This window comes from Hydrogenophaga sp. Root209 (assembly GCF_001428625.1).
Lineage (GTDB): Bacteria > Pseudomonadota > Gammaproteobacteria > Burkholderiales > Burkholderiaceae_C > Hydrogenophaga.
The window spans coordinates 490,165-544,489 of record NZ_LMIE01000029.1 but is presented as its reverse complement, the minus strand read 5'-3'; the positions used below and the strand labels follow the sequence as shown (position 1 = coordinate 544,489).

At 67.1% G+C, this 54,325-nt stretch carries 57 protein-coding genes and 1 pseudogene (2 of these 58 running past the window's edge); 17 read left to right on the top strand and 41 right to left on the bottom strand.

The genetic code is table 11. The features are described from left to right. The 4 genes in view from ASE11_RS16100 to ASE11_RS16085 are tightly spaced (at most 3 nt apart) and all read left to right on the top strand, a layout consistent with a single transcriptional unit that may run on beyond the window. Positions 1-1,690, top strand: the 3' portion of a protein-coding gene (locus tag ASE11_RS16100; protein WP_056273683.1) for a xanthine dehydrogenase family protein molybdopterin-binding subunit. The gene continues 599 nt to the left of window position 1, outside the view; the window shows 1,690 of its 2,289 coding nt (coding positions 600-2,289); its start codon lies off the left edge, out of view; it ends in the stop codon at positions 1,688-1,690. Further along, positions 1,683-2,549 carry an FAD binding domain-containing protein gene (locus ASE11_RS16095; RefSeq protein WP_056273680.1) on the top strand — a complete coding sequence of 289 codons (867 nt, stop codon included), beginning with the start codon at positions 1,683-1,685 and terminating at the stop codon, positions 2,547-2,549. Before ASE11_RS16100 ends, ASE11_RS16095 begins: the two co-directional genes overlap by 8 nt. 3 nt (positions 2,550-2,552) lie before the next feature. Further along, positions 2,553-3,029: a (2Fe-2S)-binding protein gene (locus tag ASE11_RS16090; RefSeq protein WP_056273677.1), complete on the top strand. Its 477-nt coding sequence runs from the start codon at positions 2,553-2,555 to the stop codon at positions 3,027-3,029. Further along, positions 3,019-3,762, top strand: a complete 744-nt coding sequence (locus tag ASE11_RS16085) for a CoxG family protein (protein WP_056273676.1) — start codon at positions 3,019-3,021, stop codon at positions 3,760-3,762. Before ASE11_RS16090 ends, ASE11_RS16085 begins: the two co-directional genes overlap by 11 nt. Positions 3,763-3,829: 67 nt before the next feature. On the opposite strand, the gene ASE11_RS16080 is transcribed toward ASE11_RS16085, so the two are convergent. Continuing rightward, positions 3,830-5,041, bottom strand: a complete 1,212-nt coding sequence (locus tag ASE11_RS16080) for a CaiB/BaiF CoA transferase family protein (RefSeq protein ID WP_056273672.1) — start codon at positions 5,039-5,041, stop codon at positions 3,830-3,832. A gap of 114 nt (positions 5,042-5,155) precedes the next feature. Here ASE11_RS16080 and ASE11_RS16075 point away from each other — a divergent pair, with 114 nt between their 5' ends. From ASE11_RS16075 to ASE11_RS16065, 3 genes are read left to right on the top strand one after another with little or no spacing between them, the layout of a single operon-like run. Continuing rightward, positions 5,156-6,001, top strand: a complete 846-nt coding sequence (locus ASE11_RS16075; RefSeq protein ID WP_200959363.1) for an IclR family transcriptional regulator — start codon at positions 5,156-5,158, stop codon at positions 5,999-6,001. Between the two features lie 30 nt (positions 6,002-6,031). After that, positions 6,032-7,024 (top strand): Bug family tripartite tricarboxylate transporter substrate binding protein, encoded by a 993-nt coding sequence (locus ASE11_RS16070; protein WP_056273669.1) that lies wholly within the window; start codon positions 6,032-6,034, stop codon positions 7,022-7,024. Between the two features lie 22 nt (positions 7,025-7,046). Then, complete coding sequence (locus ASE11_RS16065; protein WP_056273666.1) at positions 7,047-8,282, top strand: acyl-CoA dehydrogenase family protein; 1,236 nt, start codon at positions 7,047-7,049, stop codon at positions 8,280-8,282. A 27-nt stretch (positions 8,283-8,309) separates the two neighbouring features. Here ASE11_RS16065 and ASE11_RS16060 read toward each other — a convergent pair whose 3' ends face one another. After that, complete coding sequence (locus ASE11_RS16060) at positions 8,310-9,449, bottom strand: FAD-dependent monooxygenase (RefSeq protein ID WP_056273663.1); 1,140 nt, start codon at positions 9,447-9,449, stop codon at positions 8,310-8,312. Between the two features lie 91 nt (positions 9,450-9,540). Between ASE11_RS16060 and ASE11_RS16055 the strand changes: the two genes are divergently transcribed. The 3 genes and pseudogenes from ASE11_RS16055 to ASE11_RS25445 all read left to right on the top strand — a co-directional run. Further along, positions 9,541-10,533, top strand: a complete 993-nt coding sequence (locus tag ASE11_RS16055) for an AraC family transcriptional regulator (RefSeq protein WP_056274304.1) — start codon at positions 9,541-9,543, stop codon at positions 10,531-10,533. Between the two features lie 6 nt (positions 10,534-10,539). After that, entirely contained in the window at positions 10,540-10,713 is a 174-nt protein-coding gene (locus ASE11_RS26230; protein WP_164474145.1) for a hypothetical protein, read from the top strand. Between the two features lie 46 nt (positions 10,714-10,759). Beyond that, positions 10,760-11,104: pseudogene (locus tag ASE11_RS25445) on the top strand (VOC family protein); the annotation flags it as partial. A 156-nt stretch (positions 11,105-11,260) separates the two neighbouring features. Here ASE11_RS25445 and ASE11_RS16050 read toward each other — a convergent pair. From ASE11_RS16050 to ASE11_RS15955, 20 genes are all read right to left on the bottom strand, one after another. Then, positions 11,261-13,357 (bottom strand): autotransporter outer membrane beta-barrel domain-containing protein, encoded by a 2,097-nt coding sequence (locus tag ASE11_RS16050; RefSeq protein WP_056273660.1) that lies wholly within the window; start codon positions 13,355-13,357, stop codon positions 11,261-11,263. Between the two features lie 880 nt (positions 13,358-14,237). Continuing rightward, positions 14,238-14,528, bottom strand: a complete 291-nt coding sequence (locus ASE11_RS16045) for a DUF1579 family protein (RefSeq protein ID WP_056273656.1) — start codon at positions 14,526-14,528, stop codon at positions 14,238-14,240. Between the two features lie 170 nt (positions 14,529-14,698). Continuing rightward, complete coding sequence (locus tag ASE11_RS16040; protein ID WP_056273654.1) at positions 14,699-15,508, bottom strand: phosphatase PAP2 family protein; 810 nt, start codon at positions 15,506-15,508, stop codon at positions 14,699-14,701. Positions 15,509-15,650: 142 nt separating this feature from the next. After that, positions 15,651-16,019 carry a RidA family protein gene (locus tag ASE11_RS16035; protein ID WP_056273650.1) on the bottom strand — a complete coding sequence of 123 codons (369 nt, stop codon included), beginning with the start codon at positions 16,017-16,019 and terminating at the stop codon, positions 15,651-15,653. After that, entirely contained in the window at positions 16,016-16,909 is an 894-nt protein-coding gene (locus ASE11_RS16030) for an alpha/beta hydrolase (protein ID WP_056273647.1), read from the bottom strand. Before ASE11_RS16030 ends, ASE11_RS16035 begins: the two co-directional genes overlap by 4 nt. Positions 16,910-16,919: 10 nt before the next feature. After that, entirely contained in the window at positions 16,920-17,906 is a 987-nt protein-coding gene (locus tag ASE11_RS16025; protein WP_056273643.1) for a Bug family tripartite tricarboxylate transporter substrate binding protein, read from the bottom strand. Between the two features lie 48 nt (positions 17,907-17,954). Beyond that, on the bottom strand, positions 17,955-18,734 hold the full coding sequence (locus tag ASE11_RS16020; RefSeq protein ID WP_056273641.1) for an SDR family oxidoreductase: 780 nt from the start codon (positions 18,732-18,734) through the stop codon (positions 17,955-17,957). Positions 18,735-18,737: 3 nt separating this feature from the next. Next, positions 18,738-19,181, bottom strand: coding sequence for a RidA family protein (locus ASE11_RS16015; protein WP_056273637.1), 444 nt, complete (start codon positions 19,179-19,181; stop codon positions 18,738-18,740). Continuing rightward, on the bottom strand, positions 19,181-19,519 hold the full coding sequence (locus tag ASE11_RS16010) for a hypothetical protein (RefSeq protein ID WP_056274300.1): 339 nt from the start codon (positions 19,517-19,519) through the stop codon (positions 19,181-19,183). Before ASE11_RS16010 ends, ASE11_RS16015 begins: the two co-directional genes overlap by 1 nt. A 5-nt stretch (positions 19,520-19,524) precedes the next feature. Beyond that, on the bottom strand, positions 19,525-20,511 hold the full coding sequence (locus ASE11_RS16005) for a Bug family tripartite tricarboxylate transporter substrate binding protein (protein WP_056273634.1): 987 nt from the start codon (positions 20,509-20,511) through the stop codon (positions 19,525-19,527). Between the two features lie 241 nt (positions 20,512-20,752). Further along, positions 20,753-22,225, bottom strand: a complete 1,473-nt coding sequence (locus ASE11_RS16000) for an aldehyde dehydrogenase (RefSeq protein WP_056273631.1) — start codon at positions 22,223-22,225, stop codon at positions 20,753-20,755. A gap of 120 nt (positions 22,226-22,345) precedes the next feature. Next, positions 22,346-23,140: an aspartate dehydrogenase gene (locus ASE11_RS15995; protein WP_056273628.1), complete on the bottom strand. Its 795-nt coding sequence runs from the start codon at positions 23,138-23,140 to the stop codon at positions 22,346-22,348. Next, positions 23,137-24,828, bottom strand: a complete 1,692-nt coding sequence (locus tag ASE11_RS15990; RefSeq protein ID WP_056273624.1) for a thiamine pyrophosphate-binding protein — start codon at positions 24,826-24,828, stop codon at positions 23,137-23,139. The genes ASE11_RS15995 and ASE11_RS15990 overlap by 4 nt, the downstream gene beginning before the upstream one ends. Then, positions 24,825-25,652, bottom strand: a complete 828-nt coding sequence (locus ASE11_RS15985; protein ID WP_056273622.1) for an IclR family transcriptional regulator — start codon at positions 25,650-25,652, stop codon at positions 24,825-24,827. The genes ASE11_RS15990 and ASE11_RS15985 overlap by 4 nt, the downstream gene beginning before the upstream one ends. A 20-nt stretch (positions 25,653-25,672) precedes the next feature. Continuing rightward, positions 25,673-26,497 carry an alpha/beta fold hydrolase gene (locus tag ASE11_RS15980; RefSeq protein ID WP_056273618.1) on the bottom strand — a complete coding sequence of 275 codons (825 nt, stop codon included), beginning with the start codon at positions 26,495-26,497 and terminating at the stop codon, positions 25,673-25,675. Positions 26,498-26,520: 23 nt separating this feature from the next. Continuing rightward, positions 26,521-27,018, bottom strand: coding sequence for a cupin domain-containing protein (locus ASE11_RS15975; RefSeq protein WP_056274295.1), 498 nt, complete (start codon positions 27,016-27,018; stop codon positions 26,521-26,523). A 124-nt stretch (positions 27,019-27,142) separates the two neighbouring features. Beyond that, positions 27,143-27,904, bottom strand: a complete 762-nt coding sequence (locus tag ASE11_RS15970; RefSeq protein ID WP_056273615.1) for an SDR family oxidoreductase — start codon at positions 27,902-27,904, stop codon at positions 27,143-27,145. Next, positions 27,901-28,686 carry an ABC transporter permease gene (locus ASE11_RS15965; RefSeq protein WP_056273610.1) on the bottom strand — a complete coding sequence of 262 codons (786 nt, stop codon included), beginning with the start codon at positions 28,684-28,686 and terminating at the stop codon, positions 27,901-27,903. The genes ASE11_RS15970 and ASE11_RS15965 overlap by 4 nt, the downstream gene beginning before the upstream one ends. 40 nt (positions 28,687-28,726) lie before the next feature. Further along, entirely contained in the window at positions 28,727-29,725 is a 999-nt protein-coding gene (locus tag ASE11_RS15960) for an ABC transporter substrate-binding protein (RefSeq protein WP_056274292.1), read from the bottom strand. Between the two features lie 47 nt (positions 29,726-29,772). Further along, positions 29,773-30,609, bottom strand: coding sequence for an ABC transporter ATP-binding protein (locus tag ASE11_RS15955; protein ID WP_056273606.1), 837 nt, complete (start codon positions 30,607-30,609; stop codon positions 29,773-29,775). A gap of 222 nt (positions 30,610-30,831) precedes the next feature. Here ASE11_RS15955 and ASE11_RS26225 point away from each other — a divergent pair, with 222 nt between their 5' ends. Continuing rightward, positions 30,832-31,002: a hypothetical protein gene (locus tag ASE11_RS26225; protein WP_164474144.1), complete on the top strand. Its 171-nt coding sequence runs from the start codon at positions 30,832-30,834 to the stop codon at positions 31,000-31,002. Positions 31,003-31,075: 73 nt separating this feature from the next. On the opposite strand, the gene ASE11_RS15950 is transcribed toward ASE11_RS26225, so the two are convergent. Beyond that, complete coding sequence (locus ASE11_RS15950; RefSeq protein ID WP_056273603.1) at positions 31,076-31,738, bottom strand: class I SAM-dependent methyltransferase; 663 nt, start codon at positions 31,736-31,738, stop codon at positions 31,076-31,078. A gap of 79 nt (positions 31,739-31,817) precedes the next feature. On the opposite strand from ASE11_RS15950, the gene ASE11_RS15945 reads away from it, so the two are divergent. Next, positions 31,818-32,162: a heavy metal-binding domain-containing protein gene (locus ASE11_RS15945; protein WP_056273601.1), complete on the top strand. Its 345-nt coding sequence runs from the start codon at positions 31,818-31,820 to the stop codon at positions 32,160-32,162. Positions 32,163-32,259: 97 nt separating this feature from the next. Here ASE11_RS15945 and ASE11_RS15940 read toward each other — a convergent pair whose 3' ends face one another. Continuing rightward, positions 32,260-32,865, bottom strand: coding sequence for a glutathione S-transferase family protein (locus tag ASE11_RS15940; RefSeq protein ID WP_056273598.1), 606 nt, complete (start codon positions 32,863-32,865; stop codon positions 32,260-32,262). 114 nt (positions 32,866-32,979) lie between these two features. Here ASE11_RS15940 and ASE11_RS15935 point away from each other — a divergent pair, with 114 nt between their 5' ends. Further along, a complete protein-coding gene (locus tag ASE11_RS15935; protein WP_056273595.1) occupies positions 32,980-33,951 on the top strand; it encodes a helix-turn-helix transcriptional regulator in 972 nt (323 codons plus the stop codon). A 3-nt stretch (positions 33,952-33,954) separates the two neighbouring features. On the opposite strand, the gene ASE11_RS15930 is transcribed toward ASE11_RS15935, so the two are convergent. From ASE11_RS15930 to ASE11_RS15920, 3 genes are read right to left on the bottom strand one after another with little or no spacing between them, the layout of a single operon-like run. Further along, positions 33,955-35,157, bottom strand: a complete 1,203-nt coding sequence (locus ASE11_RS15930; RefSeq protein ID WP_082585773.1) for a lytic murein transglycosylase — start codon at positions 35,155-35,157, stop codon at positions 33,955-33,957. A 55-nt stretch (positions 35,158-35,212) separates the two neighbouring features. After that, the gene (locus tag ASE11_RS15925; protein ID WP_056274289.1) at positions 35,213-36,577 is read right to left on the bottom strand and encodes an MBL fold metallo-hydrolase; all 1,365 of its coding nucleotides are present in this window, start codon (positions 36,575-36,577) and stop codon (positions 35,213-35,215) included. 32 nt (positions 36,578-36,609) lie between these two features. Then, on the bottom strand, positions 36,610-37,602 hold the full coding sequence (locus tag ASE11_RS15920) for a ZIP family metal transporter (protein WP_156406376.1): 993 nt from the start codon (positions 37,600-37,602) through the stop codon (positions 36,610-36,612). Positions 37,603-37,783: 181 nt separating this feature from the next. Here ASE11_RS15920 and ASE11_RS15915 point away from each other — a divergent pair, with 181 nt between their 5' ends. From ASE11_RS15915 to ASE11_RS15905, 3 genes are all read left to right on the top strand, one after another. Further along, positions 37,784-38,053 carry a hypothetical protein gene (locus ASE11_RS15915; protein WP_056274287.1) on the top strand — a complete coding sequence of 90 codons (270 nt, stop codon included), beginning with the start codon at positions 37,784-37,786 and terminating at the stop codon, positions 38,051-38,053. Positions 38,054-38,142: 89 nt separating this feature from the next. Continuing rightward, positions 38,143-38,541 carry a GNAT family N-acetyltransferase gene (locus tag ASE11_RS15910; RefSeq protein WP_414842459.1) on the top strand — a complete coding sequence of 133 codons (399 nt, stop codon included), beginning with the start codon at positions 38,143-38,145 and terminating at the stop codon, positions 38,539-38,541. A 23-nt stretch (positions 38,542-38,564) separates the two neighbouring features. After that, positions 38,565-38,921, top strand: a complete 357-nt coding sequence (locus ASE11_RS15905) for a DUF5329 domain-containing protein (protein ID WP_156406375.1) — start codon at positions 38,565-38,567, stop codon at positions 38,919-38,921. A 7-nt stretch (positions 38,922-38,928) separates the two neighbouring features. On the opposite strand, the gene dnaJ is transcribed toward ASE11_RS15905, so the two are convergent. From dnaJ to grpE, 3 genes are all read right to left on the bottom strand, one after another. Then, on the bottom strand, positions 38,929-40,062 hold the full coding sequence (gene dnaJ / locus ASE11_RS15900) for a molecular chaperone DnaJ (protein WP_056273580.1): 1,134 nt from the start codon (positions 40,060-40,062) through the stop codon (positions 38,929-38,931). Positions 40,063-40,163: 101 nt separating this feature from the next. Continuing rightward, positions 40,164-42,089: a molecular chaperone DnaK gene (gene dnaK, locus ASE11_RS15895; protein WP_056273576.1), complete on the bottom strand. Its 1,926-nt coding sequence runs from the start codon at positions 42,087-42,089 to the stop codon at positions 40,164-40,166. A gap of 95 nt (positions 42,090-42,184) precedes the next feature. Beyond that, complete coding sequence (gene grpE, locus ASE11_RS15890; RefSeq protein ID WP_056274279.1) at positions 42,185-42,751, bottom strand: nucleotide exchange factor GrpE; 567 nt, start codon at positions 42,749-42,751, stop codon at positions 42,185-42,187. A gap of 157 nt (positions 42,752-42,908) precedes the next feature. Between grpE and ASE11_RS15885 the strand changes: the two genes are divergently transcribed. Then, entirely contained in the window at positions 42,909-43,745 is an 837-nt protein-coding gene (locus ASE11_RS15885) for a fumarylacetoacetate hydrolase family protein (RefSeq protein ID WP_056273574.1), read from the top strand. Positions 43,746-43,845: 100 nt separating this feature from the next. Here ASE11_RS15885 and ASE11_RS15880 read toward each other — a convergent pair whose 3' ends face one another. The 11 genes from ASE11_RS15880 to ASE11_RS15830 all read right to left on the bottom strand — a co-directional run. Further along, a complete protein-coding gene (locus tag ASE11_RS15880; protein WP_056273571.1) occupies positions 43,846-44,187 on the bottom strand; it encodes a winged helix-turn-helix transcriptional regulator in 342 nt (113 codons plus the stop codon). A 142-nt stretch (positions 44,188-44,329) separates the two neighbouring features. Beyond that, a complete protein-coding gene (locus tag ASE11_RS15875) occupies positions 44,330-44,872 on the bottom strand; it encodes a MarR family winged helix-turn-helix transcriptional regulator (protein ID WP_082585772.1) in 543 nt (180 codons plus the stop codon). 2 nt (positions 44,873-44,874) lie between these two features. Then, complete coding sequence (locus ASE11_RS15870; protein WP_056273568.1) at positions 44,875-46,590, bottom strand: acyl-CoA dehydrogenase family protein; 1,716 nt, start codon at positions 46,588-46,590, stop codon at positions 44,875-44,877. After that, entirely contained in the window at positions 46,587-47,327 is a 741-nt protein-coding gene (locus ASE11_RS15865) for an ABC transporter ATP-binding protein (protein WP_056273563.1), read from the bottom strand. The genes ASE11_RS15870 and ASE11_RS15865 overlap by 4 nt, the downstream gene beginning before the upstream one ends. A gap of 1 nt (position 47,328) precedes the next feature. Beyond that, positions 47,329-49,098, bottom strand: coding sequence for an ABC transporter permease subunit (locus ASE11_RS15860; RefSeq protein ID WP_056273560.1), 1,770 nt, complete (start codon positions 49,096-49,098; stop codon positions 47,329-47,331). Between the two features lies 1 nt (position 49,099). Next, the gene (locus ASE11_RS15855; protein WP_056273557.1) at positions 49,100-50,140 is read right to left on the bottom strand and encodes a branched-chain amino acid ABC transporter permease; all 1,041 of its coding nucleotides are present in this window, start codon (positions 50,138-50,140) and stop codon (positions 49,100-49,102) included. A 159-nt stretch (positions 50,141-50,299) separates the two neighbouring features. Continuing rightward, entirely contained in the window at positions 50,300-51,385 is a 1,086-nt protein-coding gene (locus ASE11_RS15850; RefSeq protein WP_056273555.1) for an ABC transporter substrate-binding protein, read from the bottom strand. A gap of 37 nt (positions 51,386-51,422) precedes the next feature. Continuing rightward, complete coding sequence (locus ASE11_RS15845; RefSeq protein ID WP_056273553.1) at positions 51,423-51,842, bottom strand: acyl-CoA thioesterase; 420 nt, start codon at positions 51,840-51,842, stop codon at positions 51,423-51,425. Further along, on the bottom strand, positions 51,839-52,603 hold the full coding sequence (locus ASE11_RS15840) for an SDR family NAD(P)-dependent oxidoreductase (protein ID WP_056273551.1): 765 nt from the start codon (positions 52,601-52,603) through the stop codon (positions 51,839-51,841). Before ASE11_RS15840 ends, ASE11_RS15845 begins: the two co-directional genes overlap by 4 nt. 16 nt (positions 52,604-52,619) lie before the next feature. After that, a complete protein-coding gene (locus tag ASE11_RS15835) occupies positions 52,620-53,867 on the bottom strand; it encodes a thiolase family protein (RefSeq protein ID WP_056273548.1) in 1,248 nt (415 codons plus the stop codon). A gap of 12 nt (positions 53,868-53,879) precedes the next feature. After that, on the bottom strand, positions 53,880-54,325 hold the end of the coding sequence (locus ASE11_RS15830; protein ID WP_235501319.1) for a feruloyl-CoA synthase. 1,420 nt of this gene lie beyond the right edge of the window; only the last 446 of its 1,866 coding nucleotides appear in the window; its start codon lies beyond the right edge, outside the window — the gene reads right to left on this strand; its stop codon occupies positions 53,880-53,882.

Genomic DNA, 54,325 nt, shown 5'->3' with positions numbered 1-54,325 from the left:
GACCTCCACGCAGTCGGTGTTTCTGGCGCGCGCGCGCCTGGCCTCGGCGCTGGAGCTGCCGGTGTCGCGGGTGCGCGTGATCCAGGCCACGGTGGGTGGTGGTTTCGGCGGCAAGCTGGTGGAAGACGCGAACAACCTCATTGCTGGCTTGCTCGCGCTCAAGACCGGCAAACCGGTGCGCCTGGTCAACAACCGGCTGGAAGATTTCCTGGCCTGTTGTTCGAGCCTGCCCGAGCGCATCACGCTGCGACTGGGCATGGACCGCGAGGGCCTGATCGTCGCCAAGGACGTGCGCATCGTCGCCGAGTGCGGCGCCTACAGCGGCCTGTCCAACGAGGTGATGCATGTCAGCGCCATGCGCAGCGACAACATGCACCGGCTGCAGAACGTGCGCTCGCACGCCACGCTGGTCTACACCAACAACCCCCCGCACGGCGCGTTCCGGGGGTTTGGTGGCACGCAGATGCTGTTCGCACTCAACAGCCACATCCACACCATGGCCGAACAGCTCGGCCTCGACCCGGTGCAGATCCACCAGCGCAACGCCATCGGGCGCGGCGAGACTTCCGTGCATGGCTGGAAGGTCGGCAGCACCGGCCTGCTCGAATGCATCGACCAGTGCACCGAAGCGATCGGCTGGGCTGCCAAGCGCGCCCGACCCGCCGACAGTGGCGCGCGACGGCGCGGCGTGGGCATGGCCGCGGCCATGCACGTGAGCGGCAACCGCACCATTGGCAACTGGGACGGCTCCACCGTCGTGCTGCGCATCAACGAGGACGGCCGCGCGCTCCTGCTCAGCGGCGAGGCCGACATGGGGCAGGGCGCGATGACCATGCTCAGCCAGGTGGTGGCGCACGAGCTCGACATTCCGCTGGCTCACGTGCATGTGAGCACGCCCGACACGGACAGCGCGCCCTTCTGCATCGGCTCGCTGGCCTCGCGTGTGACCATGGCCGCAGGCAACGCGGCGATCGTCGCCGCGCGACTTGCGCGCGACAAGCTGTTCGCACTGGCCACCGAACAACTGGGCGTCGCGGTGGACACGCTGGAGATGGCCGGTGGCCTGGTGCGCGTGCGCGAGAACCCGGCGCAGCAACGCACGCTGGCCGAGCTGGCGCGCCTGCACATCTGGCGCCACGGCGGCGAGGGCATCCTCGTCACGGGCAGTTGGGACGCGCAAACCGAGATGCACGACGACCAGGTGTTCGGCAACATCGCCCCGGCCTATTCCTTTGCAGCGCAGGCCGTCGAGGTCGAGGTCGACACGGAGACCGGGCGCGTGACGGTGCTGGACAGCTTCGTCAGCGACGACTGCGGCAAGGCCTTCAACCCACTGGCCGTGCATGGTCAGAGCAACGGTGCGGCAGCCCAGGCGATCGGCTGGACGCTGTACGAGCAGTTGCAGCTGGAAGAGGGTCGGCTCGTCAACGGCAACTTCGCCGACTACAACATGGCCACGGCCGATGCCTTGCCGACGCTGCGCAGCGGCATCGTGGAATCGAACGATCCCAACGGCCCCTATGGCGCCAAGGGCGCGAGCGAAACGGCGATCCTGCCCGGCGCGCCAGCGATCGCCAACGCGGTGTACGACGCGGTGGGCGTGCGCATCACCGACCTGCCCATCACGCCGCAGAAGGTGCTGGCCGCGCTGCGCGCCCTGACTCGGCCAGAAGGGGCCACCCATGCTTGATTTCGATTTCCTCGAACCCGCCAGCGTCGGAGAAGCCGGCCGCATGCTGGCCGACCTGGGCGATGAATGCCGGGTGATCGCAGGTGGCACCGCGCTCATGCTCGGCATGCGCCAGCGCATGCTCGCTCCCACACATCTGATTTCGCTGGGGCGCATGAGCGCGTTGCGCGGCATTTCGCTGGACGAGGGCGGGGGTCTGCGCATCGGCGCGCTCACACGGCACGCCGAGCTGGCCACCTCGACCCTCGTGCGCGAGCGATGGCCCATGCTGGCCAGCATGGCGGCGCGTGTGGCCAACCCCCAGGTGCGCAACCAGGGCACGATCGGCGGCAACCTCTGCTACGCGGACCCGTCCACCGACCCGCCCGGCTGCCTGCTCGCGCTGGACGCGCTGGTGGTGCTCGCCGGCCCGCGCGGCCAGCGCGTGCTGCCCATGGCCGACTTCCTGGTGGACTACTACACCACCGCGCTGGAAACCGACGAACTGCTCACCGAAATACGTGTTCCGCCGATGGCCGCTGATGCCGCAGGGCGCTACGCGCGCTACCTGCGCACGGCGGCCGAACACCGGCCGCTGGTCAGTGTGGCTTTCGTGGCGCGGCGCCAGGGCGCCGTGTGCACCGAGGCGCGCCTGGCGGTCGGAGCGTCCACGCCGATCCCGCTGCGCCTTCCGCGCGCCGAGGCCTTTCTGGCTGGCAAGGCAGTCACCCCCGAGGTGGCGGCCGAAGCCGCCGCCATCGTCGCAGCCGACATCGAGCCCGTGTCCGATGCGCGAGGCGACGCCGAGTTCCGGCGCGCCATGGTGCAGGTGGTCGCACGCCGCAACATCGCGGGCCTGTTCGGCCTGCCCGAGGAGTAAGCCATGAGCCAACATCCCATCAACCTCACCGTCAACGGCGAGGACGTGCAGGCCACCGTGTCGGCGCGGCGCCTGCTGTGCGACTTCCTGCGCGACGACCTGCACCTCACCGGCACCAAACGCGGTTGCGAAACCGGCACCTGCGGCGCCTGCTCGGTTCTGGTCGACGGCGAGGTGGTCAAGTCCTGCCTGAGCCTGGCCGTGCAGGCCCGGGGCAGCGCCATCACCACCGTCGAAGGCCTGGCCACGGGCGAGGCCCTGCACCCGCTGCAGGAGAGCTTCATGAACTGCGGCGGCCTGCAATGCGGTTACTGCACACCGGGCTTCCTCATGGCCTCGTGCGCGCTGCTCGCGGTCAACCCCGGGCCCAGCGAAGCCGAGGTGCGCACCGGTCTCAGCGGCAACCTCTGCCGCTGCACCGGCTACACCCAGATCGTGGAATCCGTCCTCAAGGCTGCGGAGAAAATGCATGGAAATTGAGAAGACCCTGTCACTGGACGCGCCGCCCGCGCGCGTCTGGGCCCTGCTGCTCGACCCGAATGCCATGGGAGCCTGCGTGCCCGGCATGGAATCGATCGAGGTGGTGAGCGACGACGAATACGTGGCGGTGATGAAGGTGAAGATGGCCTTCATCAGCGCGCGCTTCAAGCTCAAGACCCGCATCGTCGAACGAGACGAGCCGCGCTACCTGCACGCCGAAGGCACGGGCGAGGACGCCTCGGTGGCCAGCTCGCTCAAGCAGAACAGCGAAATGTGGCTCGGTGAGCGTGAGGGCGGCGGCACCACGCTGCGCATGAAGGTGCGGGTGGACGTGCTCGGCCGCATGGGCACCTTCGGACTGGGGGTGATGAAGACCAAGGCTGATCGCATGTGGGACGAGTTCGGGGTGAATGCGGCGGCGCGGCTGGCCGGGGCGGCGGCACCGCAGACCCCGGCGCCGGCCCTGCCGGACGCCGCGCCAGAAGGGCGTTCAGAAGGGGCGCCTGAGATGGTCCAGGCTGCAGCGAAGGTTGAACCACCTGCGGCGGCGCCCTTGCCGGCCATGGCGCGCACGGTGGCGGCGGTGGGCTTCTGGGCGCGCCTGTTCGGCCGGACCCCGGCAGGTGGCCAGGACATCCGCGTGGAACTCCGCCGCGGCGACACCACCCTCACCGTGCACTGGCCGGTGCTGGCCTCGCAGGACTGCGCGGCCTGGTTGCGCACGCTGGTGTAGTGGACGAATCCTGTCCGTCTTCAGTTCAAACCGCAGGTGCCGCTGGTCGTTGCGAAGCCGGGAAAGATCAAACCACGCCCAAGGCCTTCAATTGGCCCAGCCGTTCGGCCGAGACGCCCCAGCTGGCGTAGACCTCCGCGTTGTGTTGGCCGGTCGATGGCCCTGCCGCGGGTGGATCCAGCGCTTGCCCAACGACACGCGGAACAATGCAGGGTCCGGGAAGAGAGCCGTAGTCGGGGTCGGGCAGTCGAACCACTGCGCCACGTGCCTCGAAGTGGGGGTCTTGCAAGATGTCCACGATCGAGTTGGTCTTGCTGAAGGGAACCTGGGTTGCCTCCAGCGCCCGCACCACATCCTGCTCGTCGTGTTCACCGAACCAGTCGGCAATGATCTGGTCCAACGTCGCCAGGTGTTTGACCCGGGCCGGATTGGTGCTGAACCGGGGGTCCCGGGCCAGGTGGGGTTGTCCGATGGCTTCACACAACCGTGCAAAGATGGGATTGGATGAGGCAACGAGCGACAGGTTGCGGCCATCGCGCGTGCGGTACATGTTCGACGGTGCGGTGTAGCTTGCGCAGTTGCCCTCGGGGCCACGCACATAGCCCATCTGCTCGTATTCGACGGCCAGCGGGTCCAGCAAGCGAAACAAGGCCTCGGTGGCCGACAAATCCACTTCCGTGCCGGTGATGGCAGGGTCCCCGCGCAAGCGGGCCACCTCCATGGCGACCGCGAAAGCGCAGAACAGGCCGGCTACATAGTCCCCGATGGGGTAGTTGCTGTGCAGTGGGACTCCGCCTTTTTCACCGGTCAGGTTCGTGAAGCCACTCATGGCCTCGAAGATGCGTGCGTAGCCGGGCCTGTGGGCATACGGGCCGGTCTGCCCGAAGCCGGTCAGGCGAACCACGATCAGCCGGGGATTTCGGGCGCGTAGGGTTTCAATATCGAGGCCCCACTTGTCCAGCGTGCCCGTGCGAAAGTTTTCGATCAACACGTCAAAGCGCGGCAGCATCTCCAGAAAGAGCTCCCGGCCCTCGGGCTTGCGCACATCCAGGGTGATGCCTTTCTTGCCCCGATTCGCCACCTTCCACCACAAAGGCGTCGCGTCCTTGATGGGCTGAAGCCCACGCAGCGCGTCGCTGCCATCGGGCAGTTCCAGCTTGATGACCTCGGCACCGTGGTCCGCACACATGGTTGCGCCCACTGGCGCGGCAAGCACCGTGGCCATGTCCAGGATGCGAACGCCGTGCAGGGCGCCCTTCGCGTTGTTCCGATGTGTCATGGGGAGTCCGGGCGTCTGGGTGAAGTCACCAGTATCCGGAGTCGGCAGGCCTGAAACAATGTTTGTTTCGCTGTGCGAAACACTCGATTGACGGCCAACGTGAGGTGACCAACCATGCCTGCAGATTCATCCAAGCGACGCAACGTGTCCTCCATCACCCTTCCAGGGCTCATCCATCCGCACGACCTGGCCCTCGACCGCCAGTTCGCCATGACGTTGGCGCGGGGCCTGGAAGTGTTGCGTGCATTCACCGCGGCCCACCCTGTGCTGAGCAACCGCGAGATTGCCGATCGCACAGACCTGCCCAAGCCGACCGTGTCTCGTCTGACCTATACCCTGGGGATGCTGGGCTACATGTCCAGGGACGTGGATTCGCAGAAGTACCGCCTGGCTTCAGGCGTGCTGGCGCTGGGCCACCCGCTGCTGGCGAGCATGAAGACGCGCCAGCTGGCCAAGCCTCTCATGGTCGGCATTGCCCGGCAGACCGGCTGCACGGTCAACCTGGGTCTGCGCGACCGGACCGACATCGTTTATGTGGATTCCGTGCGTGCAGACGGGCGCAACGAGTACCTGCCGGATATCGGTTCCACCTACCCGCTGCTGGTCAGCTCGATGGGCCATGTGCTGATTCATGGGTTGCCGCGGCCGCAGAAGCTGGCACTGGTGAACTACCTGAAGCTGCATGACGGCGAGATGTTTGCCCAGTACAGCAAGGGCCTGGATGAAAACGGCAAGCTGTTCGCGGAGCAGGGTTACTGCCTGTCCTCTGGTGCATGGGACCGCGAGCTGTACACGATCGCCGTGCCATTGAAGGGCGCTCCAGGCGAGCCAGCGCTTTCCATGAACGGCACGTTGTACGCACACAAGAACGCAAGGCAGACGCTCGTTCGCGAGGTGTTGCCTTTGTTGAAGCAAGCCGTGCACGAGATTGAAACCTCGTACGGCCTGCATCCCGGTTAGTGGCATTCAATCCATATCAGGAGACAAGACATGAACGGATCAAGAAGGACGGTGTTGGGCATGGCTGCGGCACTGGTGGCAGGCAGCGCGTGCATGCCCATGTTGGCGGTGGCGGAAGAGGCCTATCCGACAAAGGCAATTCGAATCGTCGTGCCGTACCCAGCCGGTGGCGTGGTGGACTCCATTGCCCGGGTGGTGGGCGAGAGGCTTGGCAAGCAGTATGGGCAACCAGTGGTGGTCATGAATCGCACCGGTGCGGGTGGCGCCATCGGCACGGACTTCGTGGCGAATTCGCCGGCCGACGGATACACGCTCCTGATGGTGTCTCCTTCGCATGCCGTGATGCCGTTCTTCCAGAAGAACACGGGTTGGGACCCGGTCAAGGACTTCAAGGGCATCGCGGGGTTTGGTGCGATCCCCAATGTGCTCGTGGTCCACCCCAGCGTGAAGGCCGGGACCATGCAGGAATTCATCCAGTTAGCTAGAAAGAATGGTGCGGACCTCACGTACGCCAGCTCCGGCATCGGTACCTCGTCGCACCTGACGGGTGAGCTGCTGAACCAGATGGCCCGTATCCGCCTGACGCATGTGCCTTACAAGGGCCAGCCCGATGCGATGGCCGATCTGTTGTCGGGTCGGGTCGACATGATGCCCATGTCCACCTCGCTGGCGCTGCCCCATATCAAGACGGGAAAGCTCCGTGCGTTGGCTGTCACGACGGACTACCGTTCCTCAGCCCTGCCCGATGTGCCGACCGTGGCCGAGGCTGCGGGTCTTCCCGACTTCCAGGTGGGCACGTGGCTCGCAATGGTCGCGCCGGCCAAGGTGCCCGAGGCGGTTGTCCGCAAACTGTCCGCGGACGTGGCCGCTGCAGTGAAGCAACCCGAAGTCCAGACCACCTTCAAGGAGCTCGCCTTGGAGGGAGCCCCTCAGTCGGGTGCCACCTTTGATGAATTCCTCACGAGGGAAGTGTCAGCGTGGTCTGCGGTGATCAAGCGCGCTGGCATCCAGCCCAACAACTGAGAACCATCGACAGGAGCACGGCATGAACGAGACCAGCACGGCAGCCAGGCGGCTTTTTGGTGAGCATTTCCTGCACGACTTGAACCCGCAGGAGCTGGAGATGCTGGACAAGGTGCGTCGCCTGGTGGTGAGCCACATTGGGCCCAATGCCCACAAGGTGGCCGAGAAAGACGAGTTTGCCTGGGACAACTTCCGACTGCTTGCCGATGAAGGCGTGATCGGGAGCGCCTTTCCTTCCGAGTACGGTGGCACAGATGCCCGCCAGGTGCTGCGCATCCGCGTGATCGAGGAGCTGGGCAGGGTGTGCAGTGCCTCGGCTTCGCTCATCACAGGGGCGGACTTGTCTTGCCGGGCCATTGTCGCGGGGGCCAGCCCGCAGATGAAAAGTGCGCTGCTACCGGGTCTGCGATCGGGCCAACTCCAGGCGGCGTTTGCGCTCACCGAACCCGAAGCCGGCTCCGATGTGCGCGGATTGCGGACCACCGTTCGGCGAGAGGGGGATCAGTTTGTCGTCAATGGACGCAAGAAGTTCATCACCCGGGGCACGACGGCCGACTGGTTCATGGTCGTGGGCCGGTCGGAGGAGGCTCCATCGAGCTTTATCGCGGTGCTGGTGCCACGGGATGCGGCCGGCTTTGACATCAGCCCGGAGGTGGACAAGCTCGGGTGGTACGGCGTCCCCATTTCTTCGCTCGAGTTCAAGGATGTTCGCGTGCCCACGGGCAACCTGCTGGGCAAGATCGGTGACGGCTTCGAACTCGCACAGGATGCCTTGCTGCGTGCGCGCATCGGGCATGCGGCCATGGCCCTGGGCCGCGCGATCGGCGCAGTGGAGATTGCCGCCACGTACATGAATGATCGAACGCTGTTCGGCAAGGCCCTTGGTGCCCACCAAGGAGCACAGTGGATGCTCTCGGACATGGTGTCGCAGGTGGAGGCCGCGCGTGCATTGCTGTCTGTGACAGCCCAGAAGTACGACCGAGGCGATGACGACGTGGCCGTCTACGCGTCGATGGCCAAGCAACAGGCGACAGACCTGTGCATGAAGGTGGTGACTGATGCGCTGCAGCTGACCGGCGGCAGAGGGTACCTGAAGGATTTTCCGCTGGAGCGCTTCTTCCGGGATGCCAAGCTCAACCAGATTGGCGAGGGTTCCAGCGAGGTACACAAAACCGTGATTGGCCGCGACGTGGTGCGCCGCAGCGGCAGCGCACAGCGCAACCCCAGCTTGCGCGAAGGCTCGCTGGTGGACTACTAAGCCGCGGCGCCCAAGGCGGGCAGGTGTTCAGGCTTCGGCCAGCGGCTCGTTCCAGGCGTCGTAGCCATACACCCAGTCGGCGTTGCCCGGTCCCTTCATCCACTGGTTGCCGCGCGAGCCGATCTGGATCTTCGCGGTGCGTTGCTGGCGCGTCTTCTCGTAGCGGCGCAGCGCCTGCGCGGCCTGCTCGCGATCGCTGGCGCCAGTCAGCGCGCGGCCGAGCACCACCGCGTCTTCAATCGCCATGCCCGCGCCCTGCGCCATGAAGGGCAGCATGGGGTGGCAGGCATCGCCCAGTAGCGTGACCGTGCCCACCGACCACTGCGGCAGCGGCTCGCGCTCGTACAGCGCGCTTTTGAGCGTGCTGTCGCAGGCATCGAGCAGCGCGCGCGCGTCGGCGTGGAAGTCTTTGTAGAAGCCGCGCAGCTCGTGCACGTCGCCCTCGCTGGTCCACGACTCCTCGGTCCAGCTCTCCTGCCCGGTGGTGGCGAAGACGAAGGTCTCCCTGCCCTGGTTGAGCGGGAAGGTGACGATCTGGCTCTGCGGGTTGGGGCCCCACCACTTGGTGAAGGCCTCGATCTCGGGCACCTGCTTCACGCGCTCGGTGGGCACCACCGAGCGGAACGAGACCACGCCGGTGAAGCGCGGCTTTTCTTCGCCGAAGAGGGCGCTGCGCACGCGCGAGTGGATGCCATCGGCGCCCACCACCACGTCGAACGTGGCTTCGCCGCCGTCCTCGAACCGCAGCGTCACGCCTGCATCGTTTTGCGTGAGCGCCTTCAGCCGCTTTTCGAACTGGATGTTTTCGAGCGGGAAGTTCTCGGCCAGCGCGTTGATGATGTCGGCGCGGTGGATGGTGACCTGCGGCGCGCCGTACTGTTCTTCGGCGATGTTGCCCATGCCCAGGCGCGAGGTCTCCTTGCCCGTGTCCCAGTCGCGGCTGATGCGAAAGGTCGGGCGCGCACCGCGTTCGCGAATTGCCGCGCCCGCGCCCAGGCCGTCGATGGCGCGCACCACGTTGGGCGTGAGATTGATGTCCGCGCCCACGCGCGAGAAGCCCTTGGCCTGCTCGAACACCGTGACGTCATGGCCTTGCTGACGCAAAGCGATGGCGGCGGCCAGTCCGCCCACGCCGCCGCCGGCAATACCGATCTTCAAACCGCTCATGGGCTGCTCCTGCAATTACGATGCACGCATTGTTCAGCGCGCACCCTGCGCGCTCAACCGCTTTGACGCTCTAAAAAGGGACGAATCGTCCATGGATGTCCTCAGTGAAGTTCTCGCCATCTGCCGCGCCGAGCGCGCGGTGACGGCCCGCTTCCACTTGTCCGCGCCCTGGGGCCTGCAATCGAACGGTGTATCGGGCGCGGCCATGATCCGCCTGGCGCGCGGCGCACCCTGGTGGGTGGAAGCGGCCGGCGGTGGCGCCCCGCTGCGCGTGGAGCCCGGCGATCTGGTGATGATGCCGCTCGGTGCGGCGCACCGCATGGGGTCCCACCCCGACGCGCCCACCGTGCCCTTTGCGCAGCTGTTGACGCAGCGCATCCCGGGCGCGCGCGACGAGGCGCCGCTGGAGCTGCACCACGGCGGAGGCGGTGCGGCCTGCGAGATGTTCAGCGCGTTGTTGTGGTTCTCGGCCTACTGCCGGCACTCGGTGTTGAGCGTCCTGCCGCCGCTCATCCACGTGCGCGCCAGCGAGCTGTCCACGGCGGTCAGCCTGGCCGGCTCCATGGAGGCGCTGGTCAATGAAACGCTGGACCAGCGCCCAGGCTGGCGCCTCTCGGCCAGCCGCATGGGCGAGCTGCTGCTGGTCAACATCCTGCGCGAGCATCTGTTGCGCCAGGCAGGGCCAGTCGAGGCCAACTGGTGGCGCGGCCTGTCCGATCCCTCGATTGCGCGAGCCATCGCCGCCATGCACCGAGAGCCCGCGCGCGGCTGGACGGTGGAAGCCCTGGCGCGCGAGGCGGCCATGTCGCGCTCGCGCTTCAGCGACCGTTTCAAGAGCTTGGTGGGCGACACGCCCATGGGCTACCTGGGCGGCCACCGCATGGCGCTGGCGGCCGAACAACTCGAAGCACGGCACCTGTCGCTGGCCCAGGTGGCGCAAGGCGCGGGCTACGACTCCGACAAGGTGTTTGCGCGCGCCTTTCGGCGGTGGTCGGGCTTGTCGCCGACGGCGTATGCCAAGCGGGAGGTGGCCCGGCGCACGGCGATGGGCAGTCCGCACACGGCGTCGGCGCCTGCGGATTGAAGGAGGATGCTGCTGTTTGCCAGCGTCAACGCGATTGCGAATGCCGACTCACCCGAAGACATCCTGAAGATGCCGGCCCAGCTGTGGCAGGCGGTGGAACGGGCCAGCGCGGTCATGGGGATTGACGACGACCTGTTGCGCCCACCCGCGCTCGACGCTGGCGACATCGTTTGCCGATAGGCAGCGCGCCACACAGCCTGCCACCACGACACCCGGAGGAAGCCCCGTGCCCCAGTCCAACCCGCTGCGCCCGTTTGCGTTCGTGCTGGCCGTGCCCGACCTCGAGCGCAGCACGGCCTACTTCAGGGACACCCTGGGTTTCAAGGCCGAGTGGCCCGCAGGGAACGGGTGGCAGCTGCTGGCACGCGGCAGCGTGCGCATCATGATCGGCCACTGCCCGGACGCCGTCCTGCCGTCCGCCACGGGTGACCACAGCTACTTCGGCTACCTGCACGTCGACGATGTCGATGCGCTCCACGAAGAATTCGTCCAGCGCGGCGCGCTGATACTGCAGCCGCCGGCTGACAAGCCGCACGGCATGCGTGAGTTTCTGGTCGCAACGCCCGACGGGCACCGGCTCGTGATCGAGGCCAATTGCCTCGGCTCACAACATCAGCGCGTGCACCATCGACGTCAACCAACCATCCACGCAAGACCGGACAAGCGTTCCATTTCACTGCGCTCAAGTTGGCGTGAGCAAGTCGTTGAAATCGTAAGGCGCCATCTTTCAAAACGCCCAGTTCAGCCGAACCGAAGCGGTCTGATCGCGCAGCCCTTTACGAAGCCGAAGATCGTACTGGGCAACCACATCCAGATTGTCGTTGGCCTTGTAGAGGACGCCCATGCCCAGTTCCGCCAGCGCTCGTGAGGCTGGCAGTCCATCGGTGGTGAAGGCCACCCCACCGCCTGTGAAGCGCGCGGTCACAGCGTTGCGCTGGTTGCGCAGGTCATAGCCCAGAGCCGCGCTGGCCAGCCACTGGGTTTTCGGCGTGAACTGCTGCTGCACTTGCGCCCCCACTTTCAGGATCGCTTCATGCGCGGTCTGTTCGTCGACCTGCAGGTTCAGTGCGCCGGCACCGGTTTCGGTGTAGCCCTCCGCCTTGAAGCGTCGCCAGTCCAATGCCACCATCGGTCGGACGGTGGTCTGCAGGTTTAATTGGTAGGCCTTGCTGATACCCACGCCAAGGTGCAAGGCGACTCCGTCGTAGTCGGCCTGCGCGATCCGGCCCATGAAGGAAATGTTGCGTTCGGACTCCACGTGGCTACGGGTGAAGTCGCCCTGCCAGTTCATTTTCCAGCCGGTGCTGTCCAGGGTGACACGGCCGTAGCTCACCAGCTGGACGCTCTCGATGTCGCTGCTGTGGCTGGCAGCGAAGTCCTGACCGTCGACATTGCTGGTCAGGTAACCCAGACCAAAGCCCAGCGTGGTCGTTTCATTGAGATCGGTTTGTGTGCCCACCATGAGCCCGTCGGTGGTCAGCTTGTAGCCGCTGGCGCCACCCACTGCATCCTGCTCGACCCGGTTTCCCAAGGTCTTGACCCACAAGCGCTGGCCTGGGGGATTGGCGCCACCTGCTCTGCCGCCGACTGCTCTACCGCCGACAGCAAGGTAGCGTTCCAGCAGGCTGGTCAGGGGTGTCGCCTGCAGTTGCTGCTGAATCACCACCCCGGTGTTGGCTGCAAGGTGCATCAGCGTCGCCGGAGCATTCCCGTGCAGTGAAGGCATGGTCTGGCCCACGGCCAACGCAACTGAGCGGCTGTCGGGCAACTGTCCCAGACTGGTGACCACGTTGTCGAAGTCGTTGCCAGTGGCGCCGCCACGGATGAAGCCGTCGAGCACACCGGCGGCGGGTGCCCCGCTGCGCAGGCTGTTCTGCAGCACGGCAGAGACGATGCCGACGGGTGTCGGGCCGGGTGCGGGCGGCGCCGCAGCCGCCACGATCGCAAGGTCCACTGCATTGCCATGGGTCACCGACTCAAAATCGAACAGGTAGCTGTTGTCGGTGACGTTGTGCGCAGGGGCACTGTTGGACAGGGTGGCAGCCGTCAACACATCGGTCAGCGTCTGGCCCACCGCCAGAGTGTTGGAGCCGTTCACATCTACTTCAAAGCGTGCGGCGTTGGTGAGCGTGGCGTTGCCGTTCACGGCCAGGCGACCATAGCTGCTGGTGCTGCTGGCACCTATGCGCAGCGTGCCGCTCTGGGTGTAGTTCCCTTGCACGTTGGCCATCAAACCTTCTGCCACATCCAGGGTGCCAGAGTTGCGAAAGGCGTCCCCATCGGTGCTTTGAACGGTCAGCGCGTAAGCGGTACCTGAAACGCGCAAGGTGCCGCCGCTCTCGATCAGGAAGGTGCTGGAATTGAAGGTGTTCTGTGGCGTGAAGTCAGCGCTGTTGCGAACGTTCACTGAGCCCCCCGTGTTGACCACCGTCCCGGTGATGCTGGCTTGGGTACCCAGGAGGTTGAGGGTGGTCAACTCGGCATCGACGTTGCCGATGATGGCGCCCGCGTTGTTCAAAGTCATGGGTTCGTAACGGGCATACACGGCAGCGCGATTCCCCCCGATGGAGCCTCCTGCCTCGTTGGTGATCGTGGTGTTCGCACCAAATGTGTAAATGCCGTAGGAACTGGAGGCATTTCCGATGATGCCGCCAGCCATGTTCGTCAGGAGTCCGATCTCACCGTAGTTGACGATGGCGTAGTAGCCTGCAACGGTGGAGGGCCAGACAGTGATGGAGCCGGAATTGGTGAGCTGGGTGATCTGTCCAGCGTTGTAGACGCCTTCGAACCTGGCTTCGATGGTGCCTTGGTTCAGGATGGACACACCAGACCTCAGGTACTGCACCACGATTCCAGAGCTCGGCCTGCTGATGACGCCTGAGGGAGCGATGGTCAGCGAGGTGTTGGCTACCAGGTCGCAAAAGGAACTTCTTGACCCGGTGAGCGTGATGTTGCCCCCCCCAGTGCACGCATGCACGAGCAACGGGTTTCCTGCCAGCAACACGAAGGCAGCTACAGCGGCGGCCGACACAGCATGTCGTGAGGCGAGTTTGTCGATATTGACGTTGCTCTTGCCTCGCTGCTGTCCGGCTTGAGGCACTACCTTGCTTCGGCCATGTGAGGTCAAACGCGCAACGCTGGGGATGTAGTTCATGAAGATTGATGGGAGAGTTGTGCGCGGCAGAATGACCATTTCTGTGCCGCTTGTGGACCTCCGGGCGAAGGCGCTTTCCTCCGCTCGTGGGCTTTCCCAAGCCGGTGTCTCAAGCCTTTTCAGGCTAATTGCTAAAAGGCCCTGTCATCACTCGAATTGATGGTGAAACAACGGTCAGTTTCGAGTTGCATCTGACCTGTCGTGTCTACGCGTACGCAGTTGATTCATCACTCTTCACTTGAAGCTCCCATGGCTTTGGTGGGTCATTGCTCTGGAGTTCATGAGCAGTTGGCGTCTTAGGGCTTCGAAGCTGTCACGGAGGTGGCGGCCCGTCGAAACCATGTCCAACGAGTGACTCGGAGCTGGGCGGGGTGGGTTGCTGGTTGCGCGCTACGGTGGGCTTAGAACGAACGTCCGCATTGCGCCCAGGTACGGAATCTCACCGCGCGCGACTACCGAGGTCCAAATGATCGCGACGTTGCAGCATAGGCTCCATTTTTTGCTTGGTCGCCACCGTCTGCAATCGCTGCGAATCCGCTGTAGGGCTACTTCAGGTTCCGCCCGCAGCCGGCGGGATCCGACGGTAGTTCACCTCGACGGCCAGGGCCACTTCGCCGGTGGGGTTGATGTTGTCCATGCGCGGGTCGTCACTGATGCCGGTGCTGAACATGATGGACGTGCCCGTGCCGAAGCTTTCGGCCCACGCCGATTCGTACCGACGCTCGTCCAGGTGGTGGGCGATCAGCGCCACGCCTTCCATGGGCTCGCCGCTGCAGTGGCCGGTGTACTCATGCAGCCGCACGCGGCCGCCCAGCAGCACGCGGATGCTGCCGCGCTGCACCGATTCTTCGGCCAGTTGGCCTGGCTCGAACCAGAGGCGAAAGCGACCTTGCCACTGCCCGCCATGCGCGCCAGCTGCGCGTGCACGCCGTCCACGCGGGAAGCTTCGAATTCCTTGCGACCCATGCTGTCTCCTCCTTGGATGCAGCGCTGTTGATGAAAGACGGGGCGCTACACGCGCGAGTACCGCCGGGCCAGCTCGATCGCCGCAATACACAACGTCAGCCAGGCCACACCAAAGGCGAACCCGGCGATCACATCACTCGCCCAATGCACCTGCAGGATCACGCGGCTCCAGCCCGTTGTGAAGGCGAGCGTGGCGGCCAGCAGCACACAGGGCAGGTGCCAGCGCGGCGGCAGCAGCCGCAGGAACAGATAGGACAGCATGCCGTACACCACCACCGAGCCGACGGTGTGCCCGCTGGGAAAGCTGTAGCCATCGGCTTGCGCAAAGCCATGGTCGTGCAAAGGCCGAACCCGCTCGAAGATCTGCTTGAGCACCCGGTTGAGCAATCCGCCACCCGCGCAGGCCACCACCCAGCCCAGGGCCAGCGTCGTGTGCCGGCGCGCGAGCAACACAAGGCACACACCGATCACCAGCAGCGTCAGCGCCCAGGGGTCACCCAGGTGGGTCAAGGTGCCGAAGAAGCGCAGCGCCGAGCGGGGCAGCTCGCGCGCCAGGGTCTCGGTCAGCCGCTCATCGAACCGGCCGATCTCTTCTTCGGCGTCGAACGCTTCCAGCATTTCGGCGAACAACGTGGCCGTGGCGATCAGCACGCCCGCACCGATGGCCAGGCAAACCCCCAGCAACAGGGGGCGCGGCCAGCGGCCCCACACGGTGCGTGCACCGTAGCGGTGGAAGCCGACAACGAGGGCCGTGCAGGCGACGAGCACCACGAGCAGCGCGGCAGCGAGCACGGGCAGCGCGTGTGCCCCGATCCATTCGGCCCAGGCGAGGGCGTGCGTCAGGTCATCGTCCATCCGGTGACTTTACCGTCCGGGGCTGCGCCGGGCGCCCATCAGCGCTTGGGTCTGGACGCGCCTCCAAGCGAGCGGCGCGCGAAGTTCGGCATCCAGGTGGCACACGGCTGAAGTCGGCCCACGCCGACTCGGCCCGGGCTCGTCAGGCCACGTAGGCCACGATCTCGATCTTCATCCCCGGCACCACCAAGGCAACACCGGCGCTGGAGCGGTTGGGCCAGGGGGCTTTGAAGAACTCGCGGTAGACCGCGTCGATGGCCGGCATGTCGGCCACGTCGGTCATGTAGATCAGCACCTGCGCCACGTCGTCCAGCGTCTTGCCGGCGCGTTCCACCGCGCGTTGCAGGTTGGCAAACGTCAGGCGCGCCTGCTGCTCGATGCTGCCGGTGGTGTCCACGCTGCCGTCTTCGCGCACCGGGCCGTGCGCGGTGTAGAGCACGCCGGCGGCGCGCACCATCCACGAAAACGGCTGCTTGAACTGGGGCAGGCCGACGTCGATGACTTCTCTCATGCGGGCTCCGTGTGGGCGTGCACGCGGCGCGCCAGTTGTGCGTACCAGGGGCAGGCGGGGTCGCGCAGCTGCAGGTGCGTGTGGAAATGGTCGAGTCCTGCAACCACGTGCAACGAGGCGGTGGCCTGCTGGGCCTGCAGCAGGGGCAGCATGCGCCGGTTGGATCGCAGCACGCGCGCGCTGTCGTGTTCGCCCATGCTCAGGTCGAACGGCACCCGGTTGCCGGCGGTCCAGTAGAGCGGGCTGTGAACCGCGTCCTGCAGCGGGTCGAGTCCGCGCAGCACGGTGGTGTAGACGCGCTCTTCCAGGCTTTGTGGCGCGGGTTGCGGGTCGTGCAGGTCCATGATCCCGCTGATCGGCAGGCAGCCTTGAACCATGTCGTCGGCCACACCGTGTGTTCGCCAGGCCTGGCGCCGCAGCGCCGTCATGGCCGCCACATGACCCCCGGCCGAGTGTCCCGCGAGGTAGACCCGGCGCGGCGAGCCTCCCCACGCAGGCAGTTCGGTCTGCAGACAGGCCAGCAGGGTCATCGCATCGTCCAGCGCCGCGGGCAGGGGATGCGCGGGCGCGAGCCGGTAGGACGGCGCCACCAGCACCATGCCGAGCGCGGTGACGTGGGGCGCCATGAAGCGCACCCACTGGCGGTATCCGTTGGTCCAGCCGCCGCCGTGCCAGAACACCAGCACCGGTGCGTTTTGCGCGCCTCTCGGTGCGAACACGTCGAAACGCTGCAGGCGGTGTGGGCCGTAAGTCTGGTCGGGCGTGGCGGTGATGGACGCATCCAGCGGCGCCTGCGCCCAGTCCGTCACGGTCCGGGCGTAGTCCATGGCCACCGGTGGCAGCCGGGGTTGCCCATCGGGATCCAGGGCGTGGGGCGCAGGTGTGGACATGGCCTGTTGCTCAGTCGGCGACGATGCCGGTTTCGCGGATCACCTTGCCGAAGCGGGTGTTGTGGTCGGCGTTGATCCGCGCCAGTGCCGAAGGGTCTCCTCCGGCCGGCAGCAGCGCCAGCGCGGTCATGCGGGCCACCACATCGGGCATCTTCAAGATGTCGTTGAGGTGGCCATTGAGCAGCTTGACCACGTCGGCGGGCATGCCCTTGGGGCCCATGAAGCCCTGCCAGGCGCCCACTTCAACGTCGGGCACACCGGCCTCGGCCAGGGTGGGCACGTTGGGTGCCAGCGGTGAACGCTTGGCGTCGGCCACGGCCAGGTTCACCAGCTTGCCCGAAGCAATGTGCTGCGCCACCGGACCCAGGGTGGTGTACATGACGGTCATGTGGCCGCCCACCAGATCGACGATGGCCGGACCGCTGCCGCGGTACGGCACCTGGGCCAGCTTGACGCCGGCGGAGCGGTTGAACATTTCACCCAGGATGTGCATGGGCGAGCCGCTGCCCGGGCTGGCGTAGTTGGCGACCTTGCCGGCCTTGGCGGCCGCCACGAGGTCTTTCACGCTGGTGATGCCGGAGGCCGTGTTGGTCACCAGAAACAGCGACTGCGTGCCGGCGAGGATGATGGGCGTGAAGTCCTTGAGCGGGTCGTAGACCGCACCGGTACCGGGCTTGAGCACCAGCGGCGCGGTGGCCAGGGTGTTGGGTGTGAAGAGCAGGGTGTAGCCGTCGGGGACCGACTTGGCCACGTACGAGTTGCCGATGGTGCCGCTGGCACCGGTCTTGTTCTCGACGATCACCGACTGGCCGACCTTGGCCGAGAGCTTTTCGGCGAACAGGCGCGCCAGGGCGTCGGTGTCGCCACCGGGCGGAAACGAGACGACCACGTTGATCGTCTTGCTGGGGTAGGCCTGTGCGAAGGCGCTGGCCGCGGGAAGGGTCAACGCGAGGGTGGACGCGGCGACGCTGAGAACGAACTGTCTGCGAAAGGTCATGGTGGCTCCTGGTTGCGGTGGGGTGGGTCGAGAAAAATGCCGTGTGGTTCAGAACACCCCGGGGAAGGAGCCCCCGTCGAGCATGATGTTCTGGCCATTGATGTAGCCCGCGTGCACGCTGCAGAGGTAGGCGCAGGTGTGGCCGAGTTCGCTGGCGGCGCCGAAGCGGTGCGCCGGGTGTTTGGCCAGGCGCGCCGCGCGCACGGCGTCCACGGTCGTGCCTTCGCGCCGGGCCTGTGCGGTGAAGTTGCTGTCCAGGCGCGCGGTGTCGAAGGTGCCGGGCAAGAGGTTGTTGATGGTCACGCCACGTGCCACGGTGCTGCGCGCCAGGCCTGCCACGAAGCCGGTGAGGCCGCTGCGCGCGCCGATCGACAGGCCCAGACCGTCGATGGGCGACTTCACCGCGCTGGAGGTGAGGTTGACAATGCGGCCAAAGCCGCGCGCCATCATGCCGTCCACCGTGGCCTTGATGAGTTCGATCGGAGCAAGCATGTTGGCGTCGATCGCGCGGTGCCAGGTGTCGCGGTCCCAGGTGCGGAAGTCGCCCATGGGCGGACCGCCCGCGTTGGTGACCAGGATGTCGAAATCGGGGTGGGCCGCGAAGATGCGCGCGCGGCCTTCGTCGCTGGTCACGTCGGCGGCCACCCAGCTCACCTGGCCCGCGCCGTGCGCGCTCAGGCGTGCAGCGGCTTCGCGCAGCGGGCCTTCGGTGCGCGCGACGATCACCACATGCACGCCGTCTTTCACCAGCGCTTCGGCGCAGGCGTAGCCCAGCCCGGCGCTTGCGCCGCACACCAGCGCCTTCTTGTCGGCAATGCCCAGGTCCATGATTCAGCTTTCTTTTGAGAGGGGGGTGGTGGCCTGGCGCAGGTCCACGTCGAGTCGGGCCCAGGCGTCGATCTCGACGCGCAACTCGGGGAACACCAGCGCGCTCACCGCCACCAGGGTGGCGCAGGGGTAGACGCCGTCGAAGAAGTCGCGCCGCGCGCGACCCACCTCGTCCTTGTCGGCGATGTCGGTCAGGTAGACCACGGTCTTGATGAGGTTGTGCTTGTGGCCACCCGCGGCCGTCACCAGCGCTTCGAGCTTCTTCAGCACCACCAGGGTCTGTTCGTAGGCCCCCAGCGACGCGCCGCGTTCGGCGGCCTCGCGCGTGGCGGGGTGGCCGGTCATGCCCGAGACCACCACCTCGTGCCCGATGCGCCAGGCGTTGGTCCAGCTCGCAGTGGGCATGTCGGGCACGAGCGGCGTGCGGATCTTGTCGGCCACCACCATCACTGGCCTCCGGCGCGCACGCGTTCGCGGATGCGCTCGCGCACCGGCACGAAGTCGTAGGTGGGGTAACACTCGGTGGCGAACACGCCCCAGGCCGATCGCTCCAGCTCCAGGTTGACCCGGCCCAGCAGGTGGGGCGGCACCTCCAGCGTGACGATCTGGCCCAGGCCCAGGCCCATGGCCACGGTCCACGACACCACGCGCGTGCCCTCCACCGGAAAACGTTCCCACCATTCGCTCGCCTTCAGCTTTGCCTGCACCTCGTCCAGCGTGAGGCCGGCGTGGTGCTTGAGCACGAGGGTGATCAGCACGTTGGGGTTGGGCACGGCATCGCTCACGCTGTTCACTCCATCGTGATGCCGCGGTCCTTGATCACCTTGGCCCAGCGCGCGGTCTCGTCGCGGATGTGGGCGTCGAAGGCGGTGGTCTGCAAGTCCCAGGCGCTCAGGCCCTGGCCCTGCAGGCGTTCGCGCACGGCGGGTTCGGCCAGGATGGCGGTGGCGTCGCGCGCGAGCTGCGCCACCACGTCGGCGGGCGTGCCGGCCGGGGCCATCAGGCCGTACCAGGAAGGCACCACCACGCCGGACACGCCCAGCTCGGCCAGGGTCGGGATCTCGGGCGCCGTGGGCGTGCGCGCGCTGTCGGTCACGGCCAGCGCGACCAGCTTGCCGCTCCTGATGTGCGGCAGCACGGTGGGCAGGTTGCTGAACATCAGCGGCACGTTGCCGCCCATCACGTCGGCGATGGCCGGTGGCGTGCCCTTGTAGGCGATGTGCAGGATGTCCGCGCCCGACTGTGACTTGAACAACTCGCCGGCCAGGTGCAGGCCGCTGCCCACGCCGGGGGAGGCGTACGAGAGCGTGTCCGGCTTGGCCTTGGCGCGCGCGATCAGGTCGGCCACCGACTTGATGCCGGTGGCGGGATGGGTCACCAGCACGTTGGGCGTCTTGGCCAGCATGGCCACGGGCACGAAGTCCTTCTCGATGCTGAAGGGGAACTTCGGCATCAGCGTGGGGTTGATGGTGAGGTTGCCGGCGGGGATCACCAGCAGCGTGTGGCCGTCGGGCTTGCCGCGCTTGACCTTGTCCATGCCGATGTTGCCGGCCGCGCCGGGTGCGTTGTCCACCAGGGCGGTCTGGTTGTAGCGCTTGGCCAGGCCATCGGCGAGCACGCGGGCCAGTGTGTCGATCGGGCCACCGGGCGGGAAGGGCGCGACGAGGGTGAACTTCTCGGCGGCCAGCACCTTTTCGGTGGTGGTCTGCGCGTGCGCGCTGGTGCCCACGAAGGCGAGCAGGGAGGCAAGGGCGATGAGGGTGCCGCGAGTATTCATGGTGTGAGGTCTCACAGGTTGGCGAAAAGGGCCGCCGCGCAGGGCCGCCCCAAGCAAGGCCGCGCCCCCGTGGGGGGCAGCGACCCGCGCTGCGGTGGAGCGTGGGRGCTCATATGCGCCGCCGCGCAGGGCCGCCCCAAGCAAGGCCGCGCCCCCGTGGGGGGCAGCGACCCGCGCWGCGGTGGRGCGTGGGAGCTCATATGCGCCGGCAGCGACCCGCGCAGCGGTGGGGCGTGGGGACTCATGTACTTGCCCAGGGCATGGGCGATTCGTTCAGTCCCCAGTAAAAGCTCTTCTGGCTCGTGTATTCAAGAATGCCGAGGCGGCCCTTCTCCTGGCCGTAGCCGCTCATCTTCACGCCGGTGAAGGGTGTGCTGATGGAGAAGACCTTGTAGGTGTTGATCCAGACGGTGCCGGTCTGCAGCGCGCGGCCGATGCGCCAGGCGCTCTTGAAGTCGCGTGTCCAGATGCCCGAGGCCAGGCCGAACATGTTGTCGTTGCACTGGGCGATGAGGTCGGCTTCGTCTTTCCAGGGCAGCAGCGCGAGCACCGGGCCGAAGATCTCTTCCTGACACATGCGCGCGCTGTTGGGCAGGCCTTCGAAGATGGTGGGCAGGTAGTAGCTGCCGCCATCGAAGTAGCCGCCCGTGGGGCGCTCGCCGCCGCACAGCACGGTGCCGCCTTCTTCGCGGCCCATCTGCACATAGCGCTCGACGGAGGCGCGGTGGCCGAGGTTGACCAGCGGACCCATCTGCGTGTCCTCGCGCGAGGGGTCGCCCACGCGCAGTTTCTTCACGCCGGCCAGCAGGCGGGCCTTGAACTCGTCGTACACGCTCTCGTGCACGAAGGCGCGCGAGCCGGCGATGCAGGACTCGCCCGAGGAACTGAAGATGCCGTAGATCACACCGGCCACCGCGTGGTCCAGGTCGGCATCGGGCATCACGATGGTGGGCGACTTGCCGCCCAGCTCCAGCGAGGTCGGCATGAGTTTTTCGGCCGCCAGGCGCTGGATGCCCATGCCCACGTTGGTGCCGCCGGTGAAGGCGATGCGTTTGATCAGCGGGTGTTTGACGAGCGCGTCGCCCACCACGCTGCCCTTGCCCGGCAGCACGCTCAGGATGCCGTCGGGCACGCCGGCCTGCTGCGCGATCTTCGCGAGCTCGATGGCCATGCGCGGCGTGATCTCGGCCGGCTTGAACACCACGGCGCAGCCGGCGGCCAGCGCGGGCGCGAGCTTCTGCGCCTCGCTGGCGATGGGGCTGTTCCAGGGCGTGATCGCGCCCACCACGCCGAGCGGCTCGTGCACGCTCATGCTCAGGTAGTCGCCGCGCGAGGGCGTGATGGCGTCTTCCCAGGTCTCGGTGGCGGCGCCGAAGAACTGGAAGGTGCCGGCGGCGCTGGCCACCAGGGCGCGGCATTCCTTGATGGGCTTGCCGTTGTCCAGGCGCTGCAGTTGCGCGAGTTCTTCGCCGCGCTCGCGGATGCCGTTGGCGATGCGGTAGAGCATGCCGGCGCGCTCGTGGTGCTTGAGCCCGGCCCAGGCGGGCTGCAGGCGCGCGCGTTCGGCGGCCTGCACGGCCTCGTCCACGTCGGCCGCGGTGGCCGCGTGCAGGTGGGCCACGGTGCTACCGTCGTGCGGGTATTCGGTGGTGTATTCGGGGCCGGAGGCATCGCGCCAGCGGCCGGCGAAGAAGCTTTGCAGTTTTTCGGTCATGTCAAACCTGTGTGCAGAGAGGGGGCGCCATCCAGGGGCGTCGAGGATCCGGCTTTGCCGGTCCCAGACGCCGCCCCCTTGAGGGGGTGACGCGCTGCAAGCGCGGCGCGGGGGTGGGCTTCATATCGTCACCGGGGAAGTGCGGTTGTGCAGGAAGCGCAGGGCAGAGAGCACCGTGAGCGCGGAGGTCTTGGGGTTGTCGGGCAGAGGCTTGCCGCGCATGGTGATGTGCATCTCGCCGAAGGCGCCGCGCACGTCGATCTCGTGGATGTTCTCGGTCACGGTCGGGTCTGCGATCAGGCGCACGCGCGTCGCGTCAAGCCCCAGGCCGGCGAGCGAGACGGTGGCGGCCACGTTGGCGTTCTTCGGGTACAGGCGCGCGGCTTCGCGCGCCGTGGCTTCCAGGATCACGGTGGGCGCGGTGATGGCGCCCAGGTCCACCACCTGCTCGGCGGGGCTGCCGCGCCAGCCTTCGGGCGGCTTGCGGCCGGTGTAGGTCACGCTGTCCAGGCCGGCCAGGCGCGCGGAGGCGATGGCGTCGATGCCACCGATGGCGCCGGCCAGCAGGTGCACACGTGTGCCGCCGCGTTGGGCGGCCTCGGCCAGTTGCTCGGGCAGGCCGTCTTCCGACAGCGCGCCGATGGACAGCACCGCGCATTCGATGCCGCGCTCCAGCGCGGGCAGCACGTGGCAGCCGATGGCGGCGTGGCCCGCGCATTCGAGCAACAGGGTGGTCTCGGGCGGCACCTGGCTGCAGACCATCACGCCCGCGCCGAGCACGGCCTGCGCGTCCGCGATGTGGCTCTCGGACACCACGACGTGCGTGATGCGCACCGAGGGGTGCCCGGCCATGCGCGCCATCAGTGTGCGGCCGATGGCACCGAAGCCGATGAGCGTGACCTGCTGCGGGTTCATACCTCGAGTTCCTTCTTCTTGGGCGGGCCGGCGAACTTCACGGCGAACGGGCCCCAGGCGTTCATGTCCACCTCGACCACCACCGGGCCGTTGGCCATGGCCAGGGCTTTCTGCAGCGTCTCGCGCGTGGCGGCCGGGTCGGCCAGCTTGAAGTGCGGCACCTGCAGGCTGGCGCAGAGCTGCGCGAAGTCGGGCGTGTGCAGTTCCACGTAGGCGTGGCGGCTGCCGTAGATGTCGTCCTGGATGTTCTTGATGACGCCGTAGCGCTGGTCGTTCATGACGAGGAAGACCACGTTGGCCTTCTCCTGCGCGGCGCAGGCGAGTTCGCCGAGGTTGAGCATGAAGCCACCGTCGCCGCAGAGCGCGATGGTGCGACGGCCCAGCGCGTGCTCGGCATCGGCCACGGCCGCGCCCACGCCCATGGCCAGGCCCTGGCCGATGCCGCCGCCCAGGGCGTGCACGCCGGCGCGCGGGTGGTCCAGCACGGGGGCGCGGTTCCCCCACATGCTGTTGGAGAGCGTGATGTCGCGCACCCACCAGAGCTGCTTGCCAACCACCTCGGCCAGCGTGTTCTTGAGCTTGGCGTACTGGCCCAGCGTGCCGTCCACCAGCGCGGCGGCTTCGGCGCGCGCGCGCTTCACGTCGGCCACCAGCTGCGGGTCGATCTGCATGCGGCCCGAACCCATGGCAAGTTCAAGCCGGTCGGCCAGCGCGTCGAGCGTGATCCCGGCATCGCCGTGAACGAACAGCTCGCTGCTGTAGCCTCGGTTGTGGGCCAGCGCGTTGGCGTCGATGCGGTAGCGTGTGGCGGGCAGCTTGAGCTTGTAGTTCAACGTCTCGTTGCTGCGCAGGCGCGTGCCCACGGCCAGCAGCGCGTCCACGGTTTCGTAAAACTCTTCGGCCGGCTTCTGCAGGTTGTAGGAACCCAGGGTGGCGGGGTGGTCCTCGGGCACGATGCCTCGGCCCTGCACCGAGGACACCACCGCCCAGCCCATGTTCACGAGCCGCTGCGCCGCTGCGCTTGCGCCCCGCGCGCCGCCGCCCAGCCACAGCAACGGGCGCTTGGCGCTCAGCAGCCGCTCAGCGAGCGCGTCCACGGCGGCCAGGTTGGGTTGCACCGGCGGCACCGCCAGCGGCGACAGGTCGGCCGGCAGGTCCAGCTTCATCTTCTGCACGTCGATCGGAATCTCGATGCTCACCGGGCCGCAGGGCGGCGTCTGTGCCAGGCGCACGGCCTCGCGCAGCGTGGCCAGGGCGGTTTCGGGGTTGCGGATGCGGAAGGCGTCCTTGCCGACCGACTTGAGCATGGCCAGTTGCGCCGGGTGCTCGTGGATGTAGCCGAGGTCGCGGTCCAGAAAGGGCGATTCGATCTGCCCCGTGAGGTGCAGCAGCGGCGTGCCGGCGGTGATGGCTTCCACCATCGCGCCCGCCGCGTTGCCGCAGCCAGTGCCTGTGCTGGTGACGCACACGCCCAGCGTGCCGCTCACCCGCGCATACGCATCGGCCATGTTGCACGCACCCGCCTCGCCGCGCGCCGAGACGAAGCGGATCTTCGCTCGCGTGTGGAACGCATCGAGGATGGGCATGTTGTGGATGGAGATCACGCCGAAGGCGGCGCGCACGCCACATTGCTCGAGGAAGCGGGCGGCGAGTTCCCCCACGGTGATGCGTTGCGTAGAAGGGCTCATGCGACTTTCTTTTCGGTCGGTTTGGTTTGCCAGCCACCGCGGTTGGGCGAGTGGCTGATGCGTTCGGTGAGTTGGGCGGCGGCGTGGCGCACCTGGGTGACGAGCACGTCGAGTTCGCCTGGCTGCACGTTCTGCGCGGGCACGCTGATGCTCACCGCCGCAGCGACTTCGCCACGGTCGTTGAACACCGGCGCGGCGATGGTGGAGATGCCGGTTTCGAACCCGCCCTGGCTCACGCCGTAGCCGTTGGCACGGTCCTGGTCGATCAGCAGCTTGAGCTGCTCCACCGTGGTGGGCGTCTTGGGCGTGTAGCTCGGCAGCTCGGGCTCGGGGTAGAGCTGCTTGAGCGCGTGCAGGTCCAGGTCGCTGAGCAGCAGGCGGCCCAGCACGGTGGCGTGGGCCGGCAGGCGCGCGCCGACCTGGATGGAATGGAACAGCGCGCTGCGGCCCGCGACCTTGGAGATGAAGACCACGTCCCGCGCGTCGCGCACCACCAGGTGCGCCGAGTAGCCGCAGGCGTCGCGCAGCGCTTCGATGACCGGGCGGCCATGTTCGGTGAGTTCCATCGACGCGAGGAACTCGAAGCCCAGACGCAGCACGGCCAGGCCGAGCTTGTAGTAGGCGCCGTCGCCCACGCGTTCGACGAAGCCGCCTTGCTCCAGCGTCTGCAGCATGCGGAACACCGAGGCGCGCGGCAGGTCGAGCCGGCGCGAGATATCGGCGCCGGTGAGTTCGCGCTCGTCGCGGTTGAACAGCATCAGCAGCTGCAGGCCGCGCATGAGGGCGGGTACGGTGTAGCGGTCGTCGTTCTTGTCGGTGGTCATGGTGATTTCCTCCTGAGTCTTCAGTTCAGTCCCAGCAGGGCATTGACCGCGCCGGGGGCTTCGAGCGGGCACGCATGGCCCACGGAACCGAGATCATTCCATGCCACGCTGGCGGCCTGCGCCACGGCCTGGCAGGACGCGGGCGTGGTGATGCCGTCGGCGCTGCCGCTGGCCACCACCACCGGGCAGTGCAAGCGGGCCACGTCGGCCAGCAGCGTGCCGTGGGCCAGCAGGCGCGCGGCCTGCGTGTAGCCGGCGGGAATCACCTGCGACATGCTGTCGCGCACGGCCTCCACCAGTTCGGCCGGCGCGCCGGGCGAGAGCATGGCCGCGCCGCGCGCCTGCGCCATGCCTTGCGGGCCCAGGCGCTCCAGCGTGGCCAGGCGGTCGCGCAGCTTCTGTTCGCGCACGGCCGGCTCGGCGTCGCCGTAGCCCGCGGCCGGGGAGAGCAGCACCAGGCGCTGCACGCGCGGCGGCGCCAGCACGGCGGCACGTGCGGCCATCAGCGCCCCCAGCGAGTGGCCGACCAGCGTCACCGGGGTGCGCGCGTCCAGCGCGTCGAGCCAGGCCCAGAGCCGCTCGGCGTAGTCGTCGGCGCGCGGCCAGTCGGCTTTTACCGGGTCGCTGCCGCCGTAGCCGGGGGCGTCCCAGGCCAGCACGCGCAGGGGCCTGCCCACCACGGCGTTGAGTTGGCGCACCCAGCTGCCCGAGGCCGAGCCGATGCCGTGCAGCAGCACGTGCGTCACGGCCTCTGCCGAGCCCGCCTCGCGGTGCGACGCGCGCGCGCCACCCGCCAGCGCGGTGCTGCGCAACGGGTAGAGGGCGAGGGCTTCGAGAGGCGTCATGGTGCGGCTTGGGGTTCGGTGGATCAGCGCTTGATTTTTGCGAGGGGCGAATCGGGCGGGTAGGTGGGCGTGATCGGCTTGGGCGAACCCAGCATCACGCACATCAGCGCGTCCTCGTCGCCCACGTTGTGCTCTTCGCGGTACACGCCGGGCGGCACCGAGATCAGGTCGCGCTCGCCGACGATGGTCTCCCAGCGCTCGCCGTCCTTCTCGCAGACCACCTTCATCGCGCCGCGCATGACGAAGAAGATCTCTTCCACGTCGTAGTGGATGTGCGAAGGGCCGATGTTGCCGGCCGGGATCACCATGGTGGAGAAGGTGAAGTGCGCGGCGGGCACGGTGTTGGTGTCCTTGTTCACGCCGGTGCCGCCGGTGCCCACGTAGCGCATCTGCGCGCGGCGGTACTTGGGGTCGTAGTCGGCCTGGAACTTCAGCGCGTCCCAGTCGTAGCTGCGGGTGGACTTGCGCGCCACGCGGCTGTCCATCCACTGCGCGAAGCTCTGGCCTTCGGCGCGCATCATGGTGCCCTGCGTCTCGGCTTCGGACGGGATGTCGGGGTCCATCAGGCCGCGTTCGTTGAACACGGGCTGGTTGGCCGCGGCGGCGGGTTTGTTGATGGTGGTGGTGCTCATGGGTTTCTCCTTTTCAGTTCATCGTGAAGCCGCCGTTGACGGGCAGCAGCTGACCGGTGATGAAGCCGCTGGCCTGCGTCAGCAGAAACAGCGCCGCGGCGTTGACGTCTTCGGGCACCTGGGGCCGCTGGATCGCGCGGCCCTTCAAGTAGTAGTCGTGCCGCTCCTGCGGCACATAGGCGGTGGCTTCCACCAGCGTGAGGCCGGGGGCGATGGCGTTGACGGTGGTGCCGTCCTCGCCCATCTCGCGCGCCAGCGAACGCGTCATGGCAATCACCGCGCCCTTGCTCGCGGCGTAGGCCAGCAGGCGCGGCGCGCCCCACAGCGCGGTGTCCGAGGCCAGGTTGACCACGCGACCGCTGCCGCTGGCCGCCAGGTGCGGGCGGGCCGCGGCGGTGACGAGCCAGGTGCCGCGCACGTTCACGTCCATCACAAGGTCCCAGGTCTCGGGGCTGAGCTCGTTCATGCCCTTGCCGCCCGAGTTGGTGATGGCCGCGTTGTTGATCAGGCCGTCGAGGCCGCCCAGCCACTGCGCGGCGGCGTCCACGCCTTCGCGCACGCTGGCCGCATCGAGCAGGTCCAGTGGCACGTAGTGCGCGTTCGGGCCGAGGTCGTGCGCCAGCTGTTGACCGGCCTCGTGCAGCACGTCGCTGATGACCACGCGCGCGCCGGCGTCCACCAGAGCGCAGGCGAAGCTCGCGCCCAGACCGCGGGCGGCGCCAGTGACGAGCACGCGGCGGCCGGTAAGCAGGATTTCGGATGCCATGGTGTTCATGCCACGCGCCGCTCGGCGCTGGGCAGGTAGTGCAACACGCGTTTCTCGGCGATCACCACGGCGTAGTAGGCAATGATGCCGATCACCGTGAGCGCCGCGATGATCACGAACACGCCGGCGGTGTTGCCCTGGCCTTCGAAGAACACCAGCAGGTAGCCCAGGCCCATGTTGCCGCCCACGAGTTCGCCGACGACCACGCCGATCACCGCCAGCGTGCTGGCGATGCGCAGGCCCGAGAACAGCGGGGGCAGGGTGGTGGGGAACTCGACCATGCGAAACACCTGCAGCCTGGTGGCCGAGAACGAGCGCGCGAGGTTGATGATGTCGTGGTCCATGGTGCGCATGGCCGAGAGCACGTTGATGAGCACCGGGAAGAACACGATCAGGATCGCCACCAGGATCTTCGGGTACATGGTGTAGCCCAGCCACATCACGAACAGCGGCGCGAACGCGACCTTGGGCGCGATCTGCAGCGCGAGCAGGTAGGGCGAGAGCACGGCCTCGACCTTGGGCGAGAGGCCCAGCGCGTAGCCGATCAGCGCGCCCAGCAGCGAACCCAGGATGAAGCCGATCACCACCTCTGCGCCGGTGATGCCCGCGTGCCAGAGCAGCCGCTCGCTGCCCCAGATGCGCACGGCCTCGTCCCACACGCGCGAGAACGGCGGCAGCACGAACTCGGGCACGCCCAGGGCGCCGGGACCGAACTCCCAGGCGGCCATGAACACCACCAGTACAGCCAAGCTCCAGAGCGCTGTGCTGTAGCGGTGCAATACGTCTTTCATGTCGCGACTTTCGAAGGCAGGAAGGGAAGGACCGCGCGGCTTACTTCGCCAGCACGAACTGATTGGTGTAGAGGTCCTTGAGCGGGGTCTCTTTCGGCACCACGCCGTTGGTGACGTAGAACTTCTGCAGTTCAGCCAGGCGGGCCTCGTCCATCAAGCCCGGCACCTTCTGCTTGGCGTAGACGTACTGGTTGAACAGCTCGAAGGCCTTCTGGATGCTGGCTTCCTTGCCCTTGTGCACCGGCACGTGGTTGACGTAGACCGCAGTGGCCGCCTTGGGGTCGGCCATGATGTCCTTCATGCCCTTGAGCGTGGCGCGCACCAGCTTCTGGATCAGCTGCGGGTTCTTCGCGATGGTCTCGTCGGAGGCCAGGATGGCCTGGGCCATGCTCTTGAAGTAAAGGTCGGCCGGCATGATGTCGACCTGTGCGCCCGCGTCCATCGCGCTCACGGTCCAGTCCGGCACGCCGGCCATGGCCGAGGCCTTCTTGGCGGCGAACTGCTGCCACACACCGGCCGGGCCGGCGGCCTGGATGTTCACGTCGTTCTTGGTGAGGCCGACCTTGCTGAGCATGCCCAGCAAGGCGTAGTAGGTGGTGTCGGTGTAGGCCAGCACGGTCACCGTCTTGCCCTTGAGCTCGCGCGGGCTCTCGATCTTCTCGTCCTTGTGGCTCACGAGCTGGGTGAGGGAGCCTGCGCCGAGCACGGCCACGGCCTTGACAGGGATGCCCTGGGCGCGCGCGATGATGGGGGTGTCGCCGATGGCGCCACCGATCACCGCGTTGCCAGCGCCGATCTGCTTGGCCACGTCCACGCCGCCGCGCGCGGTGACGAAGTTGACCTTGAGGCCTTCCTGTTCGTAGTAGCCCTTGGCCTGCGCGAGCATCCAGGGGCCGAAGGCGGGCAGGGTGCCGGGGGCGGGCAGCAGGTAGGTGATCTCCTGCATCGGTTGGGCGTGGGCGGCCAGGGGCGAGACCAGCGCCGCGGTGGCGAGCAGGCTCAGGCAGGCACGGCGGGTTCCGTTGAAAGCGCGGGTCATCTTCATGGCAACTCCAGTGGGCGGGTGGATGGGAAGCGGATGGGGAATCAGTGCACGTCGGTCTGTGCGTCAAGCTTGAGCAGGTCCATCAGGCGGCTGACGTAGTCGCCCACCGAGGGGTGCTTGCGGCGCGTCATCGGGTTGTCGCGGCCGGGGATGTTGACCACGATCTCTTCGACGATGGTGCCCGGGCGCTCGCTCATCACCAGGATGCGGTCGGACAGCGCGACGGCCTCGGCCAGGTCGTGGGTGATGAAGAGCACGGTCTTTTTGTGCTCGGCCACGGTGCGCGCCAGGTCCTGCTGCAGGATCATCTTGGTCTGCGCGTCCAGCGCGGAGAAGGGCTCGTCCATCAACAGCACGATGGGGTCGACCGCGAGCGTGCGCGCCATCGCGGCGCGTTGGCGCATGCCGCCGGAGAGCTGGTGCGGGTAGTTGTTGCCGAAGCCCTTGAGGTGGCACTGGGCCAGCAGCCTGGTGGAGATGGCGGCGCGGTCGGCGGCCTTCACGCCGCGCAGTTCGAGGCCGAATTCCACGTTCTGCGAAATCGTGCGCCAGGGCATGAGCAGGTCCTTCTGCAGCATGAAGGCGACGTGCCGGTTCGGGCCGGTGACGACTTCGCCGTTGACCTTCACGGTGCCGGCCGAAGCCTTGGCCAGGCCCGAGCCCATGTTGAGCAGCGTGCTTTTTCCACAGCCCGATGGTCCAATCAGCGACACCACCTCGCCCGGCTGGATGGCCAGCGTCACGTTGCGCGCGGCGATCACCTCGGGGTTCTTGCCGCGGCCCGGAAATCGTTTGTCCACGCCGATGAATTCGATCGCGGGATGCAGACCGCCGGTGGCTGGGGCGGTTGCGCGGGAGCCGTGAAGTGCGTCGTTCATGGGGGCCTGGGTGGCAGTTGGTGTTTTGTATAGGAAACGTTGATTCATTACGGAATCAATGCTAAGGCCAGCGGTGCGCCTTGTCTGCAAAGACCTACCAATACTGCGGGGTATTGGCCCGCCTGTTCCGGGGGGTCCGGGTCGCTGCCCGGACGGGCGGAAAAAGCGGGCACCTCGGCTATGGCCTAATAGCGGCTTTGCAATTTCTCTCAGGAAGCAGCCATGGGCAACAAAATCGTCACCGAAGCCGACCGCAAAGCCACTCCCCGTCCGAAGCCCGTCGCCGGCGTGTCCCTGACCTCCCCTGGCCGTGGTCAGCGCGTGAGCCTGGAGCGTGGCGTGGCAACGCGCAGCAAGAAGAACCCCGGCAAGCGCTCGAAGAAGGGCGGCTGACCGCCCCCTGGCCCACACGGTCAGGCCCCATGCAAAAGGCCCGCTTCGCGGGCTTTTTTGTTGAGCTGCTCGATCAGCGCGTGAAGCTGAGGAAACGGCCTTTGTAGGCTGCGCCATCTTCCAGCGTTCGCGCGGCCGAGAGCATGCTCAGCGTGAAGCCCAGCGCGGCCATGTCGCGGCCGAAGGCGGCGCGGTTGCCGCGGTCCGGGTCCACGATGATCACCACCGCCGCTGGCGCGGCGTGGCGGAAGATGAAGGCCGCGAGCTGGGCCGGCTGCTGGCGTTCGTAGAGCAGGTCGCTGCCCACGATGAGGTCAAAGCGGCCCAGCGCCGGGTTGTCGGTGGCGGCGGTACTCTCCCAGTTGCCGGCCTGGTAGGGCAGCGGCCCCAGCCCGTTGAGCACCAGGTTGTGGCCCAGGAACTCTTCGGTCAGCGGATGCCAGTCGCTCACGGTGACGTCGGCGCCGCGCCGGTGCATCACCAGGCTCGCGAGTGCCAGGCCCGCGCCGATCTCCAGCACGCGCAGGCCCGCGACGGGATGCGTGAGCATGGCCAGCGCGAGCACGCGCGAAGAAGGCCACACCTGCCCGAAATGCGACCAGCCCGCCGGCGGCAGGCCGATGTCGGCCGCGCTGTGGTTGGTGTCGGTGTACTGCTGGTCGTCGGCGAGGCGACGGATGTGCCAGTCGTCGCCGCCGAGGCTGAGCGTCTCGGTCCGGACTTGATAGCCTGGCATGGGTGGCTTTCGTTGGGGGTGTGACCCACGGTACCATGCCCGTGCACCCGCCGGGCGGTGCGTCAGCGGGAGTGTTCACATGGGCTGGTTTTCCAAAGCCAAGGACGGATTTTTCCTCAGCACCACCTTGCCCGAGGGCGTGGAGCGGTCGCAGTACCTCGGCATCGTGCATGGCGAGGCCATCATTGGCGCCAACATCTTCCGCGACCTGTTTTCCTCGGTGCGCGACGTGGTGGGCGGCCGTGCCGGCGGCTACGAACGCGCGCTCTCGGGCGCTCGCGACGCCGCCATGGAAGACCTCATCGAGTCGGCGCGCGAGATGGGTGCCAACGGTGTGATCGGCATCGACTTCGACTACGAAGTGCTGGGCGAGACCAACGGCATGATGATGGTCGCCGTGAGCGGCACGGCGGTGAGGCTGTAGCACCCCCCGCCGCGCTGCGCGCGTCCCCCCTCAAGGGGGGCGCACCCTGGGGCCGGCGGAGCCGGACCCTCGTGTGCCCTGGATGAAGGCACGTTGCTCAGGCGTCGATCTGCATCGAAGGGCGCGCCTGCACCTTGCCCAGCCAGGCCATCACATGCGGGTGCTTCTGCACCGGCGCGCCGATGTAGACGCTGTAGCCGATCACCGAGCCCACGATCAGGTCCACCAGCGAATACGCTTCGCCCAGCATCCAGGGCTGCTGACCCAGGCGGGCATCGAGCAGGGTCAGCAGCTCGTCAAGGTTTTTGCGTGCCGCGGTGCCATGGGCATCGTCGGGCGTGCCCAGATCCTTTGCGGCCTGCAGGCGCACGAGTTGCGCGCCGTAGGTCACGTACGACCAGGTGCTCCAGGCCATGGCCTGCAGGTGCGCCGGCGTGCCGGTTGCAGGCCACAGGCCGCTCTTCACGCCGTACTGCTCGCCCAGCCACATCTCGATCGCCAGCGCCTCGAACATCGGTGCGCCTTCCACGGTCATGGTGGGCACCTTGCCGTTGGGATTGAGCGCGAGGAAGTCGGGCCGGCGCTGCTCGCCGGTGGTGATGTCGACCTTGACGCGCTCGTGCGTCACGCCGAGTTCGGCGAGTGCGCAGGCAACAGGGGTGGCGCTGGACATGGGGTGCCAGTAGAGAACGATGTTGGACATGAGGGGGCTCCTTGGAAGGGTTGAAGGCCGGTTCGACACCGCGTCGAACCCGTGTCTGCAATGTCGCGCCGATTGCGGACACTTTCTGCCCTCGACTAGAGGTAGAGTCTGACCATGCTTTCATCGTCTTCACGCTTGTTGCGGGTGTTGTCTTTGCTGCAGACCCGCAGCCATTGGGCGGGCCCCGAGCTGGCCGAGCGGCTGGAGGTGCACCCGCGCACCCTGCGCCGCGACATCGACCGCCTGCGCCAGCTCGGCTACCCCATCCACGCGAGCAGCGGCGTGGCGGGGGGCTACGCATTTCGCGCGGGGCAGTCGCTGCCGCCGCTGCTGCTGGACGATGAAGAGGCGCTGGCCGTGGCGATCGCGCTGCAGATCGCCGCCGCTGGCACCGTGAGCGGCGTGGAAGAAGGCTCGCTGCGCGCGCTGGTGAAGCTGGAGCAGGTGATGCCCACCCGCCTGCGCCGCCGCACCCACGCGCTGCGCTCGGCCATCGTGCCGATGCAGCGCATGGGCCCGACCATCGATGCCGGCGTGCTGGCCACGCTGGCCACGGCCTGCCGCGACCAGCTGCAGGTGGGCTTCGCGTACCGCGACATGCGCGGCCAGAGCACGGTTCGCACGGTGGAGCCGCAGGGTCTTGTGCACACCGGCAGCCGCTGGTACCTCGTGGCCTGGGACCCGGCGCGCGACGACTGGCGCACGTTTCGCATTGACCGCGTGGAGGGCGCGCCGAGCACCGGTGCGCATTTCGCACCGCGCGCCGCGCCGGCGGGTGATCTGCGCGCCTACGTCTCGCGTTCGGTCATGGGCGCGCCGGGCGAACAGGCGCGGGTGGTGCTGCACCGGCCGCACGCCGAGATGGTGCGCAGCATCGCGCACTCGGCCGCCACGCTCGAGCCCATCGACGACACGCGCTGCCTCATGCTGTGTGGTGCCCACCAGCTGGACGCGCTGGTCTACTGGCTCATGGCGCTGGACGTGGACTTCGATGTGCTGGAGCCGCCCGCGCTCAAGGAACGCATGCGCGCGGCGGGCGTTCGCCTGGCACGCAATCTGGCCCGCGCCGATGGTGGCGCGGCCTGAGCCTCAACCGCCGCGCAAGGCCTTCAGCAACTTCTGCCCCGCGCGCCCGCTGGCCTCGTGCCCCAGGCGCTCCTGCTCGGCGCGGATCGCCACGCGGCTCTTGTCGCCCAGCATGCCGTCCACCGCGCCGATGTCGTGGCCGCGCGCGATCAACAGGGTCTGCACCTCGCGGCGCTCGGCGCGTGAGAGGCCTGGGTCGTCGGTGGGCCAGGGCGTGGTGAAAGGACCGCCACCGCGCAACCGGTCCGACAGGTGGGCGATGGCCAGGCCGTAGCTCTCGGACGCGTTGTAGCTGTGGATGGCGTCGAAGTTGCGCAACACCAGGAAGGCCGGGCCTTGCGGGCCGGCGGGGGTCATGAGGCCGGCACTGCCCGTGGCGGGCAGTGGCGATCCGTCGACCCGTTTGAGGCCGCGCGCTGCCCATTCGCTCATGCCGCGTTTGGTGCGGCGGCCTTCACCTGCGGTGCTGAAGCCATCGGGCAGCTTCACTTCAAAACCCCAGGGCTGGCCGGTCTGCCAGCCTTTCTTGGTCAGAAAATTCGCCGTGGAGGCCAGCGCGTCGGCAGTGCTGTCCATCAGGTCGGCCCTGCCGTCGCCATCAAAATCCACGGCCAATTCCAAGAAGGTGCTGGGCATGAACTGCGTGTGGCCGAAGGCGCCGGCCCACGAACCGACAAAACGCTCAGGCGCAATGTGGCCGCCCTGCAGGATGCGCAGCGCCGAAAACAGCTCGGTGCGGAAGTAGGCCTGTCGCCGACCGAAGCACGAGAGTGTGCCCAGCGATTGCACCAGCGGCGACTTGCCGAAGGTCTGGCCGAAGTTGCTCTCCACGCCCCACACGGCCACCACCGTGGCCGGGTCCACGCCGTACTTGTCGCTGACCCGTGCCAGTGTCTCGGCGTGGCGCTCCAGCATGGCGCGGCCTTCCGCCACACGCTCTTCGTCCACCAGGCCGGCCAGGTAGTCCCAGATGGCGGTGCGGAATTCGGGCTGGAAGTTGAGCTTGTCGATCACGCTCATGTCGGGCGCAAGGTTCTGCGTGTGCATCGCAAAGGTCTCGTCGCGCACCCCGGCGGCGCGCGCCGGTGCGCGCAACGTGTTCAGGCAATTTTCGAATTCGGGGTTGGGGGCGGGTGTGGGCGACTGGGCCCAGGCGGGCGCGGCGAGCAGGGCGGCGCAGAGGAGCAGGGGATGGGGAAATTTCATCGGGGTGAGAGTGATGAACACAGGCCGCGTTCCATCGACCGTGTGTGCGGGTGTTTCAGACGGCCCACGTACTGCCATGTTCCGGAACGAGTGCCTGCCAGCGCAGCTCGGTTTCGATGCGGTGGCGCAGCCGGTCGGAAGCTTCCATGTCGCCGTGCGTGACGAACACGCGACGCGGTGGACGGGGCAGGGCGCGCAGCCAGGCCATGAGTTGCCCGGCGTCGGCATGCGCCGAGGCGGATTTGAGTTGCACGATCTCGGCGCGCACCGGCAGGTCTTGCCCGTGGATCCGCAATTGGGCGCCACCGTTGGCCAGCGTGGCGCCGCGGGTGCCGGGGGCCTGGTAGCCGGTGAGCAGCACCATGTTGCGGTGATCGCCCAGGTACTGGACCAGGTGGTGCAACACGCGCCCGCCGGTGGCCATGCCGCTGGCGGCCAGGATCACCTTGGGGCCGTGCTGGCGCGCAATCGCCTTGGACTCGTCGGCCGTGCGCGTCATCTTCGCCACCTGCGCCATGGCGTGGCACTGCTGCGCGTTCAGCCGGTGCTCGCCCAGGTGGCGCGCAAACAGCTCGGTGCTGTGGATGGCCATCGGACTGTCGAGGTAGACCGGCAGGCTGTGCGGCAACTGGCCAGACGCCTTGAGCTGTGCAATGGCGTGCAGCAAGGCCTGTGCGCGGCCCACCGCAAACACCGGCACCACGGCCGAACCGCCGCGCGCGCACACGCGCGCCAGGGCCGGGCCAACCTCGGCGATCACGTCTTCGTCGGGATGGTCGCGGTCGCCGTAGGTGGATTCGCACAGCACCACGTCGGCTGCGGGTGGCGCGTCGGGCGCGAGCATCAGGGCGTCGTCGGGTCGCCCGAGATCACCCGAGAACAGGATGCGCCGACCACCCACTTCCAGCAGCAGGCTGGCCGCGCCCAGGATGTGGCCCGCGCCCGAGAAGTGCGCTGTCCAGCCCGGCAACGGCTCGAAAGCCTGGTGCATGGCCACGGCGCGAAACAGCTTGAGGCTTTGCAGCGCATCGCTCTCGGTGTAGAGCGGCAGCGCGGGCGCGTGTTTGGAGAAACCCTTGCGGTTGGCGAAGGCCGCGTCTTCTTCCTGAATGTGGCCACTGTCGGGCAACAGGATCTGCGCCAGATCGCGTGTGGCCGGCGTGGCCCACACCTTGCCGTGAAACCCCTCCCTGGCCAGCAGCGGCAGGTAGCCGCTGTGGTCCAGGTGCGCGTGGGTCAGCAGCACGGCGCCGATGTGGTTGGGCAACACCGGCAGCGGGTCGCGGTTGCGCAGCCGCAGCTGCTTGTAGCCCTGGAACAAGCCGCAGTCGACCAGCAGGCTCTGGCCATCGTGCTCGACCAGGTACTTGGAGCCGGTGACGGTGCCGGCGCCTCCCAGAAATCGGATGTGTACGCTCATGCGGGGCATCTTACGCCCCGCACTTTTGGTGGTCAGTTCAGCGCCGCATCCAGCAGCAGCATGAAGATGAAGCCTGCCAGCAAAGTGCCGGTGGCCATGGTCTCGAAGCCGTTGCGGTGCGTCTCGGGAATGATCTCGTGGCTCACCACGAACAGCATCGCACCCGCCGCCAGCGCCAGGCCCAGTGGGTAGAACACCGGTACGCTGCCCAGCACCACCAGGCCCACGATGGCGCCCAGCGGCTCGGCCAGGCCCGTGAGCGCGGCCACACCCCAGGCCTGGCCCGCGCCGCGGCCCAGCGTGCGCAAAGCCATCGCCACGATCAGGCCCTCGGGCATGTTCTGCAGCCCGATGGCCAGCGCCACGGAAGCACCCGCCTGCGAGCCCCCCGCCTCGCCGACGCCCGCATAGGCCGCGCCCACCGCAAGTCCCTCGGGCACGTTGTGGATCAGGATGGCCAGCACCATGAGTCTGGCGCCTTGCGCTGCGTTGGCCGTGTGCGCGGTGGTGTGGCCGTGCGCGGCGGGCGGCAGCACCGCGTGTTCGTGCGGCGTGAAGTGGTCGACCGCGAGCATGAGGCCCATGCCCAGCGCCAGGCCCACGCCGCCGAGCGCGGCAGCACCGACTCGACCACCGAACAGCGCCTGCCCTGCGTCCAGCGAAGGCAGCAGCAAGGCGAAGATGGCAGCGGCCAGCATGATGCCGGCCGAGAACGACATCAACGCCGCTTCCTGCAGCTTGCTCACGCGCTGCACCAGAAACACCGGCAAGGCACCCACGGCGGTGGCCACAGCCGCCAGCAACGAGGCCTGCACGCCCGCCGCCATGGCACTGCCGTGTTCGGCGGCGTCCCACCAGGCGCGTGTGGGCGCCCAGAACGTGCTGAGTGAGGCCAGGCCGGCCATCGCCAACAGACCGGTGCCCAGAGCAAAGAGGGCGTTGCGCAGGGCGTGCGGCGGCACCGGCAGCTCCAGTTGCTGCATCTGGGCCCAGACGGGGCGGACTTGTCGGATCAGTTGGGCCACGAACACTCCTGCTTGAATCGAAAGAGTGGGTAGTTTGGCAAAAGCTATTGGTTGAGGCCAATCGATGCTGGCAATGAAGGAGATAGTCAGAGAAGGGAGACTGGCCAGATGCCGATACAGTGCACGGCTGGCGGTGGTTTCTCAGCAAGGGCAAAAGGCTCACTCGACTATGGAGGCTGCTATGGACGAGGATCTTGAATCCCGGTCGCGCGAACAACTCGTTGCAGAGGTCAGAAAGCTGCGTGATGCCATTCGATCTCATCGAGATGCCAGTGGCCATGACCTGTGCTGGCACCATCCCGCTCTGTGGTCGCTGTTGCCGGAGAGGGTCGCTCCATCGCTGGAAGTCCCGGCTTGGCCGCAGTTCATTCGAGGCTGTATCAAATACCGCCAATCGCTGGACGAACAGCTTGCGGATGCGCAGCGCAGCGATCAGGAATTCAAAGGTTGACGTGCCGGCCGTTGCTGGCCTCGAACATCAGAAGAGACACCGTGCCCATTTGCTGGTCCGAATCACTTGACACCCTGGATTGGGACGAGTTGTCCGCGCTCTACCTGGCGGCGCCGCTCGGCAACAAGAGCCCGGCCTGGCTCAAGACGGTTTTCTCCAACAGCATGTTCCGTTGCCTTGCCTACGACGAAGGGCGGCTGGTCGGTGTCGGAAGAGCGCTCGCCGATGGAGCGGATTGCTCGTACATCTGCGATGTGGCTGTTCTGCCCAGCCACCAGGGAACCGGCCTTGGAAAGGAGATCATCACCAGGCTGGTGGCCGCATCGAGCGGACACCGAAAAATCATCCTCTACGCGGTGCCGGGCAAAGAGTCGTTTTACGGCAAGCTCGGGTTCAGGCGAATGAACACCGCCATGGCCATCTTCGAGAATCAGGACATGGCGTTGAAGCAAGGCTACATCGCTCGTGAGGCCGGGGATCTGGCATGAAGTGTTGTCACGGATTTCTCGCCATGCAGGCATTGGTGTGCTGTATTGCTTTCGCCGAACCCACCCCCGCACCGGTGCGTGCGGAAATCGAAGCGATCCTGAACCGCCTCGAAGCCTCGACTTGCTGGTACCAGCGCAACGGCACCTGGCATGATGGCGCGCGGGCCAAGGCCCACCTGCTGCGCAAGCTCGAGTACATCGAGAAGAAGGGAACCGTGCAGAGCGCGGAGCAGTTCATCGAACTCGCCGCGTCCCGCAGCAGCCTCTCGGGCCGGCCTTATCAAGTCAGGTGCGGCAACGATGCGCCGGTCGAGAGCCGTCGGTGGTTGAGCGACCAACTCAACACCGTTCGCGCAACCTCGCGCGGCACACCGCCCTGACTTCAGATCAACTGAAGAACGACTTCGCCTTCTCGAACCAGCCCTTGTCGTTCGGGCTGTGCTTGTGGCCACCCTTGCGGAACGACTCGTCGAGCTCCTTCAGCAGCTTGCGCTGGTGCTCGGTGAGCTTGATCGGCGTTTCCACCGCCACGTGGCAGTACAGGTCGCCGGGGTAGCTGCTGCGCACACCCTTGACGCCCTTGCCGCGCAGGCGGAAGGTCTTGCCACTCTGGGTGCCTTCGGGCAGGTCGATGGTGGCCTTGCCCGCGAGCGTGGGCACGTCGATCTCGCCGCCCAGGGCGGCCACCGTCATGCTCACCGGCACCTGGCAGTGCAGGTCATCGCCTTCGCGTTCGAAGATGTCGTGCTTGCGCAGGCGCACTTCGATGTAGAGATCGCCTGACGGGCCGCCGTTCTGGCCGGGCTCGCCGTTGCCGGTGCTGCGGATGCGCTGACCGTCGTCGATGCCGGCGGGGATCTTGATCTCCAGCGTCTTCTGCTTCTTGATCTTGCCCTGGCCGTGGCAGGTGGGGCAGGGCTCGGGAATGATCTTGCCGGTGCCGCTGCATTGCGGGCAGGTCTGCTGCACGCTGAAGAAGCCCTGGCGCATCTGCACCGAGCCCTGGCCGTGGCAGGTGCTGCAGGTTTTCACGCTGGTGCCGGGCTTGGCACCGGTGCCGCTGCAGGTTTCGCAGTCGTCCCAGCTCGGGATGCGGATCTGCGTTTCCTTGCCGCCGGCCGCTTCTTCCAGCGAGATCTCCATGGCGTACGACAGGTCGGCACCGCGGTAAACCTGGCGGCCGCTGCGCTGGCCACGCGCGCCACCGAAGATGTCGCCAAAGATGTCGCCGAACGACTCCGAGAATCCGCCGAAGCCCTCGGCGCCGGCCGCGCCGCCGCGCAGGTTGGGGTCCACGCCGGCGTGGCCGTACTGGTCGTAAGCCGCCTTTTTCTGCGGGTCAGAAAGCATCTCGTAGGCTTCTTTCGCCTCTTTGAATCGCTCTTCCGCCGCCTTGGATGCGTCGCCCTGGTTGCGGTCGGGGTGGTGCTTCATCGCAAGCTTGCGATACGCCTTTTTGATTTCTTCGTCTGCGGCGTTCTTGGGCACGCCCAGCACTTCGTAAAAATCGCGTTTAGCCATGGTCTTTAGGGGGAGGGAACAGCCCCCAGGGGGTTCGGTTGGAACACAAACGCCGCGGCAGGTTGCCCTGACGCGGCGGATGATCGAAAAGCTTCAGCCGATCAGGACTTCTTCACTTCCTTGACTTCAGCGTCGACGACATCGTCGTCGTTCGCCTTGCTGTTGCCTTGCGGCGCGCTCTCGGCGGTGGCCGCCTGCTCGGCTTGGGAGGCGGCATACACCTTCTCACCCAGTTTCTGGCTGGCGGTCATGAGCGCTTCGGTCTTGGCTTCGATGGCTTCCTTGTCCTCGCCCTTGGCCGCTTCTTCCGCGTCCTTCAGGGCGGCCTCGATGGCTTCCTTCTCGGCCGCTTCGAGCTTGTCGCCGTGTTCGCCCAGGCTCTTCTTCACGCTGTGCACCATGGCCTCGGCCTGGTTGCGCGCCTGCACGAGTTCGACCTTCTTCTTGTCGTCGGCCGCGTTGAGCTCGGCGTCCTTCACCATCTGCTGGATTTCGGCTTCGGACAGGCCTGTGTTCGCCTTGATGGTGATCTTGTTTTCCTTGCCGGTGCCCTTGTCCTTGGCGCCCACGTGCAGGATGCCGTTGGCGTCGATGTCGAACGACACCTCGATCTGCGGCATGCCGCGCGGCGAAGCAGGGATGCCTTCGAGGTTGAATTCGCCCAGCAGCTTGTTGCCGGATGCGATCTCACGCTCGCCCTGGAACACCTTGATGGTCACGGCGGGCTGGTTGTCTTCGGCGGTCGAGAAGGTCTGCGCGAACTTGGTCGGGATCGTGGTGTTCTTCTGGATCATCTTGGTCATGACGCCGCCCATGGTCTCGATACCGAGCGACAGCGGGGTCACGTCAAGCAGCAGCACGTCCTTGCGGTCACCCGAGAGCACCTGGCCCTGAATGGCGGCACCCACGGCCACGGCTTCGTCGGGGTTCACGTCCTTGCGCGGTTCCTGGCCGAAGAATTCCTTGACCTTTTCCTGCACCTTGGGCATGCGGGTCATGCCGCCGACCAGGATCACGTCGTGGATGTCGGAGACGCTGATGCCGGCGTCCTTGATGGCCATGCGGCAAGGCGCGATGGTGCGCTCGATCAGCTCTTCCACCAGGGCTTCGAGCTTGGCGCGCGTGAGCTTGATGTTCAGGTGCTTGGGGCCCGAGGCATCGGCGGTGATGTAGGGCAGGTTCAGGTCGGTCGCGGCCGAGCTGGAGAGCTCGATCTTGGCCTTCTCGGCGGCTTCTTTCAGGCGCTGCAGTGCGAGCACGTCTTTCGACAGATCGACGCCCTGGTCCTTTTTGAACTCGCCAATGATGTAGTCGATGATGCGCTGGTCGAAGTCTTCGCCGCCCAGGAAGGTGTCGCCGTTGGTGGAGAGCACTTCAAACTGCTTCTCGCCATCGACGTCGGCGATTTCGATGATGGACACGTCGAACGTGCCGCCACCCAGGTCGTACACAGCGATCTTGCGGTCGCCCTTTTCCTGCTTGTCCAGGCCGAAGGCCAGTGCCGCGGCGGTGGGCTCGTTGATGATGCGCTTCACATCGAGGCCGGCGATGCGGCCGGCGTCTTTGGTGGCCTGGCGCTGCGCGTCGTTGAAGTACGCGGGCACCGTGATCACGGCTTCGGTGACCGGCTCGCCCAGGTAGTCCTCGGCGGTCTTCTTCATCTTGCGCAGGATGTCCGCGCTGACCTGCTGGGCCGAGATCTGCTTGCCGCGCACTTCCACCCAGGCGTCGCCGTTGTCGGCCGCCACGATGGAATAGGGCATCAGGTTGATGTCCTTCTGCACTTCCTTCTCGGTGAACTTGCGACCGATCAGGCGCTTGATCGCGTACAGCGTGTTGCGCGGGTTGGTCACGGCCTGGCGCTTGGCGGAGGCGCCCACCAGCACTTCACCGTCTTCCTGGTAAGCCACGATCGAGGGCGTGGTGCGCGCACCTTCCGAGTTCTCGATCACCTTGGTGGTGTTGCCTTCCATGATGGACACGCAAGAGTTGGTGGTGCCCAGGTCAATGCCGATGATTCGTCCCATGTTGTTGCTCCGTCTAGAAAAAAGATTGTTGAAAACGATGTGGATGAGGTGTGGATAAGTCGGGTTCTTTTCAAGAGCGCGACCGCACCGAATGCTTATTTGGGCGCGGTGACCGTGACCAGGGCCGGGCGCAGCACGCGGTCGGCAATGGAATAGCCTTTTTGCAGGACGCTCACCACGGTGTTGGGCTCCTGCTCGGCCGGCACCATGCTGATGGCCTGGTGCTGGTGCGGGTCGAACTTCGCCGAGCCCGCCGGGTTGATCTCCATCACCCGATGGCGCTCCAGCGCGCTTTTGAGCTGCTTGAGCGTGGCTTCGGAGCCCTCGCGCAGTTGTTCGCGCGTGGCCTCGGAGATCGCCAGGCCGGCCTCCAGGCTGTCTGCCACGGGCAGCAGGCTCTCGGCAAAGCTCTCGACCGCGAACTTGCGCGACTTGCTGATCTCTTCGTCGGCGCGGCGGCGGATGTTCTCGGCCTCGGCCTTGGCGCGCAGGAACTGCTCGGCCAGGTCGGCGTTTTGCGCCTTGAGCGTGGCCACCTCGTGGGTCAGGGCGTTGAGGGCCTCGGCCTCGGCCACCGCGGCGGCCGCCATCGCTTCTTCCGGGCTCAGGGGCGCACTGTGCTGCGGGGCGGCGTTGTCAGCGGGCTGGTTGTCTTGGCTCATGGAAATGAATGGAAAAGTTTTTGAAAAAAATGGGCAGCGCTGGCCGCAGGCAGGCACATGGGGGCGCATGGCCCGGTTTCAAGGAGGCGACAGGCGTTTGACGGGGCGGGGGTCACAATCGGCCCCTTTCCAACTGACGACTCAACAGGTTGAACCCATGAAACTCTTTCGCCATGGACCCGCGGGTGCCGAAAAACCCGGTCTGATCGACGCCAGCGGCACGCTGCGCGACCTCTCGGGGCTGGTGGCCGACATCCACCCGGCTACCCTGGGGCGTGATTCTATGGCCCGCTTGGCCGCGCTCGACCCGACCGGCCTGCCCGCTGTACCGGCGGGCACGCGGTTTGGCGCCTGCGTGGGGGGTGTGGGCAACGTGATCGGCATCGGCCTGAACTACGCCGACCACGCGGCCGAGGCCGGTTTGAAGCCGCCGAGCCAACCGATCGTGTTCAACAAGCACAGTGGCGCGGTCTGTGGTCCCAACGACGACGTGTGGCTGCCTCCAGGCGCGCAGAAGCTCGACTGGGAAGTGGAGCTGGGCATCGTGATCGGCCGGCGCGCCTTCCACGTGAGCGAAGACGATGCGCTGGACTTCGTGGCCGGCTTCTGCCTGGTCAACGACGTGTCCGAGCGCGCCTACCAGATGGAATATGAAGGACAGTGGGCCAAGGGCAAGAGTTACCCCACGCACTGCCCCCTGGGCCCGTGGCTGGTGACGCCGGACGAGCTGGGCGACCCGCAGGACGTGGACCTCTGGCTGGATGTGAACGGCCAGCGCCGCCAGACCGGCAACACCCGCACCATGATCTTCGGCGTGAAGACCATCGTGAGCTATCTCTCCCGTTTCATGGCGCTGCAACCCGGCGACGTGATTCCCACTGGCACACCACCTGGCGTGGGCATGGGCCACAAGCCGCCGATGTACCTGAAGGCGGGGGATGTGGTGACGCTGGGCGCGCGTGGCCTCGGGGAACAGCGGCAGGTGGTTGTGTGACCCCCCTGCGCCGCTTCGCGTCTTCCCCCCTGAAGGGGGGACCACACCTGTGGCCTGGCAAAGCCAGTTCCACTGGTATGCCTGGGTTGAACCGTCCGAATCAAGCGCCCGGCTGGTGCGGCGAGGTGGCGCTGGCCGCCACGCGCGCCTGCTGGTGTGACCACTTGGTGGCGAACTGCTGCACATCGCTCAGGCGGCGCGCCAGCTCGGCACCCTGGGGCGTGAGGCGGTAGCCGTGGCCGCTGTGGTCCACCAGCCGCGCCGCTCGCAGCTCCTTGATGCGGGTGTTGAGGGTGTTGGGGGTCACGCCGCCCACGCTGTCCTGCAGCAGACGAAAGGTCTGGGGGTGTCCGTCGGAGAGGGCCCAGATCACCCGCATGGCGTAGCGCGATTCGAGCAGGTCGAAGAGCTGGATCACGGCAGCGTTGTCTTTGGCACTCATGCGGATTCTCCTGGGAGGCCTGGCGAAAGCCCGAATGAGAACTATAGACACGAAGCCAGGGTGCTACCAGTTTGCTAGCTGCGTGCAATGCAGCAATGTGGCGCAAAGGCACACGCTACGGATTTACCCGGATTGCCAGGGTCTAGCGACGGTAGACCCGGCGCAGCAGGTCGGTCAGGGTCTGCAGTTCGGCCGCGCTCAGTGTGTGAGTGGCTTCCTGTTCCAGGTTGGTTGCCGTGGTCTGAGCCTGGGCATGCAGGCGCTGCCCGGCCGGGGTGAGGTGCAGGCCCTGGGCGCGCCGGTCGGTGGGGTGGGGCTGGCGCTCGATCAGGCCGCGCTTGTGCAGCGCCTTGACCATGCCCACCAGGTTGGGCGGCAGGATGTCGAGCGCCGCGCAGATCTGGCGCGAGGTCACGCCGGGGTTGTGCGCCACCACGGTCAGCACCGAGAAGTCCACCGGCCGCAGGTCGTAGGGCTCCATGCGGCGCAGGAACAGCGCAATGATGGTGAGCGCCGCGCGCCGGGCGTTGTAGCCCAGCAGGGTCTCCAGGTACGAGGTGTCGACCTCGCGCGCATCGCCCGCTGCGTTGCCCGTTCCGACGTCGAGCTGCAGGCTGTCGCCCGCGGCGTTTTTGCGCGGCCCACGGGGGCGGCGCATGGCGTTGGCGGTGGAGGTTTCAGGCATCGTCAGAGCATAGCCGGGCGGGGCTGCCCGACCGACAAGGTGGTTTTCATCATGGCCATGCGCATGTCGAATTCGGGCCACACCCAGCGCCAGAAGTCCGCGTGCGCGCTGGCATCGACGTTGGGCGCTGCGGCCAGGCGGCCCCAGGCCCAGGCCATGAGCAGCAAGGCCAGTGCGCGCAGGAAATCGTCGGCCAGCCAGAACGGCTGTCCGGGCGCCGTGTCACCCGCGCTGGTTTGCGGCACGACCTGCTCGCGCACGAAAGCGCTGAAGGCCTGGAGCGCCTGCCGGGTTCGGGGGTCTGGCGCGCTGTCTGCCGCCAGTTCGCCCAGCAGTGTTTGCAGCGCGCTCGCCCCGTCGGGCAGGGTCTTGCGCACCAGCAGGTCGATCGCCTGGATTTCGTTCGTGCCCTCGTAGATCATCGCCACGCGCGCGTCGCGCACGTGCTGCTCGATGCCCCACTCGCGCACATAGCCGTGGCCGCCGAACACCTGCAGGCAGGCACTTGCGCCGCTGAAGGCCTGCTCGGTCCAGGCCGACTTGAGCACCGGCGTGACCAGGCTGCACCAGCGCGCGGCGGCTTCTCGGCGCGCGGTGTCGGGGTGGTGTTTCTGTGTGTCGAGTTCAAGCGCGGTGCGGTAGGCGATCACGCGCCCGGCGTCGATCCAGGCGCGCTGGGTGCCCAGGGTGCGCTGGATGGCGGGGTGCAAGGCGATGACATCGGCTTGACCGGCCTTGCTACCGCTGCCGGGAGCGCGCATCTGGCGGCGCTCCTGCGCGTAAGCGTTCGCCTTCTGCCAGGCAGCGTCGAGCAGGCCGATGCCCTGCAGGCCCACCAGCAGGCGCGCGGCGTTCATCATCACGAACATCGCGTTCAAGCCCTTGCCGGGTTCGCCCACGATGGACGCGGCGGCTTCGTCAAACCGCATCACGCAGGTGGGGCTGGCGTGGATGCCCATCTTTTCTTCGATGCGCTCGCAGTGGACCGCGCTGCGCGTGCCGTCCGTTTCAAACTTCGGCACGAGGAACAGCGACAAACCCTTGGGACCAGGCGGCGCATCGGGCAGGCGCGCGAGCACCAGATGCACGATGTTGTCGCTCAGATCGTGTTCACCGCCGGAGATGAAGATCTTGGTGCCCGACAGCGCAAAACGCCCGTCGGCCAGCGGCATGGCCCTGGTCTGCACCAGACCCAGGTCGCTGCCGGCGTGTGGCTCGGTCAGGCACATGGTGGCGAGCCATTCGCCCGTGGCCAGCTTTTCGAGGTAGCGCGCTTTCAGGGCATCGGAGCCGTGGTGGCGGATGCATTCGTAGGCCCCGTGCAGCAGACCCGGCGCCATGGTCCAGCCGTGGTTGGCAGCGTTGAGCATTTCGTGCAGCACAGCCTCCACCACGGTGGGCAGGCCCTGGCCGCCGTCTTCGGTGGCACAGGCGAGCGAGGGCCAGCCAGCTTGCCAGAAGGCCTGATACGAGTCGCGAAAGCCCGGCGGCATGGTGACGGCGCCTGCCTTCCACTGCGCGCCGATCTCGTCGCCGCTGCGGTTGAGCGGCGCCACCACGTCGCCCACAAACTTGCCTGCCTCGTCGATCACCTGGGTGAGCAGGGCGGTGTCGGCGTGTTCGGCCATGGCCGGCAGTTCGGCCAGGTGCTCGTGCGCGAGCAACACGTCGAACAGCACGAAGGCGTGGTCGGCGGCGTGGGGGTGGTAGGCATTCATACGGTTGTCGTCTTTCGCGCGCTACCCAGGTAAGTCTCGATCACCCGCGGGTCGCTGGCGAGTTCGCCGGCCGGGCCCTGCGCGCTGAGTTCGCCCATTTCCAGCACATAGCCATGGTCGGCCACCTGCAGCGCGGCGCGTGCGTTCTGCTCCACCAGCACGATGGTCACGCCGGTCTGGCGCAGCCGTTCGATGATGGCGAAGATCTCGCGCACGATCAGCGGCGCCAGACCCAGGCTGGGTTCGTCGAGCATCAGCAGGTCGGGGCTGGACATGAGGGCGCGGCCCACCGCCAGCATCTGGCGTTCACCGCCCGAGAGCGTGCCGGCGAGCTGGGTGCGGCGCTCCTGCAGGCGCGGGAAGATGCTGTAGACGTCATCGAGCTTGCCGCGCCATTTCGCATTGCCCAGGCGCATCTGGCGGAAACCACCGAGCAGCAGGTTGTCTTCCACCGGCATGGAGCCGAAGAGTTCGCGTTTCTCGGGCACCAGGGCCATGCCGTTCATCACGCGCTCTTCAAGGGTGAGCGCGGTGATGTCCTGGCCGCGGAATTCGATCTTTCCCTGGCCGGGCAGGATGCCCATGAGCGTGTTGAGCAGCGTGGACTTGCCCGCGCCGTTGGGGCCGATGACGGTGATCACGCCGCCCGGCTGGGCCTGGATGTCGATGCCGTGCAGCACCTCGGCGCGGCCGTAGCCGGCGCGCAGGCCTTTGACTTGAAGAATGGGGTTGGTCATTTCAATGCTCCGTTCCCAGGTAGGCCGCGCGCACCTTCGGGTCTTGCTGGATCTGCTCGGGTGGGCCCTGCGTGAGCAGGGTGCCGAACTCCATCACCACCAGGTGGTCGCAGATCTGCATCACCAGGTCCATGTCGTGTTCCACCAGCAGGATGCTCATGCCTTCACCCTTGAGCTGGCGCAACACGCCGCCCAGGGCTTGCTTCTCCTGGTGCCGCAGGCCGGCCGCGGGCTCGTCGAGCAGCAGCAAGGTCGGGTCGGCGCAGAGAGCGCGCGCGATCTCCATCAGCCGCTGCGGGCCCATCGCGAGGTTGCCGGCCTGTTCGTGCAGGTAAGCGCCCATGCCGATGCGTTCCAGCTGACGCTGCGCTTCGCGGAACAGCTGCCGTTCCTCGCTGCGGTTGGCGCGCAGCATCGCTGGCAGCACGCCCTTGCGCCCGCGCGTGTGGGCGCCCAGCGCCACGTTCTCCAGCACCGTCATGTCCGGGATCATCTTCACGTGCTGGAAGGTGCGCGCCATGCCCAGTTGCGCGATGGCGCGCGAGGGCTTGCCGATCACGTTGCCGCCCTGGAACCGCACCTCGCCGCTGGTGGCGGGCAGCACGCCGGTGATGAGGTTGAAGGTGGTGGACTTGCCGGCGCCGTTGGGGCCGATCAGGCCCACGATCTGGCCAGCGTGGATCTGGAAGCTGATGTCGTTCACCGCCACCAGGCCGCCGAACTGCATGCGCGCTTTCTGCACGTCGAGCACCAGCGCGCCCGCCGCGGGCTTGGGGCGCTCGGGCAGGGCGGCAGCATTTTGCCAGTCCACCGTGCGCGGCTTCTGCGGCATGCGTTTGCCCACCATGGACCACAGGCCGTCGGGCAGGTACTTGAGCACCACCACCAGCGAGATGCCGAACACGATCACCTCGTAGCTGCCGCTGGTGCCGATCAGCTTGGGCAGCAGCACCTGCAACTGGTCCTCGAGCACGCGGATCAGGCCGGCGCCCACGATCGCGCCCCACACGTGGCCGACACCGCCGATCACCGCCATGAACAGGTACTCGATGCCCATCTTCAGGCCGAAGGCCGAGGGGTTGACCGTGCGCTGGAAGTGCGCGAGCAGCCAGCCCGCGACCGAGGCGAACAGCGCGGCGAGCACGAAGATCGTGACCTTGTAGCGGAAGGTGCTGATGCCCATGGCCTCGGCCATCTGCGAGCCGCCCTTGAGCGAGCGGATGGCACGGCCCGGGCGCGAGTCCAGCAGGTGCAGCAGGGCCGCCACGAAGGCCAGCAGGATGAACCATGTCAGCACGAAGAAGGCGCGGCCCTGGCCGATGTCGTACCCGGCGATGGACAGGCTCTGGATGCCCAGCAGGCCGTCGTATTTGCCCAGCGCATCCAGGTTGCCCATGAGGTAGTAGAGCGACAGGCCCCAGGCGATGGTGGCCAGCGGCAGGTAGTGCCCCGACATGCGCAGCGTGATCAACCCGACCAGCAGCGCGCTGCCGGCGGTGAGGCCCATGCCGATGAACAGCGTGAGCCACGGGGACATGCCGAGGTTGAGCGTGAGCCAGGCCGTGGTGTAGGCGCCGATGCCGACGAAGGCCGCCTGCCCGAACGAGGTGAGGCCGCCCACGCCGGTGAGCAGGATCAGGCCCAGCACCGTCATGCTGTACATGCCGATGTAGTTGAGCTGCGTGATCCAGAAGTCGGGCAGGGGAAGCACCGCGATCAACGGGATCGCGGCGGCGAGGATCAGCAGGCCGAGGTGTTGGATGCGGAGCATGTCAGTGGTCCTCGTCGGAATGCTTGCTTCGCAGCGAGCGCAACAGCAGGACCGGAAGAATGAGGGTGAACACGATCACTTCCTTGAAGGCACTGGCCCAGAAGGAGCCGAAGGCTTCGATCACGCCCACGCCCAGCGCAGCCAGCAAGGCACCCGGGTAGCTGGACAGGCCGGCGGCAACGGCTGCCACGAAGCCCTTGAGACCGATCAGGAAACCCGAGTCGTAGAACACGGTGGTGGTGGGGCCGATCAGCAGGCCCGAGAGCGCGCCGATGAAGGCCGCCATGGTCATGGTGAGCTGACCCGAAGCCTGCGAGGAAATGCCCATGAGGCGCGCGCCGGTGCGGTTCACTGCGATGGCGCGCAGCGCCTTGCCGCGCAGCGAGCGTTCGAAGTACAGCCAGAGCATGACGATCAAGGCCACCGTGGCGGCAAAGGTGATGATGGCCTGGCCCGACAGCATGACCGGGCCGATGGTGAAGCGCTCTTCCCAGAACGCCGGGTTGCGGAAACCCTCGGCGCCGAAGAACAGCAGGCCCAGGCCGGTCATGGCGAAGTGCACGCCGACTGAGACGATCAGCAAGACCAGCGGCGTGGCGCTCTCCAGCGACTGGTAAGCCACGCGGTACACCAGCGGCCCGTAGACCGTGACCACCGCCACGCTGAGCGCGGCTTGTATCCAGAGCGGGAACTGTTGCGGTGCGGCCCAGATGGCCACCCCCGAGACCAGCGCGGGCAGCACCAGCGTGCGGCCAGCGGCCTTGAGTGCAGGCAAGGCCCTGCGCTGGTGACGCCAGCGCCCGGCCAGCTCCATCAACGCGGCAACGCCGGCCAGCAGCAACAGCAACCACACGGTGCCGGGGACCTTGCCGGTTTGAAAGATGGCCAGGGTGAGCGCGCCGTACGCGACGAACTCGCCCTGGGGAATGAAGATGATCCGGGTGACGGTGAACACCAGGACGATGGCCAGTCCCAGCAGCGCATACACCGCGCCGTTGGTCAGGCCGTCCAGCAAAAGAATGCTGGCAATCGAGAAGTCCATGAAAAGCCTTAACGAAAAGAAGAAGCGCTCTTGAGATCAGGGGCGACAAGGGTCCGGCTCCGCCGGCCCGAGATGCCGTCCCCCCTCCCAGCGCCGAAGGCGCGCCAGAGAGGGAGGAAGCCGCGTCAGCGGCGCAGGCTGGACGCTGCACCCGCTCGGTCAGACGCCACAAGGCCGTGTGTCTTCCTTGGTCCAGTTCATCACGCCATGCGAGAACACGGTGCGGCCCATGGTTTCGAAGGCGTCGCGCAAGCCGGTGCGGAACTCGGGCGTGCCGGGCTTGCCGCTCTTGAGCGCGATCGGCACGGCCTTGTTCAGGGCAATGGCGGCGTCGTAGCTGTGGCCGGCGAACTGGTTGCGTGTGCCGGGGCCCATCAGTTTTTCGTAGTTGGTGACGAAGTCCACCGCCAGCTTCTTGGACGGATGGGCTTCGGGCAACTGCTCGGCGATGACGGCCGGCCCCGAGACGACGAAGGAACCTTCCACGTCCTTGCCACCGATGCGCACCAGGTCGGGTGTGGCGGCCGCGTGCGTCTGGTAGATCTTTCCCTTGTAGCCGCGCTCCACGATGGCCTTGTGCGGCATCGCCGCGCCGGAGCCGGAAGCCACGACCAGGATGGCGTCGGGGTTGGCCGAGCTGAGCTTGAGGGCTTGCGGCGTGACGCTGGTGTCGGCGCGGGCGAATCGCTCGACGGCCAGCACCTTCATGCCGGCCTTCTCGGCCAGCGGCGTGATCGCCTTGAGCCAGAGCTCGCCGTAGGCGTCGGTGTAGCCGAGGAAGCCAATGGACTTGATGCCCTGCTTCTTCATGTGTTCGACCATGGCATGCGCCATCACGTCGTTGCCCTGTGGCAGGCGGAACATCCAGTGGTCGGCGCCCGGGGGAACGCCCACCGGCGAAGCGGCCAGTTGCACCGTCTTGGCTTCAGTGACCACAGGGGTCATGGCCGCAGCCACCGGGGTCAGGCACGATCCGATGATGAGGTCGACCTTGTCCTCGGTCACGAAGCGGCGGGCGTTGGCCGCGCCCTTGCCCGGATCACTCGCGTCGTCGAGGATGATGAGGTTGACTTTTTCACCTGCGATGGTGGAGGGAAACAGCTTGAGCTGGTTCTGCATCGGGATGCCCAGGCCGGAGCCGGGACCGGTGAGCGAGAGGCTCACGCCGATGTTGATGTCCGCCAGCGCGGCGGTGCAGCCCAGTGCCGTGATGGCCAGGGCAACGAGGGTTTTGACGGCTTTCATGGAATGTCTCCTTCTGGGTGGTGGTTGGGGAACGGGATCAGGAACAGAGGGCCTTGATGTCCTCGGGCACGGGAATGGCCTTGATGCGCTCGGGCGCTTCGGGCGGGTGGATCACGAAGGCGCGCGTCTCGGTGCCTTCGCACAGCACATCGTCGCCACGCTTGACCACGTGTTTGTGCATGAACACCTTCTCGCGCCATTCGGTCACGCTGGTGTGGATCTGCAGGCGTTCGCCGTAGGTGGCCGGGCGCATGAACTTGGTGTGGATCTCCAGCAGCGGCGTGCCCACGATGCCGCGCGTTTTTTTTGTCTCGCGCCAGGGCGGTACGCCGCACTGCTTGAAGAAGTTCAGCGAGGACGCGTCCATCCATTTCGAGAAATTCGGAAAGAACACGATGCCGGCCGGATCGCAATCGCCGAACATCACTTCCACCTCGTAAACGACGACTTTGCTCATCGAGGGGCCATCCGCAGGGCACCGTCGAGGCGGATCACTTCGCCATTTAGGTGTGTGTTGGTGACGATGTGCGCGGCGAGAGCGGCGAACTCCTCGGGCTTGCCCAGGCGCGGCGGAAACGGAATGCTCGCCGCCAGCGAGGCCTGCACCGGCTCGGGCAGGGTGCGCATGAGCGGCGTGGAGAACAGGCCCGGCGCGATGGTGCAGACGCGGATGCCGTGCTGCGCGAGGTCGCGCGCCATTGGCAGCGTCATGCCCACGAGGCCACCCTTGGACGCGCTGTAGGCCTGCTGGCCCACCTGACCGTCGAACGCGGCCACGCTGGCGGTGAACACCATCACGCCGCGTTCGCCGTCTTCCAGCGGATCGAGCTTGGCGCAGGCGGCGGCAAACAGGCGGCTGGCGTTGTAGGTGCCGATCAGGTTGACCGTGACCACCTTGGCGAAGTCTTCGAGTGGTGCGGCCGAGCCGTCCTTGCCCACCACGCGTTTGGCGCTGCCGATGCCGGCGATGTTCATGAGAATGCGCGCCGGGCCGTGGGCGGCGGCAGCCTCGTCCATGGCGGCTTGCAGGCTGTCGGTGTTGGTGATGTCGCAGTGGCAGGCAATGCCGTTGATCTCGCCGGCCACGCGCCTGGCGTTGTCCAGGTTCACATCGAGCACCGCAACCTTGGCGCCCAGGCGCGCGAGTTCGCGCGCCGTGGCTTCGCCCAGGCCCGAGCCACCACCGGTGACGAGGGCGGCGTGTCCTTGAATGTTCATGGTGTTGTCCTTGTGTTCATGCTTCAGTGTTTTCTATCAACAGGGCCATGCCCTGGCCACCGCCCACGCAGGCGCTGGAGATGCCGTAGCGCTGGCCGCTGCGTTGCAGTTCGCGCGCCAGCGTGAGCGTGAGGCGAACGCCGGTGGCCGCCAGCGGGTGGCCGAGCGCAATGGCGCCGCCGTTGACGTTGAGGCGGTCCAGGTCCATGCCCAGTTCGCGCGCCACGGCCAGCGTTTGCGCGCCTTGCGCTTCGTTCACTTCAAAGCGGCCGATGTCGCTCAGCTTCAGGCCGGTGCGCTCGAGCAGCAGGCGGATGGCGGGTGCCGGGCCGATGCCCATGATCTCGGGCGGCACGCCCACGGCCGATGCGGCCACCACGCGGGCCAGCGGTTTCCGGCCATTGGCTTTCGCGTAGCTGCCGGACGTGATCACGCAGGCCGCGGCCGCGTCCACCAGCGCCGAGCTGTTGCCGCCGGTCTGCACGCCACCGTCGAACACCGCGCGCAGCTTGGCCAGCACCTCCACCGGCGAGACGCGCGGGTGGGTGTCGGTGGTGACTTCGGTGAGCTTGCCCTGCAGCTTGATGCCGCGCGCCTTGTAGCCGGCCAGCTCGAACTTCTCGCTGACCACCGGCACGATCTCGCCGGCGAGGAAGCCGCTTTCCTGCGCGGCCACGGCCCTGGCGAAGGAGGCAGAGGCGAACGCATCCACCTCTTCGCGCGTGATGCCGTACTGCTTCGCCAGGTTCTCGGCGGTCTGGATCATGTTGATGCCGGCCGCCGGGTCCTTCAGCGCCTCCCACATGTAGTCCTTGAAACCCACCGGCGCGCCCAGCTTGAAGCCGGTGCGGTGGTCGAAGGCGGCAATCGGGTTGCGCGTCATGCTCTCGGTGCCCACCACCAGCGCGGCGTCGCAGGCGCCACCCTGGATGTGTTCACCGGCCTGGCGGAACAGCTCGAAGCCGGTGCCGCAGATGCGCTGCGCCATGATGGCCGGCACCTCCACCGGCACGCCGGCGTACAGGCCGATGTGGCGCGGCAGGAAGAACTGGTCGAAGTCGCCGGGCGCCATGTTGCCCGCGATCACCGAGCCGATGTGCTCGCCCGGCACGCCGGCGCGGGCGAGCGCCTCGCGTGCGGCCTTGATGCCGAGGTCGGTGGGCGAGATGTGGCCGAGCGCGCCACAGTAGTCCACCATGGGGGTGCGCACGCCGGCCAGCAGCCAGACGTCGTCGAAGGCGTTGAAGAATCCGCGGGATGCCATGTTGTCTTGTCTCTACTGGGGTTTCAGGATCGCGTGCAGCGTGTCGGCGTGCAGGCGTTCAACGGTTTCGGCGCGGTGGGCCAGCACCGCGCGCTGGTTGATCGAGCCCTTGTCGGTGACCTCGCCGCGGTCGATGGTGGGTGGGTCGGCCAGCAGGCACAGGCGCGCGATGCGGCTGGCGCTGCCGGTGGATGTCTTGGCCAGTTCGGTCACCACGCGCTGGAAGTGCGCGAGCACCGGCTCGCTGTTGAGCACGTCGTGCATCGGCGCCTCGGACGGCATGCCGGCGAGGGTGCGCACCAGCGGCGTGGGGAACACCATGGCGCCGACTTCCTTCATGTTGAGGCCAGTGATCACCACGTCCTGGATGTAGGGCGCGCCGGCCGCGATGATCTTCGCGCGCAGCGGGCCCACGCTCACGAAGGTACCGGTGGCCAGCTTGAAGTCCTCGGCAATGC

Coding starts and splice junctions, on each gene's coding strand:
- ASE11_RS15970 (WP_056273615.1), bottom strand. CDS start 27,904: ATGAACACCATGGCATCCGAAATCCTGCTTACCGGCCGCCGCGTGCTC.
- ASE11_RS16085 (WP_056273676.1), top strand. CDS start 3,019: ATGGAAATTGAGAAGACCCTGTCACTGGACGCGCCGCCCGCGCGCGTC.
- ASE11_RS16015 (WP_056273637.1), bottom strand. CDS start 19,181: ATGGTGGTGGCCGACAAGATCCGCACGCCGCTCGTGCCCGACATGCCC.
- ASE11_RS15955 (WP_056273606.1), bottom strand. CDS start 30,609: ATGAACGACGCACTTCACGGCTCCCGCGCAACCGCCCCAGCCACCGGC.
- ASE11_RS16005 (WP_056273634.1), bottom strand. CDS start 20,511: ATGAATACTCGCGGCACCCTCATCGCCCTTGCCTCCCTGCTCGCCTTC.
- dnaK (WP_056273576.1), bottom strand. CDS start 42,089: ATGGGACGAATCATCGGCATTGACCTGGGCACCACCAACTCTTGCGTG.
- ASE11_RS15930 (WP_082585773.1), bottom strand. CDS start 35,157: ATGAAATTTCCCCATCCCCTGCTCCTCTGCGCCGCCCTGCTCGCCGCG.
- ASE11_RS15960 (WP_056274292.1), bottom strand. CDS start 29,725: ATGACCCGCGCTTTCAACGGAACCCGCCGTGCCTGCCTGAGCCTGCTC.
- dnaJ (WP_056273580.1), bottom strand. CDS start 40,062: ATGGCTAAACGCGATTTTTACGAAGTGCTGGGCGTGCCCAAGAACGCC.
- ASE11_RS15865 (WP_056273563.1), bottom strand. CDS start 47,327: ATGACCAACCCCATTCTTCAAGTCAAAGGCCTGCGCGCCGGCTACGGC.
- ASE11_RS15850 (WP_056273555.1), bottom strand. CDS start 51,385: ATGAAAGCCGTCAAAACCCTCGTTGCCCTGGCCATCACGGCACTGGGC.
- ASE11_RS16055 (WP_056274304.1), top strand. CDS start 9,541: ATGGATGTCCTCAGTGAAGTTCTCGCCATCTGCCGCGCCGAGCGCGCG.
- ASE11_RS15965 (WP_056273610.1), bottom strand. CDS start 28,686: ATGAAAGACGTATTGCACCGCTACAGCACAGCGCTCTGGAGCTTGGCT.
- ASE11_RS16020 (WP_056273641.1), bottom strand. CDS start 18,734: ATGGACCTGGGCATTGCCGACAAGAAGGCGCTGGTGTGCGGCGCAAGC.
- ASE11_RS26225 (WP_164474144.1), top strand. CDS start 30,832: ATGGGCAACAAAATCGTCACCGAAGCCGACCGCAAAGCCACTCCCCGT.
- ASE11_RS15935 (WP_056273595.1), top strand. CDS start 32,980: ATGCTTTCATCGTCTTCACGCTTGTTGCGGGTGTTGTCTTTGCTGCAG.
- ASE11_RS15905 (WP_156406375.1), top strand. CDS start 38,565: ATGCAGGCATTGGTGTGCTGTATTGCTTTCGCCGAACCCACCCCCGCA.
- ASE11_RS16065 (WP_056273666.1), top strand. CDS start 7,047: ATGAACGAGACCAGCACGGCAGCCAGGCGGCTTTTTGGTGAGCATTTC.
- ASE11_RS16035 (WP_056273650.1), bottom strand. CDS start 16,019: ATGAGAGAAGTCATCGACGTCGGCCTGCCCCAGTTCAAGCAGCCGTTT.
- ASE11_RS15840 (WP_056273551.1), bottom strand. CDS start 52,603: ATGAACATTCAAGGACACGCCGCCCTCGTCACCGGTGGTGGCTCGGGC.
- ASE11_RS15915 (WP_056274287.1), top strand. CDS start 37,784: ATGGACGAGGATCTTGAATCCCGGTCGCGCGAACAACTCGTTGCAGAG.
- ASE11_RS15855 (WP_056273557.1), bottom strand. CDS start 50,140: ATGGACTTCTCGATTGCCAGCATTCTTTTGCTGGACGGCCTGACCAAC.
- ASE11_RS15880 (WP_056273571.1), bottom strand. CDS start 44,187: ATGAGTGCCAAAGACAACGCTGCCGTGATCCAGCTCTTCGACCTGCTC.
- ASE11_RS15975 (WP_056274295.1), bottom strand. CDS start 27,018: ATGATGCGCGCCGAAGGCCAGAGCTTCGCGCAGTGGATGGACAGCCGC.
- ASE11_RS16095 (WP_056273680.1), top strand. CDS start 1,683: ATGCTTGATTTCGATTTCCTCGAACCCGCCAGCGTCGGAGAAGCCGGC.
- ASE11_RS16025 (WP_056273643.1), bottom strand. CDS start 17,906: ATGACCTTTCGCAGACAGTTCGTTCTCAGCGTCGCCGCGTCCACCCTC.
- ASE11_RS15940 (WP_056273598.1), bottom strand. CDS start 32,865: ATGTCCAACATCGTTCTCTACTGGCACCCCATGTCCAGCGCCACCCCT.
- ASE11_RS15845 (WP_056273553.1), bottom strand. CDS start 51,842: ATGAGCAAAGTCGTCGTTTACGAGGTGGAAGTGATGTTCGGCGATTGC.
- ASE11_RS26230 (WP_164474145.1), top strand. CDS start 10,540: ATGCTGCTGTTTGCCAGCGTCAACGCGATTGCGAATGCCGACTCACCC.
- grpE (WP_056274279.1), bottom strand. CDS start 42,751: ATGAGCCAAGACAACCAGCCCGCTGACAACGCCGCCCCGCAGCACAGT.
- ASE11_RS15950 (WP_056273603.1), bottom strand. CDS start 31,738: ATGCCAGGCTATCAAGTCCGGACCGAGACGCTCAGCCTCGGCGGCGAC.
- ASE11_RS15925 (WP_056274289.1), bottom strand. CDS start 36,577: ATGAGCGTACACATCCGATTTCTGGGAGGCGCCGGCACCGTCACCGGC.
- ASE11_RS16040 (WP_056273654.1), bottom strand. CDS start 15,508: ATGGACGATGACCTGACGCACGCCCTCGCCTGGGCCGAATGGATCGGG.
- ASE11_RS15835 (WP_056273548.1), bottom strand. CDS start 53,867: ATGGCATCCCGCGGATTCTTCAACGCCTTCGACGACGTCTGGCTGCTG.
- ASE11_RS16030 (WP_056273647.1), bottom strand. CDS start 16,909: ATGTCCACACCTGCGCCCCACGCCCTGGATCCCGATGGGCAACCCCGG.
- ASE11_RS16075 (WP_200959363.1), top strand. CDS start 5,156: ATGCCTGCAGATTCATCCAAGCGACGCAACGTGTCCTCCATCACCCTT.
- ASE11_RS15980 (WP_056273618.1), bottom strand. CDS start 26,497: ATGACGCCTCTCGAAGCCCTCGCCCTCTACCCGTTGCGCAGCACCGCG.
- ASE11_RS15870 (WP_056273568.1), bottom strand. CDS start 46,590: ATGAATGCCTACCACCCCCACGCCGCCGACCACGCCTTCGTGCTGTTC.
- ASE11_RS15990 (WP_056273624.1), bottom strand. CDS start 24,828: ATGAGCCCTTCTACGCAACGCATCACCGTGGGGGAACTCGCCGCCCGC.
- ASE11_RS15995 (WP_056273628.1), bottom strand. CDS start 23,140: ATGAACCCGCAGCAGGTCACGCTCATCGGCTTCGGTGCCATCGGCCGC.
- ASE11_RS15885 (WP_056273574.1), top strand. CDS start 42,909: ATGAAACTCTTTCGCCATGGACCCGCGGGTGCCGAAAAACCCGGTCTG.
- ASE11_RS16080 (WP_056273672.1), bottom strand. CDS start 5,041: ATGACACATCGGAACAACGCGAAGGGCGCCCTGCACGGCGTTCGCATC.
- ASE11_RS16090 (WP_056273677.1), top strand. CDS start 2,553: ATGAGCCAACATCCCATCAACCTCACCGTCAACGGCGAGGACGTGCAG.
- ASE11_RS15860 (WP_056273560.1), bottom strand. CDS start 49,098: ATGCTCCGCATCCAACACCTCGGCCTGCTGATCCTCGCCGCCGCGATC.
- ASE11_RS15875 (WP_082585772.1), bottom strand. CDS start 44,872: ATGCCTGAAACCTCCACCGCCAACGCCATGCGCCGCCCCCGTGGGCCG.
- ASE11_RS16060 (WP_056273663.1), bottom strand. CDS start 9,449: ATGAGCGGTTTGAAGATCGGTATTGCCGGCGGCGGCGTGGGCGGACTG.
- ASE11_RS16000 (WP_056273631.1), bottom strand. CDS start 22,225: ATGACCGAAAAACTGCAAAGCTTCTTCGCCGGCCGCTGGCGCGATGCC.
- ASE11_RS15985 (WP_056273622.1), bottom strand. CDS start 25,652: ATGACCACCGACAAGAACGACGACCGCTACACCGTACCCGCCCTCATG.
- ASE11_RS16070 (WP_056273669.1), top strand. CDS start 6,032: ATGAACGGATCAAGAAGGACGGTGTTGGGCATGGCTGCGGCACTGGTG.
- ASE11_RS15945 (WP_056273601.1), top strand. CDS start 31,818: ATGGGCTGGTTTTCCAAAGCCAAGGACGGATTTTTCCTCAGCACCACC.